54 protein-coding genes and 7 pseudogenes (1 of these 61 running past the window's edge) are annotated in these 57,671 nt (G+C 39.2%); 42 read left to right on the top strand and 19 right to left on the bottom strand.

The window, feature by feature from the left end; genetic code table 11:
• Positions 1 to 184: 184 nt before the first annotated feature.
• Complete coding sequence (locus LI164_RS05860; RefSeq protein WP_005330920.1) at positions 185 to 979, top strand: hypothetical protein; 795 nt, start codon at positions 185 to 187, stop codon at positions 977 to 979.
• A 41-nt stretch (positions 980 to 1,020) separates the two neighbouring features.
• On the opposite strand, the gene LI164_RS05865 is transcribed toward LI164_RS05860, so the two are convergent.
• The 4 genes from LI164_RS05865 to LI164_RS05880 form a co-directional block, all read right to left on the bottom strand.
• Entirely contained in the window at positions 1,021 to 1,752 is a 732-nt protein-coding gene (locus LI164_RS05865; RefSeq protein WP_227086881.1) for a DUF6198 family protein, read from the bottom strand.
• Positions 1,752 to 2,615, bottom strand: a complete 864-nt coding sequence (locus LI164_RS05870) for a phosphoribosylaminoimidazolesuccinocarboxamide synthase (RefSeq protein ID WP_117494849.1) — start codon at positions 2,613 to 2,615, stop codon at positions 1,752 to 1,754. The genes LI164_RS05865 and LI164_RS05870 overlap by 1 nt, the downstream gene beginning before the upstream one ends.
• Before the next feature lie 256 nt (positions 2,616 to 2,871).
• Positions 2,872 to 4,299, bottom strand: a complete 1,428-nt coding sequence (locus LI164_RS05875) for a HAMP domain-containing sensor histidine kinase (RefSeq protein WP_227086882.1) — start codon at positions 4,297 to 4,299, stop codon at positions 2,872 to 2,874.
• Positions 4,300 to 4,331: 32 nt separating this feature from the next.
• Entirely contained in the window at positions 4,332 to 5,105 is a 774-nt protein-coding gene (locus LI164_RS05880; RefSeq protein ID WP_173790000.1) for a response regulator transcription factor, read from the bottom strand.
• Between the two features lie 190 nt (positions 5,106 to 5,295).
• Here LI164_RS05880 and LI164_RS05885 point away from each other — a divergent pair, with 190 nt between their 5' ends.
• The 3 genes from LI164_RS05885 (at position 5,296) to LI164_RS05895 (ending at position 9,482) form a co-directional block, all read left to right on the top strand.
• Complete coding sequence (locus LI164_RS05885) at positions 5,296 to 6,342, top strand: glycosyltransferase family 2 protein (protein ID WP_227086883.1); 1,047 nt, start codon at positions 5,296 to 5,298, stop codon at positions 6,340 to 6,342.
• The gene (locus LI164_RS05890; protein ID WP_227086884.1) at positions 6,311 to 9,121 is read left to right on the top strand and encodes a YfhO family protein; all 2,811 of its coding nucleotides are present in this window, start codon (positions 6,311 to 6,313) and stop codon (positions 9,119 to 9,121) included. The genes LI164_RS05885 and LI164_RS05890 overlap by 32 nt, the downstream gene beginning before the upstream one ends.
• A 115-nt stretch (positions 9,122 to 9,236) precedes the next feature.
• Positions 9,237 to 9,482 carry a hypothetical protein gene (locus LI164_RS05895; protein ID WP_005330927.1) on the top strand — a complete coding sequence of 82 codons (246 nt, stop codon included), beginning with the start codon at positions 9,237 to 9,239 and terminating at the stop codon, positions 9,480 to 9,482.
• Positions 9,483 to 9,617: 135 nt separating this feature from the next.
• Here LI164_RS05895 and LI164_RS05900 read toward each other — a convergent pair whose 3' ends face one another.
• The gene (locus tag LI164_RS05900) at positions 9,618 to 9,992 is read right to left on the bottom strand and encodes a metal-dependent transcriptional regulator (protein ID WP_227086885.1); all 375 of its coding nucleotides are present in this window, start codon (positions 9,990 to 9,992) and stop codon (positions 9,618 to 9,620) included.
• A 320-nt stretch (positions 9,993 to 10,312) separates the two neighbouring features.
• Between LI164_RS05900 and LI164_RS05905 the strand changes: the two genes are divergently transcribed.
• The 3 genes from LI164_RS05905 to LI164_RS05915 are packed head-to-tail and all read left to right on the top strand — an operon-like array spanning position 10,313 to position 14,703.
• On the top strand, positions 10,313 to 11,068 hold the full coding sequence (locus LI164_RS05905; RefSeq protein ID WP_005330930.1) for a metallophosphoesterase: 756 nt from the start codon (positions 10,313 to 10,315) through the stop codon (positions 11,066 to 11,068).
• Positions 11,069 to 11,126: 58 nt separating this feature from the next.
• Positions 11,127 to 12,650, top strand: coding sequence for an McrB family protein (locus LI164_RS05910; RefSeq protein WP_227086886.1), 1,524 nt, complete (start codon positions 11,127 to 11,129; stop codon positions 12,648 to 12,650).
• Positions 12,651 to 12,666: 16 nt separating this feature from the next.
• Positions 12,667 to 14,703: a hypothetical protein gene (locus tag LI164_RS05915; RefSeq protein WP_227086887.1), complete on the top strand. Its 2,037-nt coding sequence runs from the start codon at positions 12,667 to 12,669 to the stop codon at positions 14,701 to 14,703.
• A 97-nt stretch (positions 14,704 to 14,800) separates the two neighbouring features.
• On the opposite strand, the gene hcp is transcribed toward LI164_RS05915, so the two are convergent.
• Both hcp and LI164_RS16290 read right to left on the bottom strand, forming a co-directional pair.
• Positions 14,801 to 16,405: a hydroxylamine reductase gene (gene hcp / locus LI164_RS05920; RefSeq protein ID WP_022279587.1), complete on the bottom strand. Its 1,605-nt coding sequence runs from the start codon at positions 16,403 to 16,405 to the stop codon at positions 14,801 to 14,803.
• A 17-nt stretch (positions 16,406 to 16,422) separates the two neighbouring features.
• Positions 16,423 to 16,539, bottom strand: a pseudogene (locus tag LI164_RS16290) (ferredoxin); the annotation flags it as partial.
• A 106-nt stretch (positions 16,540 to 16,645) separates the two neighbouring features.
• Between LI164_RS16290 and LI164_RS05930 the strand changes: the two are divergent.
• The 12 genes and pseudogenes from LI164_RS05930 (at position 16,646) to LI164_RS05985 (ending at position 25,437) form a co-directional block, all read left to right on the top strand.
• A complete protein-coding gene (locus tag LI164_RS05930) occupies positions 16,646 to 16,804 on the top strand; it encodes a hypothetical protein (RefSeq protein ID WP_330413008.1) in 159 nt (52 codons plus the stop codon).
• On the top strand, positions 16,794 to 16,892 hold the full coding sequence (locus tag LI164_RS16295) for a 5'-nucleotidase (RefSeq protein ID WP_227086899.1): 99 nt from the start codon (positions 16,794 to 16,796) through the stop codon (positions 16,890 to 16,892). The genes LI164_RS05930 and LI164_RS16295 overlap by 11 nt, the downstream gene beginning before the upstream one ends.
• A gap of 149 nt (positions 16,893 to 17,041) precedes the next feature.
• Positions 17,042 to 18,562 (top strand): putative basic amino acid antiporter YfcC, encoded by a 1,521-nt coding sequence (gene yfcC, locus LI164_RS05940; RefSeq protein WP_227086888.1) that lies wholly within the window; start codon positions 17,042 to 17,044, stop codon positions 18,560 to 18,562.
• 32 nt (positions 18,563 to 18,594) lie between these two features.
• Entirely contained in the window at positions 18,595 to 19,743 is a 1,149-nt protein-coding gene (iadA, locus tag LI164_RS05945; RefSeq protein ID WP_227086900.1) for a beta-aspartyl-peptidase, read from the top strand.
• A 90-nt stretch (positions 19,744 to 19,833) separates the two neighbouring features.
• Positions 19,834 to 20,712, top strand: coding sequence for a LysR family transcriptional regulator (locus LI164_RS05950; RefSeq protein WP_117657588.1), 879 nt, complete (start codon positions 19,834 to 19,836; stop codon positions 20,710 to 20,712).
• Between the two features lie 126 nt (positions 20,713 to 20,838).
• Complete coding sequence (locus LI164_RS05955; protein ID WP_227086889.1) at positions 20,839 to 21,309, top strand: flavodoxin; 471 nt, start codon at positions 20,839 to 20,841, stop codon at positions 21,307 to 21,309.
• A gap of 28 nt (positions 21,310 to 21,337) precedes the next feature.
• Positions 21,338 to 22,104: pseudogene (locus tag LI164_RS05960) on the top strand (carboxymuconolactone decarboxylase family protein).
• Positions 22,105 to 22,289: 185 nt separating this feature from the next.
• A complete protein-coding gene (locus tag LI164_RS05965; RefSeq protein ID WP_334290733.1) occupies positions 22,290 to 22,496 on the top strand; it encodes a toprim domain-containing protein in 207 nt (68 codons plus the stop codon).
• 105 nt (positions 22,497 to 22,601) lie between these two features.
• Positions 22,602 to 22,937 (top strand): hypothetical protein, encoded by a 336-nt coding sequence (locus LI164_RS16115; RefSeq protein WP_005330945.1) that lies wholly within the window; start codon positions 22,602 to 22,604, stop codon positions 22,935 to 22,937.
• A 155-nt stretch (positions 22,938 to 23,092) separates the two neighbouring features.
• Positions 23,093 to 23,824: a hypothetical protein gene (locus tag LI164_RS05975; protein WP_040015277.1), complete on the top strand. Its 732-nt coding sequence runs from the start codon at positions 23,093 to 23,095 to the stop codon at positions 23,822 to 23,824.
• A gap of 107 nt (positions 23,825 to 23,931) precedes the next feature.
• Positions 23,932 to 24,222, top strand: a pseudogene (locus tag LI164_RS05980) (ATP-binding protein); the annotation flags it as partial.
• A 357-nt stretch (positions 24,223 to 24,579) separates the two neighbouring features.
• On the top strand, positions 24,580 to 25,437 hold the full coding sequence (locus LI164_RS05985) for a hypothetical protein (protein ID WP_040015278.1): 858 nt from the start codon (positions 24,580 to 24,582) through the stop codon (positions 25,435 to 25,437).
• A 318-nt stretch (positions 25,438 to 25,755) separates the two neighbouring features.
• Here LI164_RS05985 and LI164_RS05990 read toward each other — a convergent pair whose 3' ends face one another.
• A complete protein-coding gene (locus LI164_RS05990; RefSeq protein ID WP_005330952.1) occupies positions 25,756 to 26,409 on the bottom strand; it encodes a Tfp pilus assembly protein FimT/FimU in 654 nt (217 codons plus the stop codon).
• Positions 26,410 to 26,898: 489 nt separating this feature from the next.
• On the opposite strand from LI164_RS05990, the gene LI164_RS05995 reads away from it, so the two are divergent.
• From LI164_RS05995 to LI164_RS06060, 14 genes and pseudogenes are all read left to right on the top strand, one after another.
• Positions 26,899 to 27,858 carry a hypothetical protein gene (locus LI164_RS05995; RefSeq protein WP_005330954.1) on the top strand — a complete coding sequence of 320 codons (960 nt, stop codon included), beginning with the start codon at positions 26,899 to 26,901 and terminating at the stop codon, positions 27,856 to 27,858.
• Positions 27,843 to 28,589 (top strand): hypothetical protein, encoded by a 747-nt coding sequence (locus LI164_RS06000; protein WP_005330956.1) that lies wholly within the window; start codon positions 27,843 to 27,845, stop codon positions 28,587 to 28,589. Before LI164_RS05995 ends, LI164_RS06000 begins: the two co-directional genes overlap by 16 nt.
• Before the next feature lie 441 nt (positions 28,590 to 29,030).
• Positions 29,031 to 30,284 carry an RNA-binding domain-containing protein gene (locus tag LI164_RS06005; protein WP_040015279.1) on the top strand — a complete coding sequence of 418 codons (1,254 nt, stop codon included), beginning with the start codon at positions 29,031 to 29,033 and terminating at the stop codon, positions 30,282 to 30,284.
• A gap of 524 nt (positions 30,285 to 30,808) precedes the next feature.
• Positions 30,809 to 31,246, top strand: a complete 438-nt coding sequence (locus LI164_RS06010; RefSeq protein ID WP_005330960.1) for a PBECR4 domain-containing protein — start codon at positions 30,809 to 30,811, stop codon at positions 31,244 to 31,246.
• 131 nt (positions 31,247 to 31,377) lie between these two features.
• The gene (locus tag LI164_RS06015; protein ID WP_005330964.1) at positions 31,378 to 31,737 is read left to right on the top strand and encodes a helix-turn-helix transcriptional regulator; all 360 of its coding nucleotides are present in this window, start codon (positions 31,378 to 31,380) and stop codon (positions 31,735 to 31,737) included.
• A gap of 59 nt (positions 31,738 to 31,796) precedes the next feature.
• Positions 31,797 to 33,920, top strand: a complete 2,124-nt coding sequence (locus LI164_RS06020; protein WP_005330967.1) for a heavy metal translocating P-type ATPase — start codon at positions 31,797 to 31,799, stop codon at positions 33,918 to 33,920.
• 16 nt (positions 33,921 to 33,936) lie between these two features.
• Positions 33,937 to 34,455: a hypothetical protein gene (locus tag LI164_RS06025; RefSeq protein WP_005330968.1), complete on the top strand. Its 519-nt coding sequence runs from the start codon at positions 33,937 to 33,939 to the stop codon at positions 34,453 to 34,455.
• Positions 34,456 to 34,465: 10 nt separating this feature from the next.
• Positions 34,466 to 35,005: a hypothetical protein gene (locus tag LI164_RS06030; RefSeq protein WP_005330969.1), complete on the top strand. Its 540-nt coding sequence runs from the start codon at positions 34,466 to 34,468 to the stop codon at positions 35,003 to 35,005.
• Positions 35,002 to 36,546, top strand: a pseudogene (locus LI164_RS06035) (FAD-binding protein). The gene LI164_RS06030 and the pseudogene LI164_RS06035 overlap by 4 nt, the downstream one beginning before the upstream one ends.
• The gene (locus LI164_RS06040) at positions 36,543 to 37,253 is read left to right on the top strand and encodes a succinate dehydrogenase/fumarate reductase iron-sulfur subunit (RefSeq protein ID WP_005330971.1); all 711 of its coding nucleotides are present in this window, start codon (positions 36,543 to 36,545) and stop codon (positions 37,251 to 37,253) included. The pseudogene LI164_RS06035 and the gene LI164_RS06040 overlap by 4 nt, the downstream one beginning before the upstream one ends.
• 136 nt (positions 37,254 to 37,389) lie before the next feature.
• The gene (locus tag LI164_RS06045; protein ID WP_005330972.1) at positions 37,390 to 37,689 is read left to right on the top strand and encodes a metalloregulator ArsR/SmtB family transcription factor; all 300 of its coding nucleotides are present in this window, start codon (positions 37,390 to 37,392) and stop codon (positions 37,687 to 37,689) included.
• Positions 37,690 to 37,762: 73 nt separating this feature from the next.
• A pseudogene (locus tag LI164_RS06050) lies at positions 37,763 to 37,963 on the top strand (arsenic resistance protein); the annotation flags it as partial.
• Positions 37,956 to 38,369 (top strand): arsenate reductase ArsC, encoded by a 414-nt coding sequence (locus LI164_RS06055; RefSeq protein WP_005330974.1) that lies wholly within the window; start codon positions 37,956 to 37,958, stop codon positions 38,367 to 38,369. The pseudogene LI164_RS06050 and the gene LI164_RS06055, both read left to right, overlap by 8 nt.
• Before the next feature lie 309 nt (positions 38,370 to 38,678).
• Complete coding sequence (locus tag LI164_RS06060) at positions 38,679 to 38,918, top strand: DUF6061 family protein (protein ID WP_006858432.1); 240 nt, start codon at positions 38,679 to 38,681, stop codon at positions 38,916 to 38,918.
• Positions 38,919 to 38,994: 76 nt separating this feature from the next.
• Here the strand turns inward: LI164_RS06060 and LI164_RS06065 are convergent, their stop codons facing one another.
• The 9 genes and pseudogenes from LI164_RS06065 to LI164_RS06100 form a co-directional block, all read right to left on the bottom strand.
• Entirely contained in the window at positions 38,995 to 41,208 is a 2,214-nt protein-coding gene (locus tag LI164_RS06065; RefSeq protein ID WP_006858431.1) for an FtsX-like permease family protein, read from the bottom strand.
• The gene (locus LI164_RS06070; protein ID WP_006858430.1) at positions 41,198 to 41,965 is read right to left on the bottom strand and encodes an ABC transporter ATP-binding protein; all 768 of its coding nucleotides are present in this window, start codon (positions 41,963 to 41,965) and stop codon (positions 41,198 to 41,200) included. Before LI164_RS06070 ends, LI164_RS06065 begins: the two co-directional genes overlap by 11 nt.
• A gap of 111 nt (positions 41,966 to 42,076) precedes the next feature.
• A complete protein-coding gene (locus LI164_RS06075; protein WP_015529841.1) occupies positions 42,077 to 43,090 on the bottom strand; it encodes a HAMP domain-containing sensor histidine kinase in 1,014 nt (337 codons plus the stop codon).
• On the bottom strand, positions 43,087 to 43,755 hold the full coding sequence (locus LI164_RS06080) for a response regulator transcription factor (RefSeq protein ID WP_006858428.1): 669 nt from the start codon (positions 43,753 to 43,755) through the stop codon (positions 43,087 to 43,089). The genes LI164_RS06075 and LI164_RS06080 overlap by 4 nt, the downstream gene beginning before the upstream one ends.
• 108 nt (positions 43,756 to 43,863) lie before the next feature.
• Positions 43,864 to 44,610, bottom strand: coding sequence for a DUF6040 family protein (locus tag LI164_RS06085; protein ID WP_006858470.1), 747 nt, complete (start codon positions 44,608 to 44,610; stop codon positions 43,864 to 43,866).
• The gene (locus LI164_RS06090; protein WP_227086890.1) at positions 44,549 to 46,270 is read right to left on the bottom strand and encodes a MobA/MobL family protein; all 1,722 of its coding nucleotides are present in this window, start codon (positions 46,268 to 46,270) and stop codon (positions 44,549 to 44,551) included. Before LI164_RS06090 ends, LI164_RS06085 begins: the two co-directional genes overlap by 62 nt.
• Positions 46,240 to 46,598 (bottom strand): annotated as a pseudogene (locus LI164_RS16300) (hypothetical protein). The gene LI164_RS06090 and the pseudogene LI164_RS16300 overlap by 31 nt, the downstream one beginning before the upstream one ends.
• On the bottom strand, positions 46,598 to 46,912 hold the full coding sequence (locus LI164_RS06095) for a hypothetical protein (protein ID WP_006859613.1): 315 nt from the start codon (positions 46,910 to 46,912) through the stop codon (positions 46,598 to 46,600). The pseudogene LI164_RS16300 and the gene LI164_RS06095 overlap by 1 nt, the downstream one beginning before the upstream one ends.
• Before the next feature lie 140 nt (positions 46,913 to 47,052).
• Complete coding sequence (locus tag LI164_RS06100) at positions 47,053 to 47,283, bottom strand: helix-turn-helix domain-containing protein (RefSeq protein ID WP_004843519.1); 231 nt, start codon at positions 47,281 to 47,283, stop codon at positions 47,053 to 47,055.
• Positions 47,284 to 47,454: 171 nt separating this feature from the next.
• On the opposite strand from LI164_RS06100, the gene LI164_RS06105 reads away from it, so the two are divergent.
• The 9 genes and pseudogenes from LI164_RS06105 to brnQ all read left to right on the top strand — a co-directional run bounded on the left by LI164_RS06105 (position 47,455) and on the right by brnQ (position 55,432).
• Positions 47,455 to 48,084 (top strand): helix-turn-helix domain-containing protein, encoded by a 630-nt coding sequence (locus LI164_RS06105; RefSeq protein ID WP_015529844.1) that lies wholly within the window; start codon positions 47,455 to 47,457, stop codon positions 48,082 to 48,084.
• Between the two features lie 86 nt (positions 48,085 to 48,170).
• Positions 48,171 to 49,466 (top strand): tyrosine-type recombinase/integrase, encoded by a 1,296-nt coding sequence (locus tag LI164_RS06110; RefSeq protein WP_006859611.1) that lies wholly within the window; start codon positions 48,171 to 48,173, stop codon positions 49,464 to 49,466.
• Between the two features lie 790 nt (positions 49,467 to 50,256).
• Positions 50,257 to 50,784 (top strand): replication initiator protein A, encoded by a 528-nt coding sequence (locus LI164_RS06115; RefSeq protein ID WP_005330978.1) that lies wholly within the window; start codon positions 50,257 to 50,259, stop codon positions 50,782 to 50,784.
• Positions 50,784 to 51,041 (top strand): annotated as a pseudogene (locus LI164_RS06120) (AAA family ATPase); the annotation flags it as partial. The gene LI164_RS06115 and the pseudogene LI164_RS06120, both read left to right, overlap by 1 nt.
• 373 nt (positions 51,042 to 51,414) lie before the next feature.
• Positions 51,415 to 51,672, top strand: coding sequence for a helix-turn-helix domain-containing protein (locus LI164_RS06125; RefSeq protein ID WP_006858660.1), 258 nt, complete (start codon positions 51,415 to 51,417; stop codon positions 51,670 to 51,672).
• Between the two features lie 415 nt (positions 51,673 to 52,087).
• Positions 52,088 to 52,294, top strand: coding sequence for an excisionase (locus tag LI164_RS06130; protein ID WP_025578905.1), 207 nt, complete (start codon positions 52,088 to 52,090; stop codon positions 52,292 to 52,294).
• A gap of 151 nt (positions 52,295 to 52,445) precedes the next feature.
• A complete protein-coding gene (locus tag LI164_RS06135; protein ID WP_173904074.1) occupies positions 52,446 to 53,645 on the top strand; it encodes a site-specific integrase in 1,200 nt (399 codons plus the stop codon).
• Between the two features lie 163 nt (positions 53,646 to 53,808).
• A complete protein-coding gene (locus LI164_RS06140) occupies positions 53,809 to 54,285 on the top strand; it encodes a low molecular weight protein-tyrosine-phosphatase (protein WP_227086891.1) in 477 nt (158 codons plus the stop codon).
• Positions 54,286 to 54,334: 49 nt separating this feature from the next.
• Complete coding sequence (gene brnQ / locus LI164_RS06145) at positions 54,335 to 55,432, top strand: branched-chain amino acid transport system II carrier protein (protein ID WP_227086892.1); 1,098 nt, start codon at positions 54,335 to 54,337, stop codon at positions 55,430 to 55,432.
• A 188-nt stretch (positions 55,433 to 55,620) separates the two neighbouring features.
• Here the strand turns inward: brnQ and LI164_RS06150 are convergent, their stop codons facing one another.
• Entirely contained in the window at positions 55,621 to 57,105 is a 1,485-nt protein-coding gene (locus tag LI164_RS06150) for an AAA family ATPase (protein WP_005330986.1), read from the bottom strand.
• Between the two features lie 78 nt (positions 57,106 to 57,183).
• Positions 57,184 to 57,671, bottom strand: partial view of an LrgB family protein gene (locus tag LI164_RS06155; RefSeq protein ID WP_005330987.1) — the 3' portion only. It continues 202 nt past the right edge of the window; 488 of the gene's 690 nt are visible here — the last part of the coding sequence; its start codon lies beyond the right edge, outside the window — the gene reads right to left on this strand; the stop codon is at positions 57,184 to 57,186.

A 57,671-nucleotide genomic window follows, 5' to 3' on the forward strand; every position in this document is an offset into this window, starting at 1 on the left:
GTCATGCAATTGCATGACGTGCACCTCGCAGCAAGAATGCCGAGGCATTCTTGAATTTTTATGTGAGAAAATGAATGACATGGTAATGTGGAACGTGTTCCAAATAAATTACAAAAGCATATTATAGTGTGCTAAAATAAGTTTAACAAATCAAGAAAGTGCATAAGAAAAGGAGAACTTTACTATGGGAATTGATTGGGAAGAACAGTTAGGTGCAGAAGGCGCAGATATGGCACGTGCTTACGAGGATAGTTTACCGGAAGAGGATTGTGGAACAACAAGCCATTATGTTTCCGGGACAAGGTTTGAGGATGATGTTGTTGGCTCATATATTTATGAAACGATGGATAATTTTGACAGTACTCTAAGGGACTGGGGATTTTACGATAAAGATGCATGTGTGGGCGAGCCAAGTTTTGACGATCCGTGTTGGAAACTTGAAAGTAAGACTAGTGATGAACTGATAGAGGAATGTATAAAATTCAGTCAGGAGGCGAAGCATGTAAAGTGTGTTTTGAAGGATGCGGGACAAGATATAGATACACTGTTTGATTATTTGGACAGTCGTGCTTTGTGTGATCAGAATGTTTCAGCAGGGGAGAGAGAAGAAGATAGAAGAATAATTGAATCGAAACTGAGATATGAAGAGGAGTCTATGGGGGATGATGAATTGCGTGAAAAGTGTAGAGCTATGACTCGTGACGAACTCATAGATAAACATATAGATATCGAAGGGATTAAAGATGCAGCAGTATATATTTTGTTGTTTATCGAAGATGTTATAAAAGAACTGCGTACTGATTGGTGTGGTGAGTTTGAGGGTAAACAGGATCTGAAAGACTTGATGGAGAAATATAAGGAACCTTTACCTGAAACAAGGAAAATGGCCGAAAAACAAGCTATGATTGAAAAAGACGGATCGATTACCCCAGCTCCGGATGATTATGAGTTCACAGAGGCTGATGAACTTCCGCTGTAGGAATATGATAAGAAAGGCAAAACGAAAAAACTCTGACCGGATTAAAGTCCGGCCAGAGTTTTTGTTTTCTCATAAAAAAGATAATTAAATGCAGCAATCGCGCGTCCGACACCGATGACAGCAAGGACGGTTCCAAGTCCAATGCCGACCAGATGGTGAGCGAAGATCAAACCGACGCTGATGGTCACGCAGATGTTGAACAGATCGAAGCAGTTCTTTGTAAATCCGGTGCTTTTGTGAATGGTATCAGCAATTGCCTGTACGATACCGTCTCCCGGATTTGGAATGACACGCATATTCAGTGACATGGCGGCACCGACGCCGGTCAGTATAATAGCGATGATCAGGAAAAAGACCCGTCCGGCAAATGTTCCGGAAAAGCTGTTCGCGCAGTCTGTTTTCAGATCAGGAATCCATGCACCGAACACATTTAAAAATCTTGTAAATACAAGACTTAATGGAATCTGTAAAAAATCCATAATAAGAACAAGCTTCAGATTCATTTCATTTGCATGCTCCAAAGCAATATCTTCACGTTTCAGTTCTTTCCGGCACAGGATGGTATGAAGAAGTATTTCTACCAGAACAAAGATACAATAAAGTACCATCGTCATATTTCCAAAGTTTAGATTCCAAATTGTGGATATGCTGTAAGATACGGAGATGATGGGAGAGACCCCAAGTCCCGTCTTCGTATTCAGAGAGATACCGAGGGCCAGTACCAGTAATCCTACTAAGTAAAAGCCCCCACGGTAAATGTAATTCTTTTGCATTAAGCTAATTTTTCTCCAGTTAACATCTCATAGCTCTGTAAGTATTTATCGATTGTTTTCTCGACGATTTCATCCGGAAGGGTCCAGTCATTATCCGGATTTGCTTTCAGCCAGTCACGGGCGAACTGCTTGTCGAAGGACGGCTGTCCATGACCCGGCTCATAACCATCTGCTGGCCAGAAACGGGAGCTGTCTGGTGTGAGCATCTCGTCACCAAGTACCATGTTACCGTTCTCATCAAGACCGAATTCAAATTTTGTATCAGCAATGATGATACCGCGTGTCAGTGCGTAGTCCGCACATTTCTTATAAAGAGCGATGGTGTAATCGCGAAGTTTCTTGGCATACTCTTCACCTTTTCCAGGGAAGTATTTTTCAAGATGAGCAATGCTCTGCTCATAGGAAATATTCTCGTCGTGGTCACCAATCTCAGCTTTTGTAGATGGTGTGTAGATTGGTTCTGGAAGTTTATCGGACTCTTTTAATCCTTCCGGAAGAGTGATTCCGCAGACTGTTCCATTTTCTTTATAGCTTGCCCAGCCGCTTCCTGTAATGTATCCGCGGACAATGCACTCGATTGGAAGCATTTCAAGCTTGCGGCACATCATACTGTTGCCATCGAACTCTGGTTTCTGGAAGAACTCAGGCATATCTTTTACATCAGTAGAGATCATATGGTTCGGAATAATGTCTTTTGTCAGATTGAACCAGAACTTGGACATCTGAGTCAGAACAGTTCCTTTTTTTGTAACGACGTTATTAAGAATCACATCAAAACAGCTGATGCGGTCCGTAGCAACCATAATCAGGCTGTCACCGTTATCATAGATTTCACGTACTTTTCCTTCTTTGATTGGTTTCATCTTAATACCTCACTATTATCAATAATTTTATTCGGGTTATCCTGGCGCGGTTTATATCGCCTACTTATAAGTTAAGCAGATTTTATTACAAAAAACAATAGCTAATTGCTTCAAAACATGAAAATTCATGCTGTTTTATAAGGATTATAAAACAATATTGTAAGCATTTATAAACGCAGCTTATCTAATGAGACATATTTCTCAACAATTGATAGTTGATATTCCGCTTGTTAGAAAAACAGCAGGTCAGAGCATGTCATCGGAGTGGGAACCAAAGTGTAACTTCAAAGACTCCGGATACATTTTCAGAGGCGAAGGCTGAACTTGTATTCTGAGAAATGTTATGGTTTCCCGGGCTGTCTGATGATGTTTTCTTTGTCAGAAGCATTTCGCCGTCCATCATCTGCATCATCCGCTGGACATTACGAAGTCCGATATTGCTGCTTCCGACATCAGAATGTTCTTGCTTGATTGCATTGGAAACAGTCACAGTAAAGCGCTGTTTACGGATGGAACTGCGGACGATGACCGGAGTTCCTTTGTCTCCATATTTTAAAATATTAGAGAACAGATTGGTAAAAATGCGATTGATCATTGTTTTGTCGCTGAGCAGAATACCAGTCACTTCTGGAATTTTAACATTTGTCGTAAATCCGGCCAGACTAATGAAATCGCAATTTTCCTGAATACATTGAAAAATGTAATCGGTAGACAGCCAGGACATGTCAGGAGTTTCCTGCTCTTCGGAAACAAGGGCGTAGCTGAACATTTGATCCGTCAGTTCTTTAATATCGGAAGCTTTTTTCAGACACCGGTCCAGATAATCCGCCTGCTTTTCAGGAGTTCTTCCAAGCCTTAATACTTCCAGATATCCGGTCAGAATTGTAAGTGGCGTCCGTAAATCATGGGAGAGTGCTGTGATCAGGTCCTGATTTGCTTTTCGGCTTTCTTGCTCACGGACAATATTTTCATTTAAAGAGATACGAAGATGATTCAACTCATTTGCCAAAATGCCAATTTCATCTTTACTATATTGCGGAACCGGGTGGGTCAAATCCCCTGTGGACATCAGCAAAATTTCCTGCTCCAGAGCCAGTACTTCGCGCATCTTCCGGTTCATGAAGAACAAGACGATTCCAAGAAAGACCAGGACACTTAAAAGTAGCGAAAGAAACATATAAGGGTAAATGAAAAGGGCACGCTGGTAATTGACAACAACGACTTGAGCTTTTCCGTTTTGAAATTGGAGATACCCTTGACGAAAATCTTCCCCTTCCCCATCAGTTAACCTGTATCCAAGATCGAAAAAAGTCCGGAAACCGGAATGCTTTTCGTCCATAATTTTTGCATATTGTCCTGTAATATAAAGGCCATCCTCCTGTTCGTAAAGATAAATGCTTGTGTATTTATCTGCCAGATCTAGAAGGGGTTTTATTGCTTTTGCGGCAGCTTCATCGTCTGAGGATTCTGGAAGTGATAAATTTTGTGCAGTTTCGTCCAATTTCGTCCAGAAATCTTCGTCATCAATCTGGGACTGTAAAATTTCAAAATTGCCTGTCCAGTTTACCAGAGTCCATTTATTTAGCCAAAGCAGTTCGAATAATGTTGCAGAAATCGTCAGAGCCAGAAGCAAGATCAAAAGAAAACGGTTCTGTAATTTCATGGTACTGAATTTTTTTTTCATGCTGTTACCTCATTGTTACTGAATGAAAATTATTAGTCGCAACGATACCCTTTTCCCCAGACTGTTTTAATTAGTTCAGGATTACCGGGATTATCTTCCACTTTGGAGCGTAAGTTTCGAATATGTACGGTGACAGTATTATTTGCACCGTAGTAATAAGGCTCCTGCCAGACAGACTCAAAAAGACGCTGGGCAGAAAATGTCTGGTGGCGGTTCGCGACCAGCAGTTCCAACATGGAGTATTCCGTTTCTGTAAGGTCTAAAAGCTGTCCATTTTTATGAACCTCCCGGACAGTCTGGTTTATTTCCAGATCGTGAAAGAGCAGGATACGATGCCTGGAGTCAGAAGCATTCGATGTACTAGCTATTGGCTCAGCAGTCGGATTAACAGAAGCACTATTGATACTTTGATTGCCGCTTTCATTTTTCCCTTTGTATACCTGATAACGCCGAATCAATGCTTTGCTCCGGCTGATCAGTTCGTTGTAGGAAAATGGTTTTGCCAGATAATCATCACCGCCGCTGGAAAAGCCAAGTGTCTTATCGCTTTCCTTTGTGCGGGCACTTAAAAACAGAATTGGCGCATTGCTCAGTTCCCGGATTTTCCGGCATGTCTGATAGCCATTTGGCCCCGGCATCATAATATCCAGAATAATCAGGTCGAAATCCTGCTGCTCAATGAGTGTAAGTGCCTGCGCCCCATTTTCTGCTTCAGATACTTCGAAACCTTCCCCACCAAGCAGCACATTTATAATTTCCCGGATTTCCGGGTTGTCATCTACGATTAAAATACAAGTCTTATCCATAGAAATAACTCCTTTCGATAGATCTATTATACAGGAGTTTAGAAAAAATAAAAAATCTTCTTAAGAAACTTTAAGATTTAATTAGGCATTTTCTTAAGGGATGAGTGTTAAACTTTGGGCATACTGAATGATAAAGCAGAGATGACGAGTAGTGTCTTCTGCAGGGACTGAATTTATGGAGGTATGCAAAATGGACAGAATCAGTATTGTGGTTCCGTGTTTTAACGAAGAGGAAGCGTTGCCGGTGTATTATCGGGAGATAAAGCGCGTCATGGGCGAGCTGTCAGAGGTTTCCTTTGAGATCCTTTTCGTGGACGATGGTTCCAGCGACAAGACTTTAGAAATATTGAAACAATTAAATGCAAAAGATGGAAGATGTGAATATTTATCTTTCTCCAGAAACTTTGGAAAAGAAGCAGCTATATACGCGGGGCTTAAACATGCAAGTGGAGACTATGTGGCAACGATGGACGTAGATCTCCAGGATCCACCTGGACTTCTTCCGGAAATGTATCGTATTTTGAAGGAAGAACCTTATGACAGTGTTGCGACAAGACGTGCCACCAGAACCGGAGAGCCAAAAATCCGCTCCTTCTTATCTGAGACATTTTATAAGTTTATTAACAGCATTTCCAAGACAGAAATTGTCAATGGTGCAAGAGATTACCGGCTGATGAAACGGATTATGGTGGACGCCGTATTGGAAATGAGTGAATATAATCGTTTCTCGAAGGGAATTTTCGGCTGGGTCGGATTCCGTACAAAATGGCTGGAATTCCAAAACGTGGAGCGTTCGGCAGGAGAAACAAAATGGTCTCTTCGGAAACTATTTTCTTATTCGCTGGAAGGAATTACCGGATTTTCAGTAGCACCTTTGTCTCTGGCATCTGTTATGGGAGTAGGGTTCTGCGCGTTGGCATTTATTATGATTGCAGTAATCATAGTACGGACATTAATTTGGGGCGATCCGGTTGCAGGCTGGCCGTCAATGGTATGTATTATCTTTTTGGTGAGCGGGGTTCAACTGTTCTGTCTTGGAATCGTGGGAGAGTATCTGGCTAAGACATATCTGGAGACGAAGCACCGTCCGATATTTATATTGAAAGAAAGTAAAGTTCAGACGGCAGGAAAAGTAGCAGGAGACAGCTTTGTGGGAAGCGGTGTGAATGCTGTAATGCGAGAAAAGAAATCCGGGGAGGAATCTCATGAAGACAAGACAGTCAAAGCGTCTGCATAATCAAAATGTTAGAACAACAAAGCCGGAGCATCTGCATAATAATGAAGAATCAACGATGTCAAAATATCTGTATTATGCAGGGTATGTAATACTTGCAGCACTGACATTATTTTTCTGCTGGATGTTTTGCCTCAGATGGGGAGTATTTGGAGCGAAGGTGGACTGGATCAGCCAGCACAGTGTTATTCCGGATTATTTCAGAAAACAGTTTTATGAGACAGGAAATCTATTCCCGGAATTCGCTATGAACCTGGGCGGAGGACAGAACATATACAATTATTCATATTATGGACTTTACAGTCCGTTATTTTTGTTGTCCTACGCATTGCCTTTTGTGAAAATGTCTACGTATGTTATTGTTATGGAAATGCTATGCTTGATGGCTTCGGTGCTTTTATTGTATCTGTGGCTGAATCGAAAAGGATTTGGCAGAGCTGTCAGCTTCGCTGTGGCTGTTATTTTTTTGCTGACGGGACCTATGATCTGCCAGTCCTACAGCCAGATTATGTTCGTTAATTACATGCCATTTTTAATCCTGGCTATGATGGGCGTGGACAGATACTTTGAAAAAAGGCGTTCAGGGCTTTTGGCAGTCAGTACATTTCTTATGATCATGACCAGCTTTTACTTCAGTATCGGAGGAATGCTGGCGTTGGTAATCTATGGAATTCATTGTTACGGACGAAAACTGGAAGGAAAAAATGAGCGTGCCACAGTAAAAGGGTTTCTGTGCGAGGGCGTGAGATTTCTTCTGCCTATGATTTTTGCAGTACTGGCAAGCGGAGTCCTTCTTGTGCCGACAGCCCTTGCATTGATCGGAAGAAGTTCCGCTGAATCTTCCGGAGGCAGCGCGAATGCAGAATGCCTGTCGGTATTGCTTGGAAGTGGAAATGCGACAAAAATCCTGAAGGGGCTTTTCTTTCCGCAACTTAGATTGTCAGGAGTTTTTTATTCACCGTATGGTCTGGGATTCGGAACGCTGATGCTGACGGTGCTTGTTGCGACCATGTTCAGGCGAAGATGGAGTGACAGCGTAATGGCGTGGATTATTGCCATTGTCGCAGGCGTGCCGGTTTTTGTATACATTTTAAATGGGGGACTTTATCTGAGGGACAAGGCACTGATCCCGTTAATTCCGCTTTTTTGCTATATGCTTGCCATGTATTTAAAGAAGGTGAGCTGTGAAGAGTTTTCGTGGGGCGGCTGTATTCCATATGTTGTCACGATGGAACTTATCTATATAGGAAGAAACCAGGAAGGAATGGGAAATCTGTGGCCATTTTTGATGACAGAATCTCAGATTATGTTTGGTTGTTATCTGGCAACAGGTGTGATAAAAGAAGTGTGGAGAAAACGAAGGAAGACAATCTGGAGAATTAGAGGAACAGTTTTAATTTTAGCAGGTTCTATGGCGGTATTTCTGGCAGTATTTGATAATCAGTATGCCAAAGAAAAACAGGAGATGCTGGATACAACATTTTATAAACAGGTAACAGATCCTAAAATCACAGATGCAATTCAGACAGCAACCGATGAGGCAAAAAAAGATGGAGGATTTTACCGGACAGTCCAGCTTGGCACTGACGATGAAAATGCAGCAAATTTAAATCGCGTGTGGAACACAGATCAGTACATTTCTTCCATCTATTCTTCTTCCTATAATAAGGCCTACCAGAATTTTAGAAAGGATACATTTGGTCTGGAACAGCCTTACCGGAATTTCCTGATGCAGTCTGAGGAGTCAAATCCGATTTATGCGAGATTCATGGGTGAAAAATACATTGTTACAAAGTCTAAGATGAAAGGTGTCAGGCTTCTTGGAAAGTCGGGGGAGTGGAAGATTTATGAAAATGAAAGCGCAGCTTCGATCATCTATGGAACAAGCCAGGTTATGAGTGAGAAAAATTATGATAAGTTGGACTATCCATATAATCAGACAACGCTTCTTCAGAAGGCAGTTGTGCCGGAGAGTGCCACGAAGCAGACGGACAGTATAGCGGCGGTGGACAATTTGCACAACGCAGTACTGCAATTTGGGGAAAACTCCTGTATTTCCGAGACAGACGGTGGATATCATATTTTTGCCAAAAAGGATACAAAAGTCAAAGCAGAGATTGTGAGCCAGATAGACATAAATTCAGTGAATACAGTGAATACAGAGAATGCCGGTGAAAACACAAACGTTGCGAATGAAACACAAACAGATTCTGGTAACAGAGTTTTATTGCTTCGGTTCAAGGTCAAGAATCTGAAACCCTCAAAAGATCTGACAATCTGGGTGGATGGCAATCGTAATAAACTGAGCGCTAAGCAACGGGTCTATTATAATGATAACACAACGTTTACTTATGCAGTGGCACTTGAGGGTGATGAAAATCAGGTAGAGGTTACATTTAGCAAAGGAAAATATAATCTGACTGATGTAGAAGCATATATAGCAACGTTGCCGGGAACAGAGCTTTACGAATCAGAGTTTTTACAAAATAGCACAAAGACAAAGGGAAACGTAATTGCCGGAAATCTGACAATGCAAAAGTCAGGATATCTGATTACTTCGATTCCATACGATTCCGGATTCAAAATACAGGTTGATGGAAAAAATGTAAAAAGTGAGAAAGTAAATACAGCGTTCCTTGGCTGTAAGCTGAAGGCAGGGGAGCATGACATTGTCATCACATACCATGCACCGGGGATGGCAGCAGGAAAAGTGATGTCCTTTGTCGGAATGATGGGATTTCTTATTTTATCTGTGTTAGAACATGTTGACACAAAAAAATGAAAGTGGTAAATTTAAAAGAGAAGTTAGCGAGTGCTAAATACGTCAGATGAGCCGGAAATCATTTGACCGACACCGCCAGTGAGGCTCGAATCATATAGGAAAGAGGGAATCTAACATGGGAAGATATTATCGTTTATCTAAGAAAATCACAGATGATATGGCAACCGCAATTTTGAACGAGATTAATGAACTGGAAAATGTTCAGACAGCAAGAATAACAGAAGATAATAAGTATCTGTTCGTGGACACGAAGGATCAGCAGTATCCAGAGGTTATGACACGTGCATTGAATATCTGCAGCCGTCTGGGTGGCAAATGCGAACTTTCATTTGCAGGTTTTGAAGGTGGATTCCAACCATAGGGTGTAAGAAAAAAATATAAAAATCCGGATTTGCGTAATATCACATGGTTAGTGAGGACTGCGAAAAATCCGGATTTTTTGATTCTGTTGTTTTTTATTAACGGTTATTTCGTTCATGCAGCTTATACAGAACAATTAGTTTGTCTCATTATCTGCGAGGTACTTTTTTAAAGCGGAAAAACTCTCTGAGCTGATGACATGCTCAATCTTACATGCATCTTCAGCGGCAGTTTCCGGATCCACCCCAATTGAAGTCAGAAAACTTGTCAGGAATGTGTGACGTTCGTAAATTTTCCCGGCAATTGCCATACCACTGTCTGTCAGGTTGATATAACCATTTTCATCAACAGTAATATAATTATTTAATCGAAGATTCTTCATTGCAACACTGACACTCGGCTTAGAAAAAGAAAGCTCATGTGCAATATCAATTGACCTGACATTTCCAAGTCTGTTTTTCAGAATCAGTATTGTTTCCAGATAATCTTCTGCAGATTCACGTATTACCATAATAAACACCTCGCTTTGCGGTAAAATAATCCCCTGTCCGTTGGAATTGTATTAGAAATTATATCATAAAATGGGAAGTTGTTCAATTTCTATTGGAGGAATTGAACTGATAATAAATTTCAAAAAATTTCTCACTGGTCATGGCAGAGGATATATAGTATAAGGTTAATGACAAAGAAGGACTTTTCTATTACAATATTATCCATAAGAGTTGGTATGATTGTAAAAGAGAAGTCTTTTACTTATAAAAGTAGATTAAAACAGATTTGGTAAGAATTTTTAGGATTGAGCATGCAAGTACAGGAAAGGGGAGATTTAAAATGATTTATATAACCGGTGACTGCCACAATAATTTTGAACGATTTAACACCCGGAATTTCCCGGAACAGAAAGAGATGACAAAAGATGATTATGTCATAATCTGCGGAGATTTCGGCGGGGTGTGGAACAAAGATGGGGAAAGCAAGATGGAAACGAGTGCTCTTGACTGGTTAGACGGCAAAGCATTTACTACATTATTTGTTGACGGAAACCATGAGAATTTTGACCGCCTGTACGCCTATCCGGTGGAAATGTGGCATGGAGGGAAAGCCCATAAAATACGTCCCTCCGTCATTCATCTGATGCGTGGGCAGATATTTGAGCTGGAAGAAAAAAAGATATTTACTTTTGGAGGTGCCAGCAGTCATGATATTTCAGCCGGTATTCTTGAGCCAGATGATCCAAAGTTCAAGCTTAAGAAAAAAGTATTAGACCGGGGCTGGGAGCCATACCGTATTAATCACATAAGCTGGTGGAAGGAAGAACTGCCGTCAGAAGAGGAGAAACAAGAAGGTCTAAAGAATCTGCAGAAATATCATAATGAAGTGGACTTTATTGTGACTCACTGCTGTGCGTCCAGCACGCAGGCAATCATGAGTGATGGATTATATAAACCGGATATGCTGACGGAATATTTTGAAAAGATTCGGCAGACAGCCAGATTTAAAAAATGGTTTTTTGGACATTATCATGATAATCGAAACGTAACAAAGGATGAATTACTGCTGTGGGAGCAGATTATCAGAATATCGTAGAGAAAATATTTATTACGAGCGACAAATGTTTGTGTGATACAATGATGTGTATAAGAAAATGAGAAAGGGTGAAAAAATGAAAATCAGTGAATTTTTTGAATATAATAATCAACAGGTATTAGAAGAAAATGAGAATATATTAGAGTATTTGGAACAGATTTTTGGGAAATCAACGGAGATAGATCGCGAAGGAAAAAAAGAATTTACTTTCGGAAAGGTAATAGGTCTTGTAACAGATAGCTTTTTAGATGAAAAGACAAAACGTCAGAAGGTATCTATGCTATTGTGTGATACGGATTCTAAGTTATTACTTTGGAATGGACGACCTGTGGAAATATTAAGAACCAACCCCGAAAATCGTCTGGAAGAGAAAAAATCTTATATTCAGGGTCTTTTCTTTAGTGGAAGTGAATTATTTACAAGAAATCCTCAGCCTTGCGAAGAGGTTCCCAGGGCAAATATGGTCACGTCTTTCGTTTCTGATTTGGACGAGGAAATAAGAACTGCCGAGGAAACAGATGAAAATATTCTATCACTGAAAAATAAACTGGAGGACCAGGGCTATCATTGTAATATCAAGGTTCTCGCCCAGTTCCTTTTGGGGTTGAATACAAATCAGCTCATAATTTTACACGGAGCACCGGGCATGGGAAAGACAAGTTTTGTATCAAATATAGCCAGAGCGCTTGGATTTGCATATAAGATCATTCCAGTAAGACCGAACTGGATTGATAATCAGGATCTGACAGGATATTTTAACCCGGTAGAACGAAGATATTATTCCACCCCATTTCTGGATGCACTTTGTGAGGCAAAGGAGAATCCCCAAAAGCATTATCTCATTTGTCTGGATGAGATGAATCTTGCGCATGTAGAGTATTATTTCTCAGACGTGTTAAGCAGTATGGAATCGGGAGAAGGAATTCCATTATATGCTCATAAAGACCAGGAAAATGCATGGAAGAGACAGGAAGCTATCATGGCATCTCATAATGAGAATACCGTAGAATGGCTGGATGCAAAGACTGATCAGGAAAATCTTAAAAATCGTTATACACCGGAATTTGAAATTCCGCAGAATGTAACATTTGTAGGAACCCTCAATATGGATGCGACTACCAATGATCTAAGCCCGAAGGTGATTGACAGAAGCTGCATTATAAAAGTGACAAAAGATGCAGGAGAGACTTTGTGCCCATTTGAACAAGGTGTTATGACTTTAGAAGAGATGCAGGGAGAAGATTCATTTGAAAAACAGCTTTTGAAAGCTCTGAAGAAAGATGTTTCCAATCGTGTGGAGAGACAAAGAGTCAGAATGAGAGAGAGACTAAAGAGTGGATACTTAAAGGAACGGCTTTCTGACAGAGATTTCCAGGACATGTATCTTGCAATGAAAGTGTTGCCAGCCCTGAACGTAGAGGAAGTGGAGTGTACGTTGGATGATGGAGAATTCTCCATTGGTGATTTTCTTATTGAGGGCGGAGATGCGAACTGGGAGAAAATGTATCCGTTGACAGTCACATATCTGAAACAAATGTGCAGTCCGGAAGAGAAAACCATGAATTATTGGAGAATGAATTAACAAAAGAGGAATACAAATGCAGGCAGTTTTTTTGAATAATAAAACATGCGAGAGAGTACATCCTGTAAGGATTCGTAAGGATAATCCGGATGCGGAACCATTTTATGAAGGAATGGATGAGCCTTTAAGAGAGATTCACGATATCTGGATCATGCAGTATCTGAGAGTTGATGGAGCTTATTTTCCGAGAATTGCTTTTGAGGCAAATGAGGATGAAAATATAGAATTCGATTCAAATCAGGAATATGAGATACTGTCCAGGAAAACAGATGGGTATACTTATTTCATTCCGGAAAATTTTAATATCTATACAGTTGGAGATGCACAATTCTTTTACCGGAAGAATGGAAAGAAACAAAAAATCCGAATACATGTTGCTTCTATGCTGGATGGGAAAACCTATGAGAAAATTCTAAAGGAACTGACAGCAATCAGTATCCGTTTTCTTTATATGACTATGAATGATGGGAAAAACAGGCGTATAAAAAGGGAGTACCTGACAGAGTATGAATTGGAAATTCATCAGCTGGAACACACAATTAAAGAAATGTCAGAGACATTAAAAGCATTGGACCGGGAGCCGGTAACGGATATGATAAGCCGGCCGGCGAGACAGAATTTCAGACAGGTAAAACATCTGGACGCCAATGTTATTATGGATCATTATGTGTTAAAGAAACCGAAGGTGCGTACAAGAGTCCATGAAAAAACATTTCACATTTATGAAAACCAGAAGGTATATAATTTTGTGAAATTACTGGAGAAGCGTCTGTGGGCACTGGAACAGGAACTGGAAGATAAGAAAATGCAGATGAATCGGGCAGCTCAAGGAGAAAATAGATCCAAGTATGATGATGTAGAAGAAAATTCGGGTGTTGCAGGAACGAAAAAATCCATAGATGAACTATGTAGTACCATTACAAATCTTAAGGGAAAACTTCAGGCTGTTTACCAGATTCCTATGTTTAAAAATGAGAAATATAAAGAACAAAAGGTATATCCGCTTCGGACTTCGAACCTGTTTGTAAATCATAAAAGATATAAGAAATTATTTCATCAAATGCGGACTTATCGAGAGATGGGAGAGCTTGTCGAGGAGACAGTGCAATATAGCAGCTACCATAAATCATCGGAAATCTATGAAATCTGGTGCTATTTTAAAATATTAGAAATATTCATCCTGGAGAAAGGATATGTCATTGATCGGATATCCTGGCCGGGAAAAAAGGAAAAGCCGTTTGTATTCGAAGCATGGGAAAATCAGGATTACAGTAAAGTGGTTCATGCTATAAAAAAATATATTGAAAATCGTGAAAAAAGAGATTCTGTGAAAATACTGGAAGAACTGGTGATCCATATTACTAACGGGAAAAATGATATTTATCTGGGTTATAATTGTACATTTCAAGGGGAAAAAGCTTCAAAAGCAGAAGTGGATGAAAAAGGAGCAGTCCAGTACAGCACAGAGCAGCTAAGACCGGACATTTTTCTGATTCTCAATAAAGAAATATTCTTCGCTTGTGATGCAAAGTATAAGAATTATTCAAAGGAGTTCATGGGAATACAGGCCTGGTACACAGATTTATTCGAATGTGGAGCCTATAAATATATTTACCGACTGAATCTTGGAAATGTTACGGATGAAAATTCGGGTAAATGTATGCTTCCAGTGAAGAAAAAATTTGTGGGAGAGGATAGCCTGAAGCCGGTTCTGAAAAATGGAGGAGTCTGTATACTTACACCGGCTATTTCAGATTCAGACATGCCGTCATATTATAATGGGTTCGAAATCGAAAAAAAATATGAGACGTTTTTGGAATTACTACAAGAAGGAAAAGTGAATCGGGATTATAGAGGATGTGAAATACTGGATTCCAGAGAATATAGTTGTAAATTGAAAGAAGCAATCTGTGGCGAGGATGGAAGAGAATCAAAGTACGAATACAGGATAGCATCTACAAAATTTCTTCCGGGAAACGACCGGGGATTTTACAATTTGTTTTATGAGGCATTCGAGTATGGTCAGGCACATTTTTTAAAAGCAGTATTTTGAGGTAAAAAAAGAAACAGAAGTAATCTGATCATAAAGCCGATGCAGGACTTTTGAATCCTGTATCGGCTTCGGAGATTCCATAGAGATTTAAAGAAATTTATTTGTTATAATTCATCAGCGTTTTGATGTCTTCTTCCGGCGTGGTGATAGGTGCTATACCGTAATTTTCTACTAGAAAATTCAAAATATTAGGAGACAAAAATGCCGGAAGAGAAGGACCAAGACGAATGTTCTTGATACCCAGGTGTAAAAGTGTTAACAGGATGCAGACGGCCTTCTGTTCGTACCAGGAGAGAACGAAGGAAAGCGGAAGTTCATTTACGGAGCATCCAAATGCATCTGCAAGTGCTACAGCAACCTGAATCGCACCATAAGCATCATTACACTGCCCCATATCCATTAGTCGTGGCAGACCACCGATTTCTCCAAGATCGAGATCGTTGAAACGGAATTTTCCGCATGCCAGAGTAAGGACAATACTGTCAGAAGGTGTCTGTTTTACAAATTCTGTGTAATAGTTTCGTCCAGGTTTAGCACCATCACAGCCGGCAACCAGAAAGAAATGACGGATTGCACCTGATTTTACTGCTTCAATTACAGTGTTTGCATGGGACAGGATGGCTGCATGACCAAAACCGGTTGTCACTTTTGTACCGCCATTGATGCCGGTGAGTACCTGATCTTCCTTGTAACCACCAAGTTCCAGCGCTTTTTCAATAACCGGCGTAAAATCTTTCTTCTCATCAATATGAACAGCACCGGGGAAGGCAACCATTTCTGTTGTAAATACTCTGTCAGCATAACTGCTTTTTGGCGGCATCAGACAGTTGGTGGTGTAGAGAATCGGAGCTGGAAGATGATCAAACTCTTTTTGCTGATTCTGCCATGCGGTTCCAAAATTCCCTTTTAAGTGTGAGAATTTTTTTAAGAGTGGATAGGCATGGGCAGGGAGCATTTCACCATGAGTATAGATGTTGATTCCTTTTCCCTTTGTCTGTTCAAGTAAAAGCTGCAGGTCTTTCAAATCATGTCCGGTTACAACAATAAATGGTCCCTTTTCTATTGTAAGTGTAACATTGGTTGGTTCTGGTGTCCCATAGGTTTCTGTATTTGCCTTATCAAGAAGTGCCATACACTTCAGGTTGATTTCTCCTACTTTTAGTACTGTAGGAAGCAGTGCATCTGCACTTTCTTCATAACCAATCTTAAATAATGCTTCACAGAAGAAGCGATTCACTTCAGTATCTTCATAATTCAGAACATTTGCATGATAGGCATAGGCAGCCATTCCACGAATTCCGAAAAGAATCAGAGATTTCAAAGAGCGTATATCTTCGTTGGCATTCCACAGCTGTTGCATATCGTATTCGTCTGTTTTACCGCAAGATGATTGACATTTGCTGCAGTCAGGAACCAGTCTTTCTTTTTCAGCTCGGACTTTTTGTATCATGTTTTCAATTGAGACATCGTCAAAATTTACATTTGTAACTGTGGTAAACAGCCCTTCAATTATGATCTGTCCGGTTCTTTTGGAAATAGCTGTTGTACTATCGACAGCTCTTGCAAGACCAATCAAGGCACCCGTCAGTTCATCCTGTAATCTGGCTGTATCTGCCTTTTTTCCACAGACACCGGCATTTCCTGTACATCCGGCGCATCCGACGGTCTGCTCACACTGAAAGCAAAACATTTTCTTATCCATTATTGTATCCTCCTTTTTTATTCTATAGTTTTCCCATCAATACTTATCGTTATAACCTGCCATGGTAAGAATTTTCCACTATCCTGAAGCGCCTTTTTTGCTGCTATCTCCAGACCACCACAGCAAGGAACTTCCTTATCATTTTTACCCTCCGTCTATAGCATAAAATTTTTATTTCTGTTAGAATCATAGTGTAATAAATGCAACTTGTATGTTTGATTTCCAACAGGAGGAACAATTTTGAAAAAATTTTTACCCATTTTAAGGAACAGTCCTTTCTTTAAAGGTCTTACTGATGACGAGATATTATCCATATTGCACTGTGTAGAGGCAACAACAGTTTCAAAAGAGAGAGATCCTTCAAAAGGGTGCAGCATTTGGGGCACATATCTTTTTTGATGATCAGGATATACATACAGAGCCAGCTTCGGCGGTTGCTCCAGCGGCCACAGTGCCTTATCGGGATGGAGATAATCCGAAAGAGTAAAACGCGAGGCATTCTTGAAAAAAATACAGAAAATGACATAAAATTGATAAAACATCGTAAATTGATAAAATATGTAAATTTTTAGTTAGATTTTAAGCATTCTATGGTACACTAGTATGGTATATCAAAAATGGGAGGGAGACTCAAAAATGAGCAAAAAAGAAGGAAAAGGGTTAAAGTCTTTTAACAAGGGATTTCAAGTGCCTGACACCTACATTATTATCTTTCTGGTAGTTGTTGTCGCAGCACTTCTGACGTTCCTTGTACCAAAGGGATTTTACGAAACGCAGGATATTTCGTACATGATCAATGGTGTTGAGAAAACCCGTACAGTAATCAAAGACGGAAGTTTCCAGTATCTGACAGATGATGCGGGAAATGTAGTAACAGAAGGAGTAGCACTCTTTAGTGGAGATGGCGGAACAGGATTCTTTAATTATATGTATAACGGAATCGTAAGCAGTTCTGCAATCGAGATTATTGCATTCCTTATGGTTGTAGGTGGTGCATTTGGTATCATGATACGTACCGGTGCAATTGAATCCGGACTGATTGGATTGATCCGCAAGGCAAAGGGAACCGAGAAACTGCTGATTCCAGTACTTTTCGTACTGTTTTCTCTTGGGGGAGCAGTTTTCGGGATGGGAGAAGAAGCACTTCCGTTTACTATGATTCTTTGTCCATTATTTGTAGCAGTTGGATATGATTCAGTTATCGCAGTTCTTGTTACTTATGTTGCAACACAGATTGGATTCGGTTCATCTTGGATGAATCCATTCTCTGTAGGTATTGCACAGGGCATTGCAGGTATTGATGTATTCTCCGGAGCAGGATTCCGTATGGTAATGTGGGTAGTATTTACAGCACTCGGCTGTGGAATGACTATGTTCTATGCGTCAAAGATTAAAAAGACTCCGACAATTTCAATCGCATATAAGACGGATATATATTTCCGTGAGCAGAATGAAAAAACAGGAATTGACGAAGGACACTCATTTGGTCTTGGGCACATTTTAGTTCTTCTGACACTGGCTGCTACAGTAGTATGGGTAGTATGGGGAGTTATGACTCAAGGATACTACATGCCAGAGATTGCTACACAGTTCTTCATTATGGGAATTGTTTCCGGTGTGATTGGAGTTATCTTTAAACTGAACGATATGAAACTGAATGATATTGCAACCTCATTCAAAGATGGAGCAAAAGACTTGATCGGTGCAGCACTTGTTGTTGCTATGGCCCAGGGTATCATGCAGGTTCTTGGTGGATCCGATCCGACAACACCTACAGTTATCAATACAATTATGTATAATATTTCAAATGCACTGTCTGGAGTTTCCGGAGCAGTTGCAGCAGTACTTATGTATCTGTTCCAGTCCGTATTCAACTTCTTTGTTGTATCCGGAACAGGCCAGGCTGCGATCACAATGCCGATCATGGCGCCACTGTCAGACCTGTTAGGTGTTTCACGGCAGACAGCGGTAGTTGCATTCCAGCTTGGTGATGCATTTACAAACCTGATTGTTCCTACGTCCGGATGTCTGATCGGATCGCTTGCAATTGCAAAGATTGAGTGGTCTAACTGGATTAAATTTATGTGGAAATTCCTTGGCGTATTAATGATTGGTGCAATCATTACAGTTCTTATTGCAGTTGGAATTGGATTCTAAAACATACATTTGATAATTGAGAGTGATTTATGATGAAATTAATTCAGAATATTGATGTTTATGCCCCACAGCATCTGGGGAAAAAAGATGTACTTACAATCAATGATAAGATTGTCAAGATTAAAGATGTAGGTTCTATATCCGCAGACGGATTTCTTTCTGAGGCAGAAATAATCAATGGAGAGGGGTTACTTTTAACTCCGGGATTCATTGATAGTCATGTTCATGTACTCGGAGGCGGTGGTGAAGGTGGATTCGCCAATCGTACTCCGGAAGCAACTATGGAAGGACTTACGAAGTTTGGAGTAACAACAGTTGTTGGCTGCCTTGGAACAGATGGAATTGGTCGTGATATATGTGCACTGGTTGCAAAGACAAAAGGATTGAATGAGCAGGGAATGTCTGCATACTGTTATACAGGCAGTTATCAGATTCCGGTTCGCACGTTGACTGACAGTATTGTGAAAGATATTATGATGATTCAGGAAATCATCGGAACTGGAGAAATAGCGATTTCTGATCATCGTTCTTCACAGCCGACTTTTGAGGAATTTACACGTGTCGTTGCGGATACAAGACTTGGTGGTGTTCTTTCCGGGAAAGCTGGTATTGTAAATGTTCATCTTGGAGACAGTCCGAGATGCTTAGATCTTATTGAACGAGTGGTAGATGAGACAGAGATACCGGCTTCTCAAATACTGCCAACACATATCAATCGAAATGAGATGCTTTTTGGCAAGGCGATTGAGTATGCGCTGAAAGGCGGAGCAGTAGATTTTACCGGAAATGAAGATATTGACTATTGGGAAACTATCTGTGATGAGGTACGTGTATGTAATGGTATCAAACGAATGCTAGATGCAGGAGTAAATCCGAACCGCATGACAATTTCTTCTGATGGACAGGGAAGCCTTCCGATGTACAATAGTGATGGTGAATTCCTTGGAATGGGCGTTGGACAGTCCAGCTGCCTTCTGAAGGAAGTAAAGGAATGTGTATTTAAAACAGAAATTCCTTTAGAAATAGCTATTTCTACAATTACATCTAATCCAGCAGATATTCTCCATCTCAAAGGAAAAGGTAAGGTTGAAGAAGGCTATGATGCTGATCTTTGTATTCTTGACCAGGAACTGCAGCTTGTTGAAGTAATTGCAAAAGGGAATACAGTTTATACAAGATAAAGTATATCAGAGGTGCGCGTCATGCAATTGCAGGACGCGCACCTCGCAGCAAGAATGGATACAATAAAAAATTTGTAGGAATATAAAGATATGGAATTAAGACTATTACGCTATTTTCTGACCGTAGCAAAAGAACAGAGCTTTACAAAAGCAGCAGAACAATTGCATATTACCCAGCCAACGCTATCCAGACAAATGGCGGCATTTGAAGAAGACCTGGGAATAACATTATTTATTCGAAACGGGAAGAAAATATCGCTCACTGATGAAGGAATTTTATTAAAAAGGCGTGCCTTGGAGATTCTTAATCTTGAGGAAAGGACGATTGAGGAACTGAAAGGAAAAGAAGAGGTTGTAGAGGGCACGATAACCATTGGATGCGGTGAATTTGCAGCAGTGGAGACATTGGCGAAGATATGTAAAACATATAAAGAAAAATATCCGCTGGTTCAGATTGTATTGCATACTGCAACAGCAGATGCAGTGTATGAGATGATGAACAAAGGACTTGTAGATATTGCATTATTCATGGAGCCGGTGGACACCGAAGGGCTGGATTATATCCGAATCACAGATTGCGATCACTGGTGTGTCGGAATGCGGCCGGATGATCCGCTGGCAGAAAAAGAGTTTATAAAAAAAGAAGATCTTATTGGAAAGCCCTTGATCCTGCCGGAAAGAATGAACGTTCAAAGTGAACTTGCCAACTGGTTTGGGAAAGACTTTTCAAAATTACAGATTGCTTTTACGAGTAATCTTGGAACGAATGCCGGAGTTATGGCGGCAAATGGACTGGGGTATCCAGTTTCAATTGAGGGTGCTGCAAAGTATTGGCGAGAGGATATTCTTGTACAGCGAAGAATTTCTCCTGAAATCACGACCAGCACGGTGATTGCCTGGAGACGTAACATCCCATATTCTTTGGCAGTCCGTAAAATGATCGAGGAGATTAATGCTTTTCAGGCATAAAACAAAATTCAATATAAGCATTAGACATAATGAAGCGATAGAGCTTAAAATAGATATGTAAGATGAATGTAAATCTTATACATCTATTTTTTTTGTGAAAATACGTAAAGAAAGGGGCTTTTTATTATGAGTAAAAAATTAGTGGCATTTTTCAGTGCAAGCGGAACAACAAAAAAAGTAGCACAGATGATCGCAGAGGAAGTAAAAGCGGATTTGTTTGAGATTGAGCCGAAAGTTCCATATACAAAGCCTGATCTTGACTGGATGAATAAAAAATCCAGAAGCAGTGTGGAAATGAGTGATAAAAAATATAGACCGGCGATTATGAAAAAAGAGATGGATATGAGTTCTTATGACGAGATCCTTCTGGGATTTCCAATCTGGTGGTATGTGGCTCCGACAATCATCAATACATTTTTAGAAGCTTACGATTTCAGTGGTAAAAAGATTGTGCTTTTTGCAACATCCGGAGGAAGTGGATTCGGGAACACTGTGAAAGAATTGCAGTCATCTGCACCAAACGCAATTATTACAGAAGGCAGACTGCTAAATCGTGGAACGAAACAGGAAATTAGTGAATGGGTAAACTCTTTATAAATAACAGCGATATGGAGGTATACAGAATATGGCAAAAATAGTACAGACAGCAGGAAGAAATACACTTGGTGAATTCGCACCGGAATTTGCACATTTTAACGATGATGTACTTTTCGGCGAAAACTGGAATAACCAGGACCTCGACGTAAAAACAAGAAGCATTATCACAGTGGTTGCTCTGATGGCTTCCGGAATTACGGATTCTTCTTTAAAATATCATCTTCAAAATGCAAAAAATCATGGTGTGACACAAAAAGAGATTGCTGCAGTGATCACACATGCTGCATTCTATGCAGGTTGGCCAAAAGCATGGGCTGTTTTCAATCTTGCAAAGGAAGTGTGGGAAGCAGGCGAAGGAGATTTGCCATATGAAGAGGAAGCGATGCGTGCGCATGCTAAAGAGATGGTATTTCCAATTGGTGCACCAAACGATGGCTTTGCACAGTATTTTTCTGGCAGAAGTTTTCTTGCACCGATTTCTACTTCTCAGGTTGGAATTTTCAATGTGACATTCGAACCAGGATGCAGAAATAACTGGCACATCCATCATGCAAAAAGTGGAGGTGGACAGATCCTGGTATGTGTTGCCGGAAGAGGATATTATCAGGAAGAAGGTAAAGAAGCTGTAGAAATGAAGCCAGGCGACTGCATCAATATTCCTACAGGTGTTAAGCACTGGCATGGAGCCGCACCGGATGAATGTTTTCACATCTGGCAATAGAAGTGCCGGGCGAAAATAGTTCCAATGAATGGCTTGAACCGGTAAGTGATGAAGAATATAGAAAACTAAAATAGGAAGATTGAAAAAAGTATATCAGCTGGGTAGATTGTTTTGAAAAGGCTTCCTTAAAAGGCATGGTCGGTGGCGGTGGAATTGATGCAGCAAATACAGCTGAGGATCATGTGGGTAGGAAAATGGCACAGGAGATGAATGGGAAACACATCACTATATTTCATTGAGCGGGGTAAGCGAAAGGGCGTTGATGCAGTATCTTGCAGATCATAAAAATATCCGAAAGATTTATCTCTGCCTTGATAATGATATTGCCGGAAATGCCGCCTGTGAGAATCTTGCAGAAAAAATCCCAAACGATAAGGTGGTAATGCGATTAAGACCAGTAAAGAAAGACTGGAATGAATGTCTGACAGCAGGAATTATCTGCTTTGGTTTTTTCAATAATTTCTAAAATTGAGGTTGCTTTGAGAGTGCGATTGGTGGAAGCATTGCTTATACACGGAGAACCACTTGTTTTGCAAGATTCATCGATTTTTAAAGAGAAAAAACGGCATTTGTGAAAATTGCCCTTACTGCAACTCCGGCATTACATACAACGGAAATTTTTGGTCAGCCAGTATTCAAATACACTTACCGAGAAGCTGTTATAGAGGGATATCTTGTTGATCATGATGCGCCACATCATTTGGAAAGAAAACTCAGTACAGGGGGTATTCATTATAAATCTGGTGACACTGTGACTATATCGGTCACAATGAATGTGTACACGCATATCGGATTCGATGATGCAGAGGAAGAACTGAAACGAATGGAAGAGTTTAGGAAAGCGCAGGCGGAGGTTGAACAGAAGAAAGAGAAATCTATGTCGCAGAAGATGTTTAAGGTAGTTTAATATGGAAAAGAGATGACGCTCCGGCTTAGGCTGGGGCGATTTTTTGTGGAAAAAACCGGCTCTTTCTGATATGATTAATATGTATGCAGATTCGGTTACCAATATTAAAATGTCAGGCTACCAAGGGTAGCACTTTTTAAAGGAGGTAGATGATTATGAATCATTACGAAGAAGGCATTAATGCAATGTGGGAAGAGGTGGAAGGCAAAAAGCCTGAATCAATTCATCAACCATCAGACAAAGAACGATGGAAAGAATTTGTGGAGGAATACAGTCATAGCGGATATCTTGTCCAGTCAGAGTTTGGTACTATTGATACCACAGATGATGCGATGAAAGATGTAGCGGGTGGAGAAAACTTATCGTATGAGGAATACCTACAGGTACTTTTTAATTCCAGAAACATCATAAGGCATTGCTTTGAGTATTGCTATTACAGCAATGCTTGGTGTGACTTCAAAGGTCGGATTAGCAGATTTGATAAAAAGAAAGGCAAGGTCATATTCAATTGCATCTATGTATCTGGCGGACTTATGGATGGTGATTGCTACGAAGGCAAGGAAGACCATGTCTGGATGGATATGGAGCCTTTTGAAGAATATCAAGTGGGAGATTGCTTATCCTTTGGGGGCGAGATATATCGTTATCTGAAAACAAAAAATGGTAAGCAGATATCATTTGGAATAAGAGAACCGTATGATATTAAAAAGATTGAATCTTACGAGTTGCCTAGTGATGATGATATGCTTATGCAGGCTGTAGATCAAATGATATGTGAAGTCTGTATGTTTAATGAACACTGTTACATGGGTATGTGTATAGCTAATGAGGAATGGCGAGAAGGAATGCGAAAAACTTTATTTAATGCTGCAAAAGGAAACAAATAATTTTTCTTTATGATTACAGGGGCAGGCAGCAATTGATGTTGTCTGCCTTTTTGAATGGAGCATTACTGCAACTTTGACGATTACAAAAGGATGATAATGAAAGGATTAGAGATTATCTTGTGAATGGTAGTGAAGTGCATATTGATATTTACGATGATCGTATGGAAATTTATTCGCCGGGAGGCATGCCAGACGGTTCCATTATTCAGGACAGAGATCCGCTTACAGTTCCATCAACGAGAAGAAACCCAGTTTTAGCAGATATATTTAATCGGCTGGGATATATGGAACGTAAAGGTAGTGGATTTGGAAAAATCATCGGCGGCTATGAATTTCAGATCAACTATGATGAAAGTAAAAAGCCGTCTTTTAGATCAGATCGGTACCAGTTTACAGTTGTGATGCCAGAAAAGAATTGGAATGGACGCAAGGAGAGAAGCCTGTGTCACAGAAGATGTTTAAAGCAATATAGGAGAATAGTTAGTTTGGAGGCGCTCTGGCGATAGCTGGAGCGTTTTTGTTATGGAAATGAGAAGAAAATGACGATATAATAAATAGTATATCAGATATAGAAGAAATGGAAAATGCCCGCAGGAAATTGGAGAAAGGGCAGAAGAAGCCAGTGAGCCAGAAAATGTTTAAAGTGGTTTAGAAAAATATCAAATGCAGCCTAAGTCAGAAATGGCTTGTGCGTGTTTATGGTTGTATACAGAAGTGTCAAGATGCTGTGTGATTATGAAAGGAAGCGATCGGACATGAAAAAAATAACAATTGATAATACGGAGTATGTGGTATATGGAAATAATGAAAAAAAAGATAACTTAAAACCACATATTGAAGTTGCAGAAACAGGAATAGTTCCAGAGGGAAAACAGAGAGGATTACTTTTGTTATATTTAGAGGAAAAAGGAATAGAACCAATTCAAGGAGCAACTACATACTGGTGTATAAATAAAATATTAAAAATGGATAATTTGAAAGTTTTTGATAAAAAAATTGTAAAACAAAAAAAATCCTCGTCAAAAAAAATATATTTGCCTATTACAGTAGAAAATATAGAAGAACAGCACCGTTTAGTAGAAGAAAGTACAAACTATGGTAAGGAAGGTTTAATAATTAGAGAGGTTTTGAATGCGTATCCAAAGCATGACGATTTAAATACAATCGCAATGAAAATTGCTGTAATAGATGTGACAAATTCTACGCATTTGTCACAGTATAAGAGTCAATTATCGTTATATGATTTGGCAAAAGTAATTTTGGATATTCCTGCTTTTGATGTTAGATTGGCAGCAGGTGATCCTGAACTTGTGAATATTATTGCTAAGAATGTAGGGGCAATCAATATGTTTTCTTTTGCTTCTAAGTATTGTACATATCACAATGTAGAGGTTTATCACAGGGATGATTATTCGATATTTGATGGAATTGTAAAAGAGTCACTACCTAACTATGTTGATGGACTGTCTAAACATAAATTAGATGTTTGGAAATCGGAATATAATTATGTAGCGTTTAATGAATGCATCGGAGGATTATTAGACGAGTATAATATTCACATCCCATTCAGGAGAAGAAAATTCGATCATTTTTTATGGTATGCCAATAGGTAGGGGTATGAAAGTGGAAATCAAAGAAACTTCTGGATATGGATTGGTTCGTATAACAGAATATGAAGTAGGGCTGATAAATTATTTGTATTTAGTCAGTTGTACAGTTAGGTCTTTCGATGGCAGACTTAGAACTGCTGTCGATTGGCCTAATCAATGACATGTATGCAGAGAGCAGAAATGATGATTGTAAGTATGCAGAGCTTGCAACGCAGGAAGATTTCGATTGATTTTAATTAGAAAATAAAAGCTCTACATCTTTAAAACCGCGTGTGAGCGTTGTTTTATTAAAAGATGCAGAGCTTCTTCTTTTATTGAAATTCACCGATTCCAAGACCATTCACCGATTCTAAGACAAGCGCGAATACCGGCGCAAGACCATGCACGGGAAACAGTTGGATCGGTTGAGTTACCTTCATCAATTGCAGCAAGATAATAAATCGAACTATAGTAACTAGAATATGAGGAATCACTTACTGTGCCATAATCTGTTGTTTCACCGATTTTATATGCTTCATATTGTTTGGTATCGGAACTGTACAATCCCAAGTATCCTCTAGCAGTATAAATGATGCTATGGACCTTTCCGTTTCCATTGATGAGAGCTAAGAAATGACCGGATCCGTCCTGCAAACTTGGTACTTCGGATAATTTTACCGTTTCATTGTAGGAATCTTTCAGGTTAACACCAGCAAGCCCATTACTGTATGGGGCAGGATTTCCAGAAAAACTGGCAAGTGTTATCGCTCCACTAGAGGCTTTCCATTGCGTTGAACCTGCATATAATTCAGAGGTTACAGTTTGTACTGCTTCGTGCAGCATTCGAGTTTCTGCGATGACTTTATCTTTTTTCGCTTTTTCGATATAGCCTGTTAATGCCGGAATTAGTAGTGCGGCAAGAATTGCTAAAATTGTTAATACAACAATCAGTTCTACTAAAGTAAAACCACTTTTTTTACTTTTAGAATGTTTCATTTTGTAATGTCCCCCTATGAAATAAGAACTATATTTCTTTATTTAATAAGTATAAGGGATAGCTTGTCTGAAAACAAGAAGAATTATAATTGTAAGTATGAGTTGAAGTATTTTGCAAAAAGTGTAGTTTTAAACAAGAAAAATATAATACCCTGAAAAGCCGATAAAACAACGCAAAACTCGGCAATACAGGGCATTTCAGAACAGGAGAATTTTATGATTAGAGTACTTTTTATCTGTCACGGCAGTGTTTAAGAAACGTGGCGAAAGCCATGATTTTATTGGGTTTCTTGGATGGAAACGTAGAATTTACACCTTATTTACACCTTTGGAAGATCGGATTGGTATAGTTAGAATAGTAAAGACGTGGGATGAATCTTGCGTCCTTTTTTAGATTGTGTAATTACATGTTGCTTGAAAAATCAAATAACATATGATAAATTATAAATGTGATGTAAAAAGAGTCACATTTATAAAAAGGTGATTGATATGAAAGAATTTTTGGAAAAAATATTACGGCAAAATGTAATAATGACGGAGAATAAAGAGGTATATAAAAAGCTTCCGTTAGTATATCGTGGAAGGTATGATATTTTTACAGTAGAGACGAATGGTGCGTTATGGATGGCTATTCATCCAAAAGATGATGTCGGACTTGTTATGTTACGTAGAGACAGAGCTGGTGTAGAAAAAATGACAGGATTAAATTGTGCAATATTTCTTGATCGAACAACATTTTATATAAAGGAAAAAATGATGGAAGAAGGAATTCCTTTTGTAATAGAAGGGAAGCAGGTATTTCTCCCATTTATTGGATATTTGCTGAGTAAGGGAAATGAAAGAGAATTGGCACCAGTTCATTTGATTTCTTTTTTGACGCAAAAAATGCTCCTGATGGCTATTTATGAACGATGGAATGAAGTGAAAGTATCTGATGCAGCGAAACGAATAGGAGTGTCAACAAAATCTGCAAGTCGGTGTTTTGATGAACTGGAATATTTAAATATTGATGTGTTGGGCATGAAAGGTAAATCAAGAGTTATCAATATTCCGGATGACCGAAAACAATTATGGCAGCAGATTGAGCGTGTGTTAAGAAATCCAGTGATTCGAAGATTTGTTCTGAGAGAAGATATGAAAATAGAAAAGAAAGCAGGTATTTCTGCTTTATGTGAGTATTCTCTTTTGTCAGATAATGTTTATCCTACTTATGCAGTAACAAAGAGAGAACTGAAAGCTAGTGGAGTGAAAGTGGAAAAACAAGTGAGCGAATTGGAAGAAATTGGTTGTGTTGTTTTGGAACTGGGATATTTCATTGATTTTTTAGGAAAAGGATTTCAAGATCCCTTGAGCGTAGTATTGTCACTTACAGGAGAAGAGCAAGAAGAGGAACGGGTAGATATTTCTATTAATGAGATGTTGGAGGAATATGTATGGTCAAAGGATTAGATACATTTCAGAAGTACTTTGCAGATTATGAAGAACAGTATGTTTTAATAGGTGGTGCAGCCTGTGATATTCTGTTTGAAAGCAATGAAGTAAATTTCAGGGCTACAAGAGATCTGGATATGGTTTTGATTGTTGAAGCATTAACTCCGGAGTTTGGAGAAAAATTTTGGAAGTTTATCGTTGATGGAAAATATAGAAACAAAGCGACAAACGGTAGCAACCCTCAATTTTATAGATTTGATAAGCCAGAAGACGATAACTTTCCGAAAATGATTGAATTGTTTTGTAGAAGTGATTTTAAACTAAAAGATGCGAAAGGAATTACTCCAATTCATATTGATGATGAAGTTTCCAGTTTGTCAGCAATTCTTTTAAATGATGATTACTATAAGGCACTTCTCAATGGAAAAGAAGTGAGAAAAGGCCTTTCAGTTTTAAGACCAGAATATATCATTCTTTTTAAAGCAAAAGCGTATCTTGATTTAAAAAAGCAAAAAGACTTAGGAGAAAAAGTGGATTCCAGTGACATAAAGAAGCATAAGAAAGATGTTTTGCGTATTGCTTCGGAGCTTATGCTTGAAAAAGTAGAAGAATTGCCGATAGCAGTAGATGCCGATATACATAGCTTTATTGACTTGTTGGAGCAGGAACCATTTGATCAAAATTCATTGAAAAGATTTGGGCTGAAAAATGAGGATGTTGTAGAAGTGTTGAAGCAAGTATTCGGATAAAAATGTGATGTGTTATACAGTTAATTTTTAACCCATTTTTACACCTTTTGCTGACGATATTATGCGAAAATAAACCAGGTTATGCCAGAAAGCAAAAATTTACAAAGGCTTACAAAGCCCGAAAAACCAAGAAAAACTAAGAAATGCGAGGTTATGCAACAATGATAAAAGTACTCTTTATATGTCACGGCAACATTTAAAGTATGGCGAGAAAGACTTGATTTTGTAGGATTTTCTAGATAGAAACAAATAATTTACACCTTATTTATACCTTTGGAAGACCGAATCGGAATAATTAAAAAAGTTGTCATAATTCAGTTGGTCAAAAAATAATACTACACTCAAAATCAATTAAAAAATCAATCGTAAAAAAATACGATTGATTTTTTGCGCATTTTTGCATATAATATAATCATTATGGTTGGAAAGGGAACGATTACTATGCGTGAAACAAGAATATTAGAATTCAAGGAAACAATTACGAATACTTTTTTGAAAACAGTTAGTGCCTTTTCGAATTACAATGGTGGAACAATTCTTTTTGGGGTTGATGATAATGGAAATGTGAAAGGATTGCCAGATGTAAAACAGGCCTGTCTGGATATCGAAAATAAAATCAATGACAGTATATCACCTCAACCAAACTATACACTTGAAATACAGAATAATGACCAGACGATAAAACTTACTGTAAAAAGTGGTCTTCAAAAACCGTATTTATATAAATCAAAAGCATACAAACGAAATGATACAGCAACGATAGAGGTAGATACATTGGAATTTTCAAGGCTTGTATTAGATGGAAAAAATATTAGCTTCGAAGAATTACCTTGTAAAGATCAGGAGCTATCTTTTAAAATTTTACAGTGTAAACTGAAAGAAAATATTTACATTGAAACTTTCAATCAAGATACTTTAAAGACATTGAACCTGTATGACAATATAAATGGTTATAATAATGCAGCGGGACTTTTGGCAGATAAAAATTATTTTTCAGGAATTGATATTGTTAAGTTCGGTGAGAATATCAGTATTATTCAAAAAAGAGTAACGTTTGAACATATATCGGTTTTAGAAATATATGAAAAAGCACTTGCTGTATTTAGAGATTATTACCAATATGAAGTAATACAGGGGGCTGACAGAAAGATGGTAGAGAAAATACCGGAAGCAGCTTTCAGAGAAGCAATTGCAAATGCTTTGATTCATAGGGTATGGGATATTAATTCACACACCAGAGTTTCTATGTTTGATGATAGAATAGAAGTAGTGTCTCCTGGTGGATTGCCGGCTGGAATAACGGCAGAAGAATATTTATCAGGTAAGCTATCTATTTTAAGAAATAGAAATCTTGCAAATGTATTTTACAGACTGGGATTAGTAGAGATATTTGGAACAGGAATTACACGAATCAAACAACTGTATGCAGAGAGTTTGATAAAACCAGAATTTGAAGTGTCAGAAAATGCTATAAAAATTGTACTACCGATATTTGAAACGAATGTCAATTTAACCGAAGACGAAAAAGTGATTTACAAATTTTTAAGTAAGACGATGCTGAAACCAATAAGTGAAATTGCACCATATGTCCCATTTGGCAAATCAAAAACAACACAATTACTGAAAGCTATGGAGAAAAAGGGTGTGATTGCAGTTGAAGGAAAAGGCAGAGGAACAAAATATATCATTAAGTGATTGAGAACATAGAGGGTTCAAATTACACAATCTTTCAATAACACAAGGAGAAAATCATATGATAAAAATTTTATTTATATGTCATGGCAATGTTTAATGGATGCCGTGAAAGCCTTGATTTTATTGGATTTCTTGGGAATTAACCAATAATTTACACCTTATTTATACCTTTGGAAGACCGGATCGGAATAATATAATAAAATTTGCTAATCTGTGTTGATTTTTTTTATGATTGAGTATAATAAAATCAAGAACAGAAATGTTCTCGATGTAAGAGCATCGTTAAAAGTTGGGCTGCAGATGGAGCAGGGTAAACTTCCATCTCATTAGATGTCTTAACTGGGCATCGAGCCTGGTAGCTTGGATAAAGCTGTAGTCCACGTGGGGGACTTAATGATTTTCACGTCGTTATGGGTATCTTAACTGGGTACCGAGGCTGACAACCAGCAGAAAACTCTTTTACAAAAGTAATTCTCAGAAGAGTGTGGTTTAATGCCACACTCTTTTTTGCATGTGAGGTATAAGTGGCAACAAAGTTAGATAAGAAAAACGCAATACGACAAGGTATTACAGAGGCGGAAATCGTATATTTCCAAAATTTGGCAGGTAAAACATTTCTGTATGTTTGTGGAGATGAATATTTTGAAGTTTCTTTTCCAATAGATCACTTTCTACATTTAACAGGAGTGGAGACAAGACTTTCGACCAAGGATTTTTATAAGAATGCAAAAAAATCTATTCTTACAAATAATCAGTTCTATTTTGACGCAAGACATGTATATGCAAATGCCAAAAGGAAACTTCCGTGTTTAAAACGCTTGCCGGAATTAACGAATGAAATGGTATGTGTTCTAAAAAATATGGAAACCATGACAATTACATATAAACTCAGCGTTACAAATTTGGAATTTACAGGAAGTGTGACAAGAAAGCCAAAACGGTATACTGGGAAAAAAGATTAAGAAAAGAATAAAGAGCTGGTTTTAATTGTAAAATTTATGGGGAACTAACATCAGCTTATTGACATGAATTTAAAAATAAGTATAATAATAGTTGAGTAATTGTTCAACTATTATTATTTGGAGGTGAATATATGCCAAAAACGTCTTATATTTGTAATTGCGATGTAATTCATGAGGATATTGTGAATGATGTGAAATCCAAGATGCAGCCAAAAGATGATTATATCCAGTTGGCTTCTTTGTTTAAGCTATTTGGAGATGGAACTAGAGTACAAATCTTACACGCTCTAGAACAGAGTGAGATGTGTGTATGTGATCTTGCAGTGCTACTGGGGGTAACAAAATCTGCAATTTCGCATCAGTTAAAGGCATTACGCCTTGCGAATCTAGTAAAATTCCGTAAAGAAGCACAGATAGTTTACTACTCACTGGCAGATGATCATGTGAAAGAGATTATTGACAAGGGATTTGAGCATCTTTGGCAGAAATAATATTTTTTAACATTATAGTTGAGTAATTGAACAATTAAACAAATTATAAGGAGATTATCATGAAACGCATATTTCTATTAAAAGGGTTGGACTGTCCAAATTGTTCCGCAAAAATTGAAAAAGAAATTGGAGAGTTGGATGGAGTGCAATCCTCAGTGGTAAATCTGATGAAGCAGACGCTTACAATCAATGTTACTCAGACAGCCGCAGATATGATAGCCAGTCAGATTGAAACGATTGTTCATAGTCATGAGCCAGATGTGGAAGTTTCTGAAATTGTACAGGAATCTTATATACCGGAAAAAAAGCAGGAGGCCAATGAATCCTATAACAATGAGGATAAGAAGTTGACAGTTCGTTTAGCGACTGGTGCAGCAATCTATGCCATTGGTATGGCATTGACTGTTTTTGCGAAAGTGCCACTGCCTATCGAGTTAGCTTTTCTCATTGTTTCTTATGTTATTCTTGGTGGAGATGTTGTATGGCAGGCTGTGAGGAACATTTCAAAGGGGCGTGTATTTGATGAACATTTTTTGATGAGTGTTTCTACGATTGGGGCTTTTGTCATTGGTGAATATCCAGAAGCAGTTGCTGTTATGCTATTCTATCAGGTAGGTGAATTTTTTCAGTCATTGGCTGTTAAGCGTTCCAGAAAATCTATATCAGACTTAATGGATATACGTCCAGATTCTGCTACAGTAAGAAGAAATGGGGAATTGATTACCATATCTCCAGAAAATGTCTCCATTGGTGAGATTATTATTGTAAAGCCTGGTGAAAAAATTCCATTAGACGGTGTGGTATTGGATGGAGATTCTATGCTGGATACAAGGGCCTTAACAGGAGAATCAGTTCCGAGAAGTGTTCATAAAGGAGACGAAGCACTTTCCGGTTGTATGAATCAGACGGGTGTCTTAATGATTAAGACAACAAAAGCGTTTGGTGAATCTACGGCTTCAAAGATTATTGATCTTGTGGAAAATGCGTCAAGCCGAAAAGCACCAACAGAAAATTTTATTACTACATTTGCACGTTATTATACACCTGTGGTTGTAATCTTAGCAGCTTTTCTGGCAATTCTGCCACCGATCATTCTTGGCGGAGGCTGGACAGAGTGGATTCGCAGAGGATTTGTTTTCCTTGTGGTATCTTGTCCATGTGCATTGGTTATTTCAATCCCGCTGACTTTCTTCGGCGGCATTGGTGCAGCATCTAAACGAGGTGTTCTTGTAAAAGGAAGCAATTATTTAGAGGCACTTAATAATGTCAGCGTTATTGTGTTCGATAAAACCGGAACACTTACAAAAGGTGTTTTCAATGTGACGGATATTTTGCCTGCAAATGGATTTTCAAAAGAACAGGTTCTGGAGTATGCGGCAGAGGCAGAGAGTTTTTCTAACCATCCTATTGCAAAATCCATTCTTGCTGCTTATGAAAAAGAAATTGATCAGTCAGTGATTTCTGATTATAAGGAAATTTCAGGATATGGAATCAGTGTAATGGCAGGGGAAAAGAAAGTTTTTGCTGGCAATACGAAACTTATGGATACAGAATGTATAGAGTACACAACCTGTGAAAAAGCAGGTACAAAAGTTTATTTGGCTGTAGATGGTCAATATGCAGGATGTATTTTGATAACAGATGAAGTGAAGCCGGACAGTAAAAAAGCAATTTCTGACCTGAAACATATCGGCGTGGAAAAAACAGTCATGCTTACCGGTGATGATGAAAAAATTGGGAAGTCTGTTGCAGAAGAATTGCAGTTGGATAAATATTATGCACAGCTGCTTCCTGACCAAAAAGTGGAAAAGGTTGAGCTTTTAGATAGTAAAAAGAGACCGGGAAGCAAATTGGCTTTTGTTGGTGATGGTATCAATGACGCTCCTGTCCTTGCCCGTGCAGATGTTGGTATTGCAATGGGTGGGCTTGGTTCGGATGCGGCCATTGAAGCAGCAGATGTAGTTCTGATGACAGATGAACCGTCTAAGCTGGTGGACGCGATTGAAGTAGCAAAAGCGACAAAACAGATTGTCATGCAGAATATAGTGATTGCTCTTGGGATTAAGAGTGTGTTCCTGATTCTTGGCGCTCTTGGTATTGCGGGAATGTGGGAAGCTGTATTTGGTGATGTAGGCGTTACCATAATTGCTGTTTTGAATGCAATGAGAATTTTGAAAAAATAGGAAATGAGGTGGAAATGTGAAACGAAAACTGATTCTGTTAGTTGTTACGATTGTTTTTCTTGTAGGTTTTGGTGTCATTTTACATTCACCGCCTTCTATGATTGATGCAGTCACAGGAGCAACACCGAAGTCAAAAAAGGCGGCTCAAGCCTCCGCACAGTTGGAAGGCTCTTATGTTCTCGGTATTAATATGATGTCAGATGGTCTCGACAACGAGAACACCCGGAATAAATTAAAAGAATTGGCACTGGACGATTCGGAAACAAATGAAACGGATCTCATGAAAACGGACATTAGTTTTCGGTTATATGTATCTGAGACGGATTATCCGCTTGTCAGTTATGCTAAGAAACTCTGTGACAGATTGAAACAGGCCGGTTTTTCCGTAGATCTGAAAGAGTACAGTAACACAATGATGCTATCAAGAGTGGTAAATGGAAAGTATGATGTATTCCTGGCATCGGATGATTTTATTGACGTTACAACGTTATCACAGATGGACTATATGATCATGGACAGCGAAGAAATGAGGTGAGCGGGAATTTATGAGAAAATGGAATACGATTTTGTCTGTTTTAATGCTTCTCATTTTTATGATTCATGGAATCATGGGAAGCTTTATGCTGAACGGAGTTGGAAGTAGTGCAGGGAAACTTCTTGCATGGATTGGTGTTGGTATTCTTGTTGTGCATACGGTGATTGGTGTCAGCCTGACAGTTCAGAGTTTACAGACAGCGAAGCAATCCGGAAAAATGTATCTGAAACAGAACGCCATATTCTGGGCGAGACGAGCCAGTGGGCTGGCAATACTGATCCTGCTGTTCTTCCATATTGGCTTGTTTGGAAAGGTGCAGAATGGGACATATATTTTGTTCCCTTTTACAACGGTAAAGATGGTAACTCAGCTTTTGTTCGTGGCGACAATCTTTGTTCATATTTTTATCAATATCCGCCCATTGCTCGTATCGCTGGGAATCATTAGTTATAAAGAACGAAGGGGTGATATTTATTTGATTCTTTCGGTGCTCCTTCTGTTTATAGCGGGCGCAGTTATTTTCTATTATATTGGGTGGCAATATCTATGAGTAAGACGATTATTATTATAGGTGCTGGACTGGCAGGACTTTCAGCGGCTTTGTAGGCAGCGGAAAATGGATGCAATGTAAAACTGGTTTCCTCCCTTCCGTCAGAGCGGGCACAGTCTGTTATGGCGGAGGGCGGTATCAACGCAGCTTTGAATACAAAAGATGAAAACGACAGTCCCGAAGAACATTTTACAGATACAATAAAGGCAGCATGTGGTCTGGCAGATCCAAATGCAGTTTGGGGAATGACACAGGCAGCACCGGAGCTGGTGCACTGGCTGCTAAAACTTGGAGTTAAATTTAACATGAGTGGCTATGATGATGTGGATCTGCGAAATTTTGGCGGGCAGAAAAAGAAACGGACTGCTTTTGCACAGAGCGATACCGGGAAGCAGATCATGACAGCTATGATAGACGCTGTTCGCAGGAAAGAAGCATCTGGTATGGTAGAACGGTTCAGCCATCATTCTTTCCTAACACTTCGTCTGTGTGGCAATATTTGTTGTGGCTGCGTAATCAGGGATGAATACAGTCAGGAGACTGTGGAATTACCGGGGGATGCGGTTATTGTTGCCACCGGTGGTATGCACGGATTGTTTGGAAATACAACGGGTTCGCTGAGCAATACAGGAGAAGTCACCGCAGAATTGTTCCGGCTTGGTGTTCCTCTGGCAAATGGCGAGATGATCCAGTATCATCCGACAACTGTGAAATGTGGTGGAAAACGCATGCTCATCAGCGAGGCGGCCAGAGGGGAAGGTGGCAGGTTGTTTGCCATGAAAGATGGAAAACAATGGTATTTCATGGAGGAAAAATACCCGGAGCTTGGAAATCTGATGCCACGAGATATTACCGCCAGAGAGATATGGAAGGTCAGCCATGAATCAGAGGTATTTCTTGACATGACGGAAATATCGGAGGAGATTATTTCAAATAAGCTATCTGGTCTGGCAGACGATTGTATGACCTATCTGCATAAAGATATACGAAAGGAACCGGTGTCTGTTTTACCGGGAATTCACTATTTTATGGGAGGTATTCTGGTGGATGAGCAGCACAGAACGCCGATTCAGAATCTTTACGCTGCCGGAGAATGCTGTGCCCAATATCATGGTGCCAACCGTCTTGGTGGAAATTCTCTGTTAGGAGCGTTATACGGAGGACGTGTTGCGGCAAAATCAGCATGCGAACAGGCAGATGTAGTAGATCTATCTTGTGCGACACAGATAGATTTTCCACCAGCGTCTCAAATTTCAGAAATAAAGCAATTAAACAAAGTGATGCAGGAGACTATGGGCGTTGTCAGAAATGAGAATACGTTGTTAAATGGGATTCAAACGGTACAAGCGCTGACAGGAAATCTTCCATTGCTTGGCATGGCAGTTCTAAAGAGTGCTCTTGCAAGAAAAGAAAGCCGTGGTGCACACTGGCGGGAGGATTATCCGAAGAGCAATGACAATGATTACCTTAAAACAACGGTAGCCAGATTTGATGGAAAGCAGATACAGATTTCCTTTGTACCTGTTCCAGAAAGGCGGTGATTCACTTGGTATATAAAATAAAAATCAGGCGGCAGGAGAGTCAGAAATCAGATAGTTATTGGCAGGAATTTGAGTTTGACGGAAGCAAAAACAGCTCTGTTGCCACTGTTCTAAAGGAATTGAACAGTAGAACTCCTTTGAAAGATAATTCAGGGAATATAGTTACTCCCATCAGCTGGGAATGTAGCTGTATGGTGCGAAAATGTGGGGCTTGCGCCATGCTGATTAACGAACGTCCGAGGCTGGCATGCTCTACATTTCTACATACGTTAAAAGGTTCTACAATCACCTTGGAACCTTTAAGCAAATTTCCGCTTGTAAGAGATTTGATCGTTGACCGGTCAATTCTGTTTGAAAATTTGAAAAAACTGAACCTTTGGCTTGAAAGTGAAGCTTATATGAATCCGTGGACACATGAACCGAGATACCAGTCGGCACGCTGTCTAATGTGTGGCTGCTGCCTTGAAGTGTGTCCTAACTTCTCTGCAAATGGGACTTTCGCAGGCGCTGTTGCTGCAGTCAACGCATTTCGGATTCTGAATGAAGAACAGGAAAGCACTCATTTGAATGAGATTTCTGCTGAATATAAGAAGAAATATTTTGAGGGATGCGGGAAGTCGTTATCTTGTCATGATATTTGTCCGATTGGTCTGCCTGTGGAAGAACTGCTTGTAAGGTCGAATGCAGCGGCTGTTTGGGGCAAATAAAATGGATGATAAAAGCTATAATGAATGTATGAAGAGAATCAAAAACTTGATTCTCTTTTTTTAAAATACATACATTGACAAATATCTATGTATATATTATATTGAACATAGACAATGATCAATGTGAGGTGTCAATATGAATGCAATGGATGTGGCTTTGATATGCAAGGCTTTGGGCGATGCGAACCGGCTGGAAATTGTACAGATGCTGTCGGATGGAGAAAAGTGCGGGTGTAAACTTTTGGAAAGATTTGAAATTACCCAGCCAACTTTATCCCATCATATGAAGATACTGGTAGGATGCGGCCTTGTGAATGATCGTAAGGAAGGAAAATGGCATCACTATTCTTTGAATTGTGAGACATTGATGAATTACAAACACTTTATAGAATCCCTTACTTGCCTTGGATGCGGTGACGGGGATTGTTGTAAATAATTTAAGGAGAGCAGATATCATGAAAAAGAATCAAATTCAGGAATTAGTTTTTTCCAGCGTTACCTGACTGTATCCGTATGATATTGCAGCCCCGGCTGGAATGATTGGTGCATCGAATTTCTTTGAGTTAGCTGTTGCAGTCGCTGTAGCTTTATTTGGTACATCAAGTCCAGCGGCACTGGCAACTACAGTAGGTGTATTAACAGAAGTCCCGGTAATGCATACTCTTGTGAAGATTGCAAACAAATTAAAGGAGAAGTTCAAGTATGAATAAGAAAAAAGTTGCTTTTATATGCGTTCATAATTCATGCAGAAGCCAGATTGCAGAAGCTTTGGGAAAACATCTGGCTTCGGATGTATTTGAAAGTTATTCGGCAGGGACAGAAACGAAACTACAGATTAATCAGGATGCAGTCCGGATTATGAAAGAATTGTATGGAATTGATATGGAAGCAGAAGGACAATATAGTAAGCTGATTGATGAGATACCAGTACCGGATATTGCAATTTCAATGGGGTGTAATGTGGGATGTCCGTTTATCGAAAGACCGTTTGATGATAATTGGGGACTTGAAGATCCAACCGGAAAGAGTGACGAAGAGTTTAAGAAGGTTATTGATGAGATAAGGATGCAAATTTTTATATTGAAACAACGATTGGATGAATTTGAAGAAAACTAAAGAAGTTGAGAAATTCCAGTTGATATTTCACATATTTTAGGAAATTTAATAACTGTTATATTTGATTATCAAATTCTTCGCAAACCCTTGAAAATACTAAGTTTGTAGCAAGTGTACTTCCCCTTACTCTTTCCCTTGTGTTACATTCTCCCATTAGCTTTCATGAACCTTAATATGGGAAAAATTAAGGGAAAGAAAATTTCATAACACAGTATAACATATAACAATAACGACATGGTGAACTGATTGAAATGTTTTCGATATTTAACTCTATAACTGATTATCAAAAGAAAATGGAGATAAGATACGATGAGAACAATTTATGCAGAATACAACATAAATCACGATAGTATTGATGTTTACACAAGTGCTGGATATATGCTTCGCATTGACTGCTGGGAAGCTGAAAAAGATTTAAAAACCACATATGGATCAGAATGTGCACTTACTTCATTAGCTGTGGATGAGCCTTTGGAATATGCAAGATTATATCTTGAGGGCAATTTACAGATGTGGGTGGATGCAGAAGATTCATTAGAACTTTATTAAGTGAAAGAGGGATAGTGTTCATTAAGAGTGCTATCCCTCTTTAAAGAATGTGCGAAATGCAATAATTACATATTTTCTATGGATTAACAGAGCGCCTAAAAATAATCCATGTACTTATGAAGTAACAAATCAATAAAATTACCAAAATCCCCATTGTTGCCCCTATTTGTAACATCAATGTACTAAACCCAATATAGGCTGAAATTTCTGCTGATATGGTTTGGATAAAGTAAGCTATTACAACAGCAGCTACAATGATTGCTGTGATAATTGGAAGCCCAAACCAAACACTTAATTGTTGCAAGATAAGTTTTCCGATATGCTTTTCTTCCGCCCCCAATTTTCGGAGTACAGAGAAGCGATATTTATATTGTCCTGCGTCTAAGAGTTGTTGCAAAGAAAGTACGGTAAGACATATAACCATCAGTACGACAGCACCATAAATCATTGCAGTCTGTAAAATAAAGTTATTTGCTATGGAACTATTGATTTGCAGTGTGCTAAAACGCACGCCATAAATAGCCCCGGTTTCTGCCTGCTCGGGATATTTCTCTGTAAAAAGTTTTTCCAGTTTCCTTGCATTTTCATAGGAGATATTTTCCGTTGTTGTAATATATCGGTTTTTTATTACTGGCAACAGCTTTTCACAAATATTGTCTGGAAGTACATACAATACATTTGTATAGGAATTGTACGCTGTTTCTCCAATCGGATCCTCATAATAGGACTGCCCGGAAAGAGTCAATTCTCCTGCGTCTGTCATAATGCTGGTGTGTTCTTTCAAAAAGCTATCCCGTTCTTCCTCGGTGGCGATTGCTTTCCATTGTGTTGTAAATTCATCTTCCTCCAGAGAAATCTGTTCGTAACCCAGCATTTCCCGTATAGTGTTATAATCACTCAAAGAAATTGCTACAATCGGAAAATCATATTTCTGTCTGTTGTGAAAATCGTCTTTCTCTGGCAGATATAGATTGAACGTGCAATCATAAACTGTATCTATTTTGTGTTCTGTCAGAAACTCAGTAATGATTTCATAACTGTCTTGCGGCAGATTTTCTTCTTCATATACGTCATTATATCTTGAATATACCTGCACATCATACATAGAGCGCATATCCAAATAACCTGAAGCCCAGCCCGTCAAAATAGGGGCGGCAATAAACATGAAGATTGCAAGGACAAGGGTTATACAAATCAGCGTCATTGTTTTGCTGGTTGTATTTAGTTTTGATATAATTTGCCCGAAAAAGAACAGGTTTTCTCCCTTGTATCTATGTTCCGGCGATTTTACTTTCCATGCTACAATCAAGCTGCTGGCAAGATAAATCAATGCACAAATAAAGAAGAGCAAATCAATCAATACAAATACCAGATATTGATTCAGTATTCCACCATGTAAAGGCAAATAGTATTGATTGGTAAGAGCAGGTACGCTTGCTGCTAAAAAGGCGTGCAATACAGAACAAATAAGCAGCCCATCAATCAACTTTTGAAAAGCAATTTTTTTCTTTTTCAACATCCATAATGCCGCCCAGCCTAATGTAACAACAGGGAGCAAAATATTTCCCCAATACATGATTTTCACCGGGAAAACAAAGCGGGAGTCATAATAAAATCGGACATTTTGTATTCCTGAAAACAATTCCCATAAAGTAAACATTAAAAACAGAATTACTACGACAGGAATGAATCGGCTCTTTTTCAATTCTGGCTCATTTTCTTTCTCTGCGGAAAGCATATCAATAATTTTTGTTTTTTTGATTGTGCGTGTATTGAAAACTCCTACCACAAAAAAACTTACCACAAAAAATATCACTGTCAGCAAAACGGTGTCCGGGAACAATGTCCATGAGATTTCATAAGGCTCTCCATAAGCAGTAAGGAGCATTGCGGTAATGAATTGAGAGCAAAATACACCGCAAAAAATACCAATCAAAATGGAAAACATACCCATAATCAGTGTTTCTGCAAAGAAAATCCTGCCAATAGTTTTTTGTTCCATTCCCATAATGGACTGGACAGCAAACTCTTTTTGCTTTCGTCTTAGCATATAATGATTGACGAACCGTATCAAAAATAACAACAGCAATGTTATCATGCAGATTGCAATTTTCATTCCGTCACTTAACAGAGTAAAATCATACTCGCTGCCTATATCCGGGCTATAATAACTACTGGAAATAGACAAGAACGCATAAAACAAGGTAACACAGATTGTCATTGTGACAATGTAGACCAGATAGTCTTTTACAGACCGTTTTGCATTTCTGAAAACAAGTTTAGCATACATGGCTTTGTCCCCCTCCGATCATGGTAAGGACATTCAGAATTTTATCAAAAAAAGCACTTCTGCTGTCGTTGCCCTTGCGCAGTTCCATAAAGATTTCTCCGTCTTTCAAAAAAAGAATACGGTTGGCATAGCTGGCGGTAAAAGCGTCATGAGTTACCATAAGAATTGTCGCCCTAAGCTGTTCATTGATACTTTGAATGGTAGACAGCAACATTTGTGAGGAATGGCTGTCTAATGCCCCTGTCGGCTCATCTGCCAGTAAGAGCTTCGGGTTGTTGATAATTGCTCTTGCACAAGCACAACGCTGTTTTTGTCCGCCGGATACCTGATAAGGATATTTGTTTAGAATATCGCTGATATTCAGCTTTCCGGCTATATCCAAAATGCGGGATTCTACGCTCCCGGCAGGGACTTTGTTGATTGCTAATGCCAGTGCAATATTTTCTGAAATCGTCAATGTGTCCAGCAAATTGAAGTCTTGAAATATAAACCCTAAATTCTCCCTGCGAAAACGGGCAAGGGATTTTGGTTTGATTTCCGTTATATCTGTTCCATCTAAAAAAATATGCCCTGCACTTACGGTATCAATCGTAGAAATACAGTTGAGCAGCGTTGTCTTTCCAGAACCGGACGCACCCATAATTCCGAGAAATTCCCCAGCTTCCACAGAAAAGCTAATGTCTTTAATGGCTTTGGTAATATTCCCTTCATTGCCATAATATTTCTGGATATGTTCCAGTTTCAAAATCGTATTCATCTGATAAACCTCCTTAACTGTTCCATATCTTTATTGTAAATGGAGTATCTCATTTTTTGTATCAAGTTTTCTTACACAGTTCTTACAAAAATGTAAGAAGTGCAGAACCTGTCAGCCCTGCACTCCGATAATAAAATCATTCATTTGAAAGATAAGTGAAATCGTTGTTCCTCTGTTTTCGGAATAAGCAGTAAGCCCTATTCCCAGTTTATCACATAGACGCTTGCAAAGATATAAGCCAATTCCAGTAGAATTTTTCCCGGTTCGCCCATTCTGACCTGTAAATCCTTTTTCAAAAATACGGGGTAAATCACTTTTAGGAATACCTATCCCATTATCGCTGATAGATAGCACAATCTTGTCATTCGTTTTTGTTGCCCTAAAGTGCAAAATAGGCTGCTCTGCATGGTATTTGATTGCATTACCGATAATCTGATTTAAGATGAACCGCACCCATTTTTCATCGGTATAAACTTTTGTTTCTATATCGTCTATCTGAATTGACATATTGCTTTGACGCAAAAGATACTTATTATCTGCGATTGCACTATGCACAACATCGCATAAATTGACTTCACGGACAGAATAGTCTTTTTCAGCGTGTTCACTCCGGGCATAGTAAAGTGCCTGTTCTGTATATTGGTTGATATTCTCTAACTCTGCCAATACCTCTCTGGAAAAGGGAGAACGGTTATTCTCACACAGCAGCTTCATCGCTGTAATTGGTGTTTTTACTTCGTGTATCCATTGTTCAATGTATTCTTTATATTCCCTGCGTTCCCTCTGTACTTCGCCAATCCGTTCCAACATAGATTTTTCAGCCATTTTCATAATCTGGTAAAAAACCTGTTCATCAGCCCTTTCCGGCACTTGCATGATTTCCGGCAATAAATATCGTTCTTCTAATTGCTCCGTCATATTGAGCAATTTATTCAGATATTTTTTTCGTGAGAAATAAAATGCCAGCAAAGATAAAACAAGGACAATCGACCAGACTGCAAAAATAAACAGGACTGTTTGGATAGGATTATCGCTTGCAATCAGGAACAAAGCAAGGACAAGCATACCCAGCAGATTGATTAAAATAACGGGGAGTTGATTTTTCAAATATTGTTTTCCACTCATAATGTATATCCTTGCCTGTGTTTTGTTTTAATGAAATCTACAAGTCCGATTGCTGCCAGTTTGTCGCGAATACGGGTAATATTGACACTTAGGGCGTTATCATCAACATAAAGCTGATTGTCCCAAAGAAAATCCACAATATCATTTCTGGAACAGATTTTTCCGGAGTTCTTAAAAAGGTAGTAGAGGATTTTCAATTCATTCTTTGTCAATTCTGCTTTCTGTCCTTTGTACTCTATCATGCTACTCTCCAAATGCAGGGTAGCTTCTCTCCACATATAAATTTCTGTTTGAGGGGAACGGTAGGCTTTCTTTAACAATGCAGCAATTTTAGCAAGAAGAATAGCGGGATTATAAGGCTTTGTGATAAACGCATCTCCACCCAGCATAATGCTGTTCAGTTCGTCCATATCTGTATTGCTGCTTGTTACAAATACAATCGGAATATCTGAAAAGGTGCGAATCCCCGAGCATATTTCAAAACCGTTATTCCCCGGAAGTTTTATATCCAGAATAACCAGATGTGGCGCAGCTTCTTTTAACTGCTCTATTGTTTTGGAAAAATCCGTAACTGCAAATACTTCATATCCATTCCCAGACAAAAGAGTTTTAAGCTGTGTTTGTATCGTAAAATCATCTTCAATGATTAGTATTTTTTCCTTCATAGAGATACCTCCCTGACACTTTATTATACTGTATCAGAGAGGTTTTCTCAATCGTATTATTGAATGGGAATTTTAGAATGATTTTGTACATAGCTTTGTAAAAAATGCTTAATAGTTTCTTTTCTCAAGGTACGATTCTAAATAACACCTAAGTCCAACATATGCGCCCTGCAAAAGTACAAAAAGCAATAGAAGATTTACTGACAGTGCTTTTTTGATTGCTTCTCCAAAATAAATGATGACAGCAGCACTTGTCAGTATCATCAGTAGAGTAATGACATCCCAACACTTTTCCCTATATAATTCTATAACCTTTATTTCTATCAGTATCGCCAGTATCCCTGTTCCTGCCACACATATTCCTACAATCAATATTAGCAATATCCAATATACCATTCCGGCTATAAAAGGATTTGGAATTTTTGTGCTAATCTGTGCCACAGATTGCCCGACCTCAATCGTCCAACCGATAAAAGTTTGTATGAATGACGCTGCATCATGGAAGAATGATTTGCAATCGGAAAGGAGCACATCTGACTGTACTGCCTGAAAAAGAGTGGTTGTCAGCGAATACCATGCAAGAAGGAACAAGGTTGTTTGGAACATTACCGTTTTTGCTTTATATTGTCCTGCAAGTCGCTCTTTTTGTGTTTCGTATTTTGCTTTTGCATTCTGATAGTCTGTCCGGTCACAGGCTTCACATTTTTCATAGAGTACCGGCTTTTCTACCGGTATCTCTACGATTTTCTGATGTGTCCGGGCATAATCCCGTTGTTGTGTTAAGCATCGTATTTTATCTTGACATTCCCCTATCGTGACGTTTGCGCTTCGCAGCTTCTCTTTCTCGTTCCGCAATGCTCTGTCTGCTAGCTTCAAGTCGTTCTTTAATGCTTGAATATTCCCGGCTCTGTTCTCTTTGTTTAATTTCTCGTTCAAGGTCAGAGATTCGTTGAGCTGCGTCTTTAGTTCCACGATAAGCTGGTCTTTCTGTTCCAGTTCTTCTTGTATCTCCTCGGTCAAGAGGAGAAGTTCTTCCAACTGTTCGGCGTTCTTTGATTCTCTGGATTCGTTCATCTATATCACGTCCTTTCTCTATCTGCTGTTCCAGTTCAGCAATTCGGTGTTCTGTTTCAGTAATAAACTGTTTTCGCTGTTCAGTTTCTGTACCAATTTCTGCCATTGCTGATTTTCGTTTTCCAAAAGTTCTATCTTCGTTTTCTGTTCTTCCATCTTGGAAAGCAGTTCCTCGGTATTTGGCAAAATGTTGAGCAGCTCGGATAACTCGCTGTTTAATTTTTGCAATTTCTGATTCTGTTCCTGCATAAGAGAGAGTTGGGTGTCCCGGTTCTACATTTCCAGAATCATTTCTGCCATTAAGGTCTGCTGTTCTTCGATTTGCCCAATCATGGATTCCATTAAGGGTATAATTTCCCGGCTTTCTTCTAATGTCATTTAATCGCTCCTTCCATAATGATAATGCACCCGATACTTTTCCAAAGGTGTCCAGTATCTTTTGCAATAACGTGTTTTGTTGTTTTATGATTTGATTTTCCGCTACTTTCCACGAACCTTTTATTTCCTGCCCGGCAAGAAACTTTTGTTCAATCTTTCTTGCGTCAGCGCCTTCATGGATGGTAGGAATCTGGAGTTTTCCCTGTTTTTCATAAGAACGGTGATCGACCTGATTATGCAAAGGAAGATGTTCATTACACACCTTTGCCCATTCACTCCGCCACAGTTCACAATTTTTTGGATTGTTCCATCCGTTAGCATCGGTCAGCACCCGTTTCCATTGCAGGCGGTTTCTTGCACCCATCTTCTGAATTCCGTTTTCGTCTAATACAGGGATACGGATTCCATGACGGTCAGGGTTTTTCTTATCCTGCCACCAGTTCGGATGGGATTCATCAATCACGATATTTCCGTTTTTATCTCTGAGAAAATCCCAATCCTTGACTTCTTTCTTTCCCCAAGAATGATCCGGGTTAAAAGGACGCATAGTCAGAAGCAGATGGACATGGGGGTTGCCATCCCCTTTATCGTGGATACTCCAATCAGCACACATTCCTCTATCTACAAAAGTTTTTTGAATATAGTCAGTTGTATATTGAATTTGTTCCTGTCTGTTCCATTCTTTGGGAAGGGCAAATTCAAATGACCTGCCAAGTTGGGCATCTGCATTTTTTTCAATCTTCAATACCTCATTCCATAACCTTTGTTTCTGAAATGTGATTTTAAATTTTTCTAAAGCAGCTTCTTTATCTTCTGATCTTTTGTATCGGACAGATTTTTGAAAGCGTTTTATATTTTCTTCTGGTACTATCTGCCATTCAGGAGGTGCGTTTTCACACATCATCAGCCGAGTGTAGACCACTTCTTTTTTAGAAGTGTAATAACTGATTCTCCCGGTTTCCTCGTTTTTCATCACATCCCCATTGAGATATGCGGAAGCGGAGATAACAGATTTCCCTTTACTTCGTCCGACTATTTTGACTGTGTAATGAAAAATCGCCATGTCTGGATTCCTCCTTTCTGCACATCCGGCATAGATTTCCGGCAACATTGCTTTCGGTTTTAGGAAAAGCAGCATTGCCGGAACGCCCTCTGCGTAAGAGTGCCCTGCGCATAGCAGCCTGCATGGAATGCGCCTCTCTGGCGAAGAGTGCCTCCTGCGGCATGAGCAGGTCTGGCTGAAAGCCCCGCCGACGGAACGAGCCCGGCAAGCGTGAACGCAGACCGGTTGCCACTTGTGGCAAACTTATTGGGACGACCTCTGGTTGTCCATAAGTGCGCCCTTCATGAAAAAGCAATGAAGGGAATGAAAAACTCATCCCCTCCGCCATTACACTTCCTCCATATCGGTATTGACTTCTTTCTGCATTGCCTTTGAGAAAAATTTCCCGTTGGCTTCCTGCCTTTTCAGAAAACCAATCAGCTTTGGGATGTCTTCTTCCTCAATAGGCGCACCGAGAACGGATTCCACCGCACCGCCAATCTGACAGAGCCTATGGGTTCGTTTTTTACTTTCTTCGGCTTTCTTTCGCTTCAGAAGTTCTTTCTTCTGTGCCGCATATCGTTTCGCCTTTTCAAGGCTTTCCTGCTCTTTCTTTTCCATTTCAAGCATTCGTGCTTCATAACTTTTTGTTGATTTTGCCATTCTTACATTCTCCTTTCCTTCACAAACATAAGTTCTTGGTTGCGTATCAGAAGAAGCACATGGTATAATCTTCTTGCGTGTAGGTATATCATGGCTTCGGTCTGATAGAACCTTTGGCGGTTTCTTGGGAAGCCGCCTTTTTAATTTGCCGCAGTTCTTGTTACGGCTTTTACATTTCCTCTATCCCTCAAATCACGACCTTCATTCGCTTCCATAAACATTTCCAGAATATCGGTTTTAATCAGGACTTTACGACCAACCTTTAATACCGGAAGTTTCTTCCATTCTACAAGCTGTCTTAAGGTGTTTCTGCCGATTCCCGTATAGTCGGCAGCTTCTTCGATGGATAATGCAATTTTTCTTTGCGTCATATAATCACCTCCTTATAAATTGCATTATGCAACTCCTGTGATGTAAGTATATCCTTTTCACATCTTTTTGTCAAGCGTTACGAAATGTTAAAAATAAATATTGCATTGCATATTGCAATTTCGGAAAAACAATGCTATAATTCATACATACCGAAAAAGGAGGCAGTCAGCATGAAAGATAAAGAATTACGCAAGCTGATAGGCAGCAGAATAAAACAGCGCCGTCTGGAATTGAATCTGACACAGCCTTATGTCGCAGAGAAGATGGGAGTTACCGCTTCTACAATCCTGCGTTATGAGAATGGTTCGATTGACAATACGAAAAAAATGGTGCTGGAAGGTCTTTCGGAAGCACTCCATGTATCTGTGGAATGGCTCAAAGGGGAAACAGATGAATATGAAACCGACATTACGGATAAGAGAGAATTACAGATTCGTGATGCGATGGGAGATATTCTGGAACAGTTACCGCTTGCCCTTACCAAAGAAGAAGATGCTTTTTCAAAAGATTTATTACTGCTGATGTTAAAACAATATGGTCTGTTTTTGGATTCCTTCCAGTTCGCCTGCAAAAACTTCAAGGGAAATGCTGGTCAGACGGATATTGCCAAAACAATAGGGTTTGAATCGAATGAGGAATATAATGAGATTATGTTCTTAAGGGAAATCACTCATACCATCAATGCTTTTAATGAGATGGCAGACATTGTAAGGCTCTATTCCAAGAAACCAAAAACAGCAGAACAAAGGCTTGCAAATCTTTTATCAGAAGTCTTATACGAAGATTCCGAATCGGTATAGTAAGACAACCGGAGTTATGATATACTTACACGCACGAAGCATTTCATCAGTTCCGATTGTCTAATATCGAAAGGAGACATACGATTATGGCAAAAGGATCTGTAAGAAAAAAAGGAAAGAAATGGTACTACCGCTTCTATGTAGAGGACGCAAGCGGCAATCTTGTTCAGAAAGAATGCGTTGGAACAGAAAGCAAAAGTGAAACTGAAAAACTGCTCCGTCAGGCAATGGATGATTATGAGAAAAAGAAATTTGTTGCCAAAGCGGATAATCTCACAGTCGGACAGCTTTTGGATGTGTGGGCAGAGGAGGAATTAAAAACAGGTACGCTCAGCAATGGTACGGTGGAGAATTACCTCGGAACAATCCGAAATATTAAGAAACACCCATTGGCAGAACGTAAACTGAAAAATGTAACCTCTGAACATTTGCAATCTTTCTTCGATTTGCTTTCCTTCGGGGGAGTTCATCCCGATGGAAAAGAGAGAAAGGGTTACAGCAAAGATTACATCCATTCTTTTTCCGCAGTCATGCAGCAATCATTCCGCTTTGCAGTATTTCCAAAGCAGTATATTACGTTCAATCCTATGCAGTATATTAAACTGCGGTATCAGACGGATGAAGTGGATTTGTTTTCTGATGAGGATATGGACGGAAATGTCCAACCAATTTCACGAGAAGATTATGAAAGACTGCTTGCTTATCTGCAAAAAAAGAACCCAGCCGCAATACTTCCAATCCAGATAGCCTATTATGCCGGGCTTCGTATTGGAGAAGCCTGTGGTTTGGCATGGCAGGACGTAAATCTGGAAGAACAATGCCTTACCATAAGACGCAGCATCCGATATGATGGCTCAAAGCGCAAATATATCATCGGACCAACCAAGCGGAAAAAAGTAAGGGTTGTTGATTTTGGAGATACACTGGTAGAGATTTTCCGTAATGCCCGGAAAGAGCAGTTAAAAAATCGAATGCAGTACGAAGAACTTTATCACACGAACTACTACAAAGAGGTCAAAGAGAAAAACAGAGTGTACTACGAATATTATTGCTTAGACAGAACGCAGGAAGTCCCGGCAGATTATAAAGAAATTTCTTTTGTCTGCTTAAGACCGGATGGTTGTCTGGAACTTCCGACTACTTTGGGGACGGTATGCAGAAAGGTGGCAAAAGCATTAGAGGGATTTGAAGGCTTTCATTTCCACCAGTTACGTCACACCTATACAAGCAACCTTTTAGCAAATGGAGCAGCCCCAAAAGATGTACAGGAATTGTTGGGACACTCAGATGTCAGTACCACAATGAACGTCTATGCTCACTCCACAAGAGATGCGAAACGAAAATCGGTTCGGCTTCTTGATAAAGTGGTAGGCAATGACTAAAAAATTTCCCTTATTTCCCTTGTGATTATCTCATAAGGGCAAAAATAAGGGAAACTACATATCATTTCACTAATGAACAGGCGGGAAAGCCTGTAAAATAGGGAAAGTTAGAGGAATAATTATATAAATTGCAGTTTGTCGAACGGATGAGATACAAAAAAACATATAAGAATAATCAACAAGGCAGGTGGTTTTATAACAAGACTGTCTGCCTTCTTTTATGCCAGCAGAGGCTATTTCAAAGGGGCATCCAAAAGACATACAATATATAGGCTCAAATGGCGAAAGTGCCCATTTGGGCCTATTATTGCATGAATTCATATGTTACATCCAGAGCAAGATCCACCCGTGTATTACAGTATTGTCATTTTGACAATTTTGTATTACTTACGAGTAGCAGACTTGATGGGGATTACGTCTCCATACCCACGTGAAAATATAATTGCTGGCAATTACATTTTAGCAGACACGCAAGCGTTTCTGAGTAAGCGTCACAGACAACAAAATAAGGAAATTTTGATAAGGCATTCACCTGGAATGGGTGAGTGTTTTTTTGTTTTTAAGTATTCAATTAACCGAAAAAATAAAAAAATTTTCATCAGGGGGCTGTAAAAATGCCTCTCAGCGTTTCGTTTTATGTAAGGGTATTTTGGACAGGAAAAAATAAAAAAATTTTTATCAAGAACCTGTATTTATGCCCTTCATCTTTTGAATATGTGTAAGGACATTTTTGAGCCGGTATAAAAATGATTTTTACAACAGTTAGAAACAGAAACGAGGCGAGAAAAGAATGAAATATGAATACATGAAGGAGTCAGAGCAGATGCTTCAGTACTTCCAGTTTCCGAAGTTTTTGCTAAAGCTGCGAATTTCTCAAACTGCAAAATTTCTTTATATGGTTTTGTATGACCGGGCGCGGATATCGAGAAAGAATAGCTGGATAGATAAGTATGGAAATGTTTATCTGATTTTTCCGATAGATGAATTGTCTGTTCAAATCGACAAATGCAAATCTTCTGTAAAAACAGCATTGAAGGAATTAGATGATGTGGGACTATTGGTTCGCAGATCCGGTGGATTTTCAAAACCCAATCATTTATATGTAAAAATTCCATCGGATGAGATTAGTTTACGGCTGGTTGAGAATAAGGCGGTTGAAAAGATGGCTGTAACAGAGGCGGAAAAACAACCATCATCTAGCTGTAAAAATGGCTGTGCAGAAGCCGGAAATGTGGCACCTAGTAAAGTAACTGAGAAATATAAAAGTAATAAATATCATGAAGTAAATTATTGCTATGGGGAAGGAGAGAGTTTGTGATGAGAGAAGAAGATACCGTATGTGTAGGCAGTGATGGTTTGCAATATTGCAAAGTCTGTGGGGAAGCGAAAGAAGCATTTTTTCCTAAGGGTGATTTTATGGGGATGAAGAAACATTCCAGGCAATGTGCTTGTGACAGAAAAGCGTATGAAGAAGAACAAAAATATTTTAAAGACAAAGAGCACCGGGAATTAGTCAGCAGAAATACGAGCATCTGTTTTGACGAGAGCAGAATGGAAGAGTGGACATTTGAGAATTGGGATTACGATACATATAATTTATCTTGCGAATTTACGATAAGGTAAAAACTCTCTACTTCATAAGCATGAAATAAAAAAAACCGCTTATGAAGTAGAAAGTTCTCATGCCATTTTAACGGCGGTTTTGAAATAACAATCAAAACCGTCGTTTTCTTTATTAAAATTTAAAACAGAGGACATGTTAAAATCCTGCTATTTGGGGACACGACGGTATCAAGGAGGTATCGCCATGTCTTTTTTTCTATGCCCTAATGGGTTACTATCAAAAAAAGCCATTACCCACCAACGGGGTATTCCGGCTATGTAGATGAACTGTCAAATCAATTAAGCTCCTTTGAGCAGTTAAAAAAATATTTGGAGGAAAACGCTGATGAATGGATTGAATGGTAAACCGACCGAGTACCCGGAAAATGCCCTTGTTCCTTATCCTGTTATTTTGGCGGCGAGCAAAGGCGACCCGGACGCAATGAAGATTGTATTGCAGCATTTCAGCGGCTACATAGCAAGTCTTTCCATGCGAAAGCTCTATGATGAGCGAGGAAATGTTTATTTTGGAGTAGACGAAGAAATACGCGAAAGGCTGCAAGCAAAACTAATGAGGGCAATCCTCACATTTAGGGCTGAATAAACCAACAAGGTATTGGAACGCTTCCCCCTTTTCCGTTCCATATCGCAGAACAGCCCTCTGCTCTTTGACAAAGAAAGCGGTGCAATAGAACGGCGACGCAGTATAAGGCAAATCAGATACATTCGATGTATGGGGAGCCGTTGGGCTGATACGCCATGACCGAAAGGAGGGACAAAACGAGCGAAAACTATCAGCGTTCCAAAGCAGATTTAGCAACTCTGTCGCCACAATCCATATATCGGTATAATGATACTCCTTTACCGCCGTAGTCCGAGCGTTAGAAGCGTCGCAGACAACGGGTAGAGCTGCATGAGAACCATGCGGAAGTGAAATTCTTGTGAGGTTTGCTAAAACCGTCTGATGAGCCTTTATAATTTTACAATAGTTTTATAGTTCAAGAAAGGGGAGAGAATAAATGAATAATGAAACACAGGTACAGATACAAAATAAGTTTTGTTTAACGATTGATGAAGCAGTAATTTATTTTAATATTGGAGAAAAGAAATTAAGAAAACTTGTTTCAGATAATTTGGACTCCGGTTTTATTATTCAAAATGGAGTGAAGTTTCTTATCAAAAGGAAACGATTTGAAGATTTTCTGAATGACCTGACAGCAATTTAACAAATATAGGATAATCAGTAGCCATATCGGATAGGCTATATAGTCTTTCCGCTTTGAGTGCTGCTTGATAAAAGGATAGAAAAAGGGCTTTGCTTATGATATAATTTAATATATCGTGGCGAGGCTCTTTTTGTACGAAAGGAGCATAGACATGAGCGGAAAAAGACGAGATAGCAAAAATCGTATTCTTCGCAATGGAGAGAGCCAACGCCGGGACGGACGATATGCGTTCAAATATATTGATACAACAGGTAAACCGCAGTTTGTTTATAGTTGGAAATTAGAAAAGACAGATAAGACACCACAGGGAAAGCGCGACGACCTTTCATTAAGGGAAAAGGAAAAGCAGATAATGAAAGCGATTGATGATGAAATCGTCCCGCGTGGTGGGGAAATGACCGTTTTAGAACTGGTAAAGAAATATCTTTTACAAAAAACGGGAGTACGGCATAACACAGAAGCAAATTACAATTTTGTTCTCAATATTATTAAGAAAGAGGACTTTGGTAAAAAGCGGATAGATAAAGTGAAACTGTCCGACGCAAAATGTTGGCTGATAAAGTTACAGCAGGACGGGCGCGGGTATAGCTCTATTCATTCTATCAGAGGTGTTGTAAGACCAGCTTTTCAAATGGCGGTAGATGATGATTTGATACGCAAAAATCCGTTTGAATTTCAGCTTGCTACGGTTGTTGTAAACGACAGCGTAACAAGAGAAGCAATTACAAGAAAGCAAGAACGAGCATTTCTTGAATTTGTGGCAAATGATAAGCACTTTTGCAGATATTATGAGGGGATTTTTGTCTTATTCAAAACAGGGCTTCGTATTTCAGAGTTTGTGGGATTGACATTATCAGATTTGGATATGCAGAATAGAAAAATTAGTGTCAATCATCAGTTACAAAGAAAACGGAATATGGAGTATGTAATTGAAGATACAAAGACTTCTTGTGGCACAAGAGAAATCCCTATGACAGATGAAGTTTATAAGTGCTTTCAACGTATTATTTCCAGTAGAAAGAAACCGAGGGTTGAACCTATTGTAGGAGGTAAATGTGGCTTCTTATATTTGGATAAAAACGATATGCCTATGGTAGCCTTGCACTGGGAAAAATACTTTCAGCATATTTGCGAGAAGTATAATAGTATTTATAGAGTGCAAATGCCAAAGGTTACGCCACACGTTTGCCGTCACACTTTTTGTTCTAATATGGCTAAAAGCGGCATGAACCCTAAAACTTTACAGTACCTCATGGGACATTCTGATATTAGCGTCACGTTAAATACTTATACACATATAGGCTATGACGACGCGAAAGAGGAACTGAAACGGGTAGTAAATGGCGAGTAGTAAAATGAGTATTCAGCCCTTAATTTACTACTTTTTGTACTACTTTTGAGGTAAAAGATGTGCTAATTTATGCTACGATATGCCACGAATGAGAGGAAACAGCAAGCGAAAGAAAATGCCGATACATCAAGGAAATACAGTAAATTCAAGGAGTTTTACATAGATGATTAGAGTATTATTTATTTGCCACGGCAATATTTGCCGATCAACGATGTCTGAATATGTTATGAAATATCTAACAGACCAGGCGGGGCTTGCCAGTGAATTCTATATTGATTCGGCTGCAACTAGTCGTGAGGAGATTGGTAATGGTGTTCATCATGGCACGAGACAGAAGTTAAAAGAAGTAGGAATTCCGTGTGGCAACCACAGGGCACGGCAGATGATGAGAAGAGACTATGAAGAGTTTGATTATATTATCGGTATGGATGCGTGGAATATCCGAAATATTATGAGAATCATCGGTTCAGATCCAGAGAAAAAAGTTTCTATGCTTTTAGACTACACGGATCGTCCGGGAACAGAAATTGCTGATCCGTGGTATACGGGCAATTTTGATGCGACCTATGATGATGTACTGGAAGGTTGTACAGGATTGTTAGAGCATTTGAAGAATACCGAGGCATTCTTGAATTTATAACAAAAAATAACTTGAAGGAGTGTAAGAGTGATTTATGAAAAGTTTGTCTATGAGAAATAGATGTGTAATCGGATTTACGCTGTTTTCCATGTTTTTTGGAGCAGGCAATCTGATATTTCCGCCGCTTCTGGGTGCTGAAGCGGGCAGCAGTACGATACCGGCTATGGTTGGAATGTTACTGACGGCGGTGGTATTACCTGCTCTTGCGGTGATATCTGTGGCAAAGCATGATGGATTGAAGAATTTGGCGGGAAGCATACACCCGGCATTTGCGACAGTTTATGCGGTGCTGATCCATTTGTTAATCGGACCTTTTGTTGCAATTCCAAGGACAGCATCTACCAGTTTTGAGATGGCGGTCGTGCCATTTTTATCTGACGGAGTCAGTGCTGAGTCTTTATTGATTATGCGGTGTATATACTCGTTTACATTTTTTGTGATAGCAACGATAGTCGCGCTGAAGCCAACGAGACTTAAGGATTTACTGGGAAAAGTAATGACACCGATTCTGTTGATTTTGATTGCAGTTATTTTCGTGGGAGTTGTTGTAAAGTTCCCGACAGTTGTAAGACAGGCAGATGCGAGCTATAAAGGGCATGCGCTTCAGCATGGTTTTGTCACGGGATACCAGACAATGGATATTTTAGCGGCATTTAACTTTGGTGCAGTTATAGCTATGAACATTGAAGCATTTGGTGTGAAGAATCGGAAAGGTGTGGCTAAAGAGACGATTCTGGCGGGAATTGGAGCTGGAATCTTACTTTGTATTGTATATAGCGCAACAGCATATGTTGGTGTATTGTGCAGTAGTAAGGTCGGAAATGTGGAAAATGGAACGCAGATTCTGACTTATGCAGTTCACGCATGTTTTGGCATCTATGGAAAAGTATTGATTGGTATTATATTTTTCATAGCATGTTTTAATGTATGTGTAGGTTTGCTATGTTGCTGTTCTGCATATTTCCACGAATTAGTTCCGAAGATTTCGTATTTTAAATGGTTACTTGTCTTTGCTGTCTTCAGTTTTGTGATTTCCTGTGCGGGATTAAATGCGATTTTAAATGTATCATTGCCGATTCTGAAAGTGATGTGTCCTATAGCAATTGCATTGACTTTTTATGGTCTTGTCAGACGTAAAAGGCAGTAATAAATATTTATCTCAGTCGAGAAGATTAAGTACGTTTGACTGAAATAGTGAAAAATCTGTAATATGGAGAATTTTAGAAATATATCAAAATCTCCTATATTACAGATTTTTTAGTTACATATGGATGTAGTTAAAGTGCTCTAAAAATTTATACCTCGCAGGATCGAGAAAATGTGCAGAAGATTATTTTAGTCAAATAATTCTTTCAACATAGCAGCATCAAATGTAACAGAGGATACATGATTTACCTCGATTTGATATAGTGCATTTGCTGCGATATGCTCGGCAGCCTGCTCCAGATCACGGATTCCAGTCGTATCTGAGAATTTTTCAATAATAGTGTCCAGAGCTTCTGGTGACACGATACATTCGCTTTCTTTTAAACTCATACGTTTTAAAATCTTTGGCAGTGCAAATTTGGAGAAAATAACTTTCTTCTCTTCTGGTGTGTAATCCGGAATATCAATAACAGCAAAACGTGACATTAACGGTGCACTGATCTGGGATTTATCATTGGCTGTTGCGATTGGATAAACACCGGAAGTTGGAATCATACACTCAATGTAGTTGTCTGTAAATCCAAGATTATCTAATAGTGTCAACAATACATCGGCTGGATTTCCATTTCCTTTACCGGAAGCAGCTTTGTCAAGCTCGTTGATAATGAAAACCAGGTTAGATTCTCCTGCCATTGCAAATGCATCCATAATAATACCGGTCTTGGCATTTGCGTATATACGGGAACTTCCGGTCAACTGTTCCGGGTCATTGATGGAGCTCATATCCAAAGTTGTCCAAGGCAGTTTAAGGATTCTTGCAACAGCGTAGGCAATTTGAGATTTTCCTGTTCCTGCAGGTCCTACCAGGAGAAGTCCGTAAGCCGGAAGGGTATGTGTACGGTTAATCTGGATGATTGTCTCTATAATACGTTGCTTTACGCGTTCCATACCGTAGAGTTCTTCGTCTAAGATACGTCTTGCTTCATCAGGATCAATTGATTCAAAATAATCTGTCTTCCACTGGATATTCATCATAATAGAAAGCGCACGCTGTGCGTGGCGTCGTTCTTCCGGGGATACTTCGTGGGATTTTGCAACTGCCAGATTACGTCTTGCCCAGAGACGGATGTTATCAGGAAGAGTTCTTCCGGCACAAGTAATGAAGTCGGTAATACTCTGAATACTTGTAAGTTTCATATCATCACCGAGTTCAGAGTCTTCCTCTTTCAGCGTCTCATCAAGCGGGGCGCTACTGGAAAAGAGCCGTTCCATCATAAACTGAAGGAAACCGTCTTCAGCAGATAATTTTGTGGCACCGCCATAGGCAATTTCACGAATTTTGTAGACTGCATAACCGTCTGGGAGGTTCTTACCGGACAGACGAACGTTGATATGATTTTCGCCGAGCCATTTGATCAGGCTTACAAAGCGGGAATCAATCTGAAGAATATTGGCACTGATAATGCCATCTTCTTCTTCAAATTCAAATGCTGTGTGCTTTGCAGGGTTTGTGAATACACCGCAGGAATGATGAGCCCACTGGCGGGGAGCATTGTCCAGAAGAAGAATCGGATCTTCCGGAGTAGCAACATTTTTATCAGAGTGAAATGTAGTGTAAGTAACTTCGGTTGTTGTCGTTGTTGATTCAGGATTACTAAAATCAAATACTGGCATGAGAGAGTCTCCTTTGTAATTTATTTTTCTAAGATACTATGGATAGATTCATGCGATACATTTCGTAATTCTGATATCTTACATGAATTGTGCAAATACGGACGCACCAATTACAGTGATAAGTCCGGATACTACGATGGACAAGCTGCTCATTGCGCCTTCAATATCCCCAAGCTCCATAGCCTTGGAAGTTCCGATTGCGTGGGAAGCAGTGCCGATGGCAATACCCTTGGCAATAGGTTCTTCGATTTTGAAAAGCTTACATACGCTTTCTGCACACATATTTCCCAGTACACCTGTTAATACGATGATAGCAACGGTGATGGAAACGTATCCTCCAAGCTCTTCTGATACACCCATTCCAATCGCAGTTGTAATAGATTTTGGAAGAAATGATACATATTCCTGATGCGTAAATCCAAATAGGACTGCCATGGCAAGAATACTTCCAAGGCTTGCAAGTACACCACTGAAAATACCGACTGCAATTGCTTTCCAGTTGGATTTCAATAATTCAAACTGTTCATAAAGCGGAATAGCAAGGCAGATTGTAGCTGGTGTAAGCA

It is taken from the genome of Dorea sp. 210702-DFI.3.125 (assembly GCF_020560945.1).
GTDB classification, from domain to species: domain Bacteria; phylum Bacillota; class Clostridia; order Lachnospirales; family Lachnospiraceae; genus Dorea; species Dorea formicigenerans.

Coding starts and splice junctions, on each gene's coding strand:
- LI164_RS05860 (WP_005330920.1), top strand. CDS start 185: ATGGGAATTGATTGGGAAGAACAGTTAGGTGCAGAAGGCGCAGATATG.
- LI164_RS05865 (WP_227086881.1), bottom strand. CDS start 1,752: ATGCAAAAGAATTACATTTACCGTGGGGGCTTTTACTTAGTAGGATTA.
- LI164_RS05870 (WP_117494849.1), bottom strand. CDS start 2,615: ATGAAACCAATCAAAGAAGGAAAAGTACGTGAAATCTATGATAACGGT.
- LI164_RS05875 (WP_227086882.1), bottom strand. CDS start 4,299: ATGAAAAAAAAATTCAGTACCATGAAATTACAGAACCGTTTTCTTTTG.
- LI164_RS05880 (WP_173790000.1), bottom strand. CDS start 5,105: ATGGATAAGACTTGTATTTTAATCGTAGATGACAACCCGGAAATCCGG.
- LI164_RS05885 (WP_227086883.1), top strand. CDS start 5,296: ATGGACAGAATCAGTATTGTGGTTCCGTGTTTTAACGAAGAGGAAGCG.
- LI164_RS05890 (WP_227086884.1), top strand. CDS start 6,311: ATGAAGACAAGACAGTCAAAGCGTCTGCATAATCAAAATGTTAGAACA.
- LI164_RS05895 (WP_005330927.1), top strand. CDS start 9,237: ATGGGAAGATATTATCGTTTATCTAAGAAAATCACAGATGATATGGCA.
- LI164_RS05900 (WP_227086885.1), bottom strand. CDS start 9,992: ATGGTAATACGTGAATCTGCAGAAGATTATCTGGAAACAATACTGATT.
- LI164_RS05905 (WP_005330930.1), top strand. CDS start 10,313: ATGATTTATATAACCGGTGACTGCCACAATAATTTTGAACGATTTAAC.
- LI164_RS05910 (WP_227086886.1), top strand. CDS start 11,127: ATGAGAAAGGGTGAAAAAATGAAAATCAGTGAATTTTTTGAATATAAT.
- LI164_RS05915 (WP_227086887.1), top strand. CDS start 12,667: ATGCAGGCAGTTTTTTTGAATAATAAAACATGCGAGAGAGTACATCCT.
- hcp (WP_022279587.1), bottom strand. CDS start 16,405: ATGGATAAGAAAATGTTTTGCTTTCAGTGTGAGCAGACCGTCGGATGC.
- yfcC (WP_227086888.1), top strand. CDS start 17,042: ATGAGCAAAAAAGAAGGAAAAGGGTTAAAGTCTTTTAACAAGGGATTT.
- iadA (WP_227086900.1), top strand. CDS start 18,595: ATGAAATTAATTCAGAATATTGATGTTTATGCCCCACAGCATCTGGGG.
- LI164_RS05950 (WP_117657588.1), top strand. CDS start 19,834: ATGGAATTAAGACTATTACGCTATTTTCTGACCGTAGCAAAAGAACAG.
- LI164_RS05955 (WP_227086889.1), top strand. CDS start 20,839: ATGAGTAAAAAATTAGTGGCATTTTTCAGTGCAAGCGGAACAACAAAA.
- LI164_RS05975 (WP_040015277.1), top strand. CDS start 23,093: ATGAATCATTACGAAGAAGGCATTAATGCAATGTGGGAAGAGGTGGAA.
- LI164_RS05985 (WP_040015278.1), top strand. CDS start 24,580: ATGAAAAAAATAACAATTGATAATACGGAGTATGTGGTATATGGAAAT.
- LI164_RS05990 (WP_005330952.1), bottom strand. CDS start 26,409: ATGAAACATTCTAAAAGTAAAAAAAGTGGTTTTACTTTAGTAGAACTG.
- LI164_RS05995 (WP_005330954.1), top strand. CDS start 26,899: ATGAAAGAATTTTTGGAAAAAATATTACGGCAAAATGTAATAATGACG.
- LI164_RS06000 (WP_005330956.1), top strand. CDS start 27,843: ATGGTCAAAGGATTAGATACATTTCAGAAGTACTTTGCAGATTATGAA.
- LI164_RS06005 (WP_040015279.1), top strand. CDS start 29,031: ATGCGTGAAACAAGAATATTAGAATTCAAGGAAACAATTACGAATACT.
- LI164_RS06015 (WP_005330964.1), top strand. CDS start 31,378: ATGCCAAAAACGTCTTATATTTGTAATTGCGATGTAATTCATGAGGAT.
- LI164_RS06020 (WP_005330967.1), top strand. CDS start 31,797: ATGAAACGCATATTTCTATTAAAAGGGTTGGACTGTCCAAATTGTTCC.
- LI164_RS06030 (WP_005330969.1), top strand. CDS start 34,466: ATGAGAAAATGGAATACGATTTTGTCTGTTTTAATGCTTCTCATTTTT.
- LI164_RS06045 (WP_005330972.1), top strand. CDS start 37,390: ATGAATGCAATGGATGTGGCTTTGATATGCAAGGCTTTGGGCGATGCG.
- LI164_RS06055 (WP_005330974.1), top strand. CDS start 37,956: ATGAATAAGAAAAAAGTTGCTTTTATATGCGTTCATAATTCATGCAGA.
- LI164_RS06060 (WP_006858432.1), top strand. CDS start 38,679: ATGAGAACAATTTATGCAGAATACAACATAAATCACGATAGTATTGAT.
- LI164_RS06065 (WP_006858431.1), bottom strand. CDS start 41,208: ATGTATGCTAAACTTGTTTTCAGAAATGCAAAACGGTCTGTAAAAGAC.
- LI164_RS06070 (WP_006858430.1), bottom strand. CDS start 41,965: ATGAATACGATTTTGAAACTGGAACATATCCAGAAATATTATGGCAAT.
- LI164_RS06075 (WP_015529841.1), bottom strand. CDS start 43,090: ATGAGTGGAAAACAATATTTGAAAAATCAACTCCCCGTTATTTTAATC.
- LI164_RS06080 (WP_006858428.1), bottom strand. CDS start 43,755: ATGAAGGAAAAAATACTAATCATTGAAGATGATTTTACGATACAAACA.
- LI164_RS06090 (WP_227086890.1), bottom strand. CDS start 46,270: ATGGCGATTTTTCATTACACAGTCAAAATAGTCGGACGAAGTAAAGGG.
- LI164_RS06095 (WP_006859613.1), bottom strand. CDS start 46,912: ATGGCAAAATCAACAAAAAGTTATGAAGCACGAATGCTTGAAATGGAA.
- LI164_RS06100 (WP_004843519.1), bottom strand. CDS start 47,283: ATGACGCAAAGAAAAATTGCATTATCCATCGAAGAAGCTGCCGACTAT.
- LI164_RS06105 (WP_015529844.1), top strand. CDS start 47,455: ATGAAAGATAAAGAATTACGCAAGCTGATAGGCAGCAGAATAAAACAG.
- LI164_RS06110 (WP_006859611.1), top strand. CDS start 48,171: ATGGCAAAAGGATCTGTAAGAAAAAAAGGAAAGAAATGGTACTACCGC.
- LI164_RS06115 (WP_005330978.1), top strand. CDS start 50,257: ATGAAATATGAATACATGAAGGAGTCAGAGCAGATGCTTCAGTACTTC.
- LI164_RS06125 (WP_006858660.1), top strand. CDS start 51,415: ATGAATGGATTGAATGGTAAACCGACCGAGTACCCGGAAAATGCCCTT.
- LI164_RS06130 (WP_025578905.1), top strand. CDS start 52,088: ATGAATAATGAAACACAGGTACAGATACAAAATAAGTTTTGTTTAACG.
- LI164_RS06135 (WP_173904074.1), top strand. CDS start 52,446: ATGAGCGGAAAAAGACGAGATAGCAAAAATCGTATTCTTCGCAATGGA.
- LI164_RS06140 (WP_227086891.1), top strand. CDS start 53,809: ATGATTAGAGTATTATTTATTTGCCACGGCAATATTTGCCGATCAACG.
- brnQ (WP_227086892.1), top strand. CDS start 54,335: ATGAGAAATAGATGTGTAATCGGATTTACGCTGTTTTCCATGTTTTTT.
- LI164_RS06150 (WP_005330986.1), bottom strand. CDS start 57,105: ATGCCAGTATTTGATTTTAGTAATCCTGAATCAACAACGACAACAACC.